The sequence below is a fragment of the Croceifilum oryzae genome, from assembly GCF_030814315.1.
GTDB classification, from domain to species: domain Bacteria; phylum Bacillota; class Bacilli; order Thermoactinomycetales; family Thermoactinomycetaceae; genus Baia; species Baia oryzae.
Window position 1 is genome coordinate 1 of sequence record NZ_JAUSUV010000008.1, and the last position, 57671, is coordinate 57671.

General features: G+C 42.9%; 54 protein-coding genes and 1 pseudogene (1 of these 55 running past the window's edge). 18 read left to right on the forward strand and 37 right to left on the reverse strand.

All coding sequences use genetic code 11. The annotated features are described in order from the left end of the window. From J2Z48_RS09755 to J2Z48_RS09770, 4 genes and pseudogenes are all read left to right on the forward strand, one after another. A pseudogene (locus J2Z48_RS09755) lies at positions 1 to 714 on the forward strand (hypothetical protein); the annotation flags it as partial. 318 nt (positions 715 to 1032) lie between these two features. After that, the gene (locus tag J2Z48_RS09760) at positions 1033 to 2652 is read left to right on the forward strand and encodes an alpha-helical endospore appendage domain-containing protein (protein WP_307253067.1); all 1620 of its coding nucleotides are present in this window, start codon (positions 1033 to 1035) and stop codon (positions 2650 to 2652) included. A 160-nt stretch (positions 2653 to 2812) separates the two neighbouring features. Further along, a complete protein-coding gene (locus J2Z48_RS09765; RefSeq protein WP_307253069.1) occupies positions 2813 to 5833 on the forward strand; it encodes an alpha-helical endospore appendage domain-containing protein in 3021 nt (1006 codons plus the stop codon). 83 nt (positions 5834 to 5916) lie between these two features. Then, positions 5917 to 6579 (forward strand): hypothetical protein, encoded by a 663-nt coding sequence (locus J2Z48_RS09770; RefSeq protein ID WP_307253070.1) that lies wholly within the window; start codon positions 5917 to 5919, stop codon positions 6577 to 6579. A 134-nt stretch (positions 6580 to 6713) separates the two neighbouring features. On the opposite strand, the gene J2Z48_RS09775 is transcribed toward J2Z48_RS09770, so the two are convergent. The 6 genes from J2Z48_RS09775 to J2Z48_RS09800 form a co-directional block, all read right to left on the reverse strand. After that, complete coding sequence (locus J2Z48_RS09775) at positions 6714 to 6920, reverse strand: hypothetical protein (protein WP_307253072.1); 207 nt, start codon at positions 6918 to 6920, stop codon at positions 6714 to 6716. Beyond that, positions 6917 to 7396 (reverse strand): hypothetical protein, encoded by a 480-nt coding sequence (locus J2Z48_RS09780; RefSeq protein WP_307253073.1) that lies wholly within the window; start codon positions 7394 to 7396, stop codon positions 6917 to 6919. The genes J2Z48_RS09775 and J2Z48_RS09780 overlap by 4 nt, the downstream gene beginning before the upstream one ends. Next, entirely contained in the window at positions 7393 to 8220 is an 828-nt protein-coding gene (locus J2Z48_RS09785; protein WP_307253076.1) for a hypothetical protein, read from the reverse strand. The genes J2Z48_RS09780 and J2Z48_RS09785 overlap by 4 nt, the downstream gene beginning before the upstream one ends. Before the next feature lie 80 nt (positions 8221 to 8300). Continuing rightward, on the reverse strand, positions 8301 to 8984 hold the full coding sequence (locus J2Z48_RS09790; protein WP_307253079.1) for a hypothetical protein: 684 nt from the start codon (positions 8982 to 8984) through the stop codon (positions 8301 to 8303). Positions 8985 to 8999: 15 nt separating this feature from the next. Continuing rightward, complete coding sequence (locus tag J2Z48_RS09795) at positions 9000 to 9575, reverse strand: matrixin family metalloprotease (protein ID WP_307253081.1); 576 nt, start codon at positions 9573 to 9575, stop codon at positions 9000 to 9002. Positions 9576 to 9852: 277 nt separating this feature from the next. Next, positions 9853 to 10230: a hypothetical protein gene (locus J2Z48_RS09800; protein WP_307253083.1), complete on the reverse strand. Its 378-nt coding sequence runs from the start codon at positions 10228 to 10230 to the stop codon at positions 9853 to 9855. A gap of 312 nt (positions 10231 to 10542) precedes the next feature. Between J2Z48_RS09800 and J2Z48_RS09805 the strand changes: the two genes are divergently transcribed. The 3 genes from J2Z48_RS09805 to J2Z48_RS09815 are packed head-to-tail and all read left to right on the forward strand — an operon-like array spanning position 10543 to position 13465. Continuing rightward, positions 10543 to 11901: a helix-turn-helix domain-containing protein gene (locus tag J2Z48_RS09805; RefSeq protein ID WP_307253085.1), complete on the forward strand. Its 1359-nt coding sequence runs from the start codon at positions 10543 to 10545 to the stop codon at positions 11899 to 11901. 36 nt (positions 11902 to 11937) lie between these two features. Next, positions 11938 to 12636, forward strand: coding sequence for an AAA family ATPase (locus J2Z48_RS09810; RefSeq protein ID WP_307253087.1), 699 nt, complete (start codon positions 11938 to 11940; stop codon positions 12634 to 12636). 1 nt (position 12637) lies between these two features. After that, positions 12638 to 13465, forward strand: a complete 828-nt coding sequence (locus tag J2Z48_RS09815; protein WP_307253090.1) for a hypothetical protein — start codon at positions 12638 to 12640, stop codon at positions 13463 to 13465. A gap of 44 nt (positions 13466 to 13509) precedes the next feature. Here J2Z48_RS09815 and J2Z48_RS09820 read toward each other — a convergent pair whose 3' ends face one another. Then, complete coding sequence (locus tag J2Z48_RS09820) at positions 13510 to 14274, reverse strand: nuclear transport factor 2 family protein (RefSeq protein WP_307253092.1); 765 nt, start codon at positions 14272 to 14274, stop codon at positions 13510 to 13512. Positions 14275 to 14472: 198 nt separating this feature from the next. Here J2Z48_RS09820 and J2Z48_RS09825 point away from each other — a divergent pair, with 198 nt between their 5' ends. Further along, entirely contained in the window at positions 14473 to 14928 is a 456-nt protein-coding gene (locus J2Z48_RS09825) for an Rrf2 family transcriptional regulator (protein ID WP_307253094.1), read from the forward strand. A gap of 209 nt (positions 14929 to 15137) precedes the next feature. On the opposite strand, the gene speB is transcribed toward J2Z48_RS09825, so the two are convergent. The 5 genes from speB to J2Z48_RS09850 form a co-directional block, all read right to left on the reverse strand. Then, positions 15138 to 16013: an agmatinase gene (speB, locus tag J2Z48_RS09830; RefSeq protein WP_307253095.1), complete on the reverse strand. Its 876-nt coding sequence runs from the start codon at positions 16011 to 16013 to the stop codon at positions 15138 to 15140. Between the two features lie 4 nt (positions 16014 to 16017). Next, the gene (gene speE, locus J2Z48_RS09835) at positions 16018 to 16860 is read right to left on the reverse strand and encodes a polyamine aminopropyltransferase (protein WP_307253384.1); all 843 of its coding nucleotides are present in this window, start codon (positions 16858 to 16860) and stop codon (positions 16018 to 16020) included. Between the two features lie 164 nt (positions 16861 to 17024). Further along, on the reverse strand, positions 17025 to 18722 hold the full coding sequence (locus tag J2Z48_RS09840) for an alpha-helical endospore appendage domain-containing protein (protein ID WP_307253099.1): 1698 nt from the start codon (positions 18720 to 18722) through the stop codon (positions 17025 to 17027). A gap of 45 nt (positions 18723 to 18767) precedes the next feature. Continuing rightward, positions 18768 to 20468 carry an alpha-helical endospore appendage domain-containing protein gene (locus tag J2Z48_RS09845; RefSeq protein WP_307253101.1) on the reverse strand — a complete coding sequence of 567 codons (1701 nt, stop codon included), beginning with the start codon at positions 20466 to 20468 and terminating at the stop codon, positions 18768 to 18770. 25 nt (positions 20469 to 20493) lie between these two features. Continuing rightward, positions 20494 to 22182, reverse strand: a complete 1689-nt coding sequence (locus tag J2Z48_RS09850) for an alpha-helical endospore appendage domain-containing protein (RefSeq protein ID WP_307253102.1) — start codon at positions 22180 to 22182, stop codon at positions 20494 to 20496. A gap of 367 nt (positions 22183 to 22549) precedes the next feature. On the opposite strand from J2Z48_RS09850, the gene J2Z48_RS09855 reads away from it, so the two are divergent. After that, a complete protein-coding gene (locus tag J2Z48_RS09855) occupies positions 22550 to 24571 on the forward strand; it encodes a transglycosylase domain-containing protein (protein WP_307253105.1) in 2022 nt (673 codons plus the stop codon). Positions 24572 to 24715: 144 nt separating this feature from the next. Here J2Z48_RS09855 and J2Z48_RS09860 read toward each other — a convergent pair whose 3' ends face one another. The 3 genes from J2Z48_RS09860 to J2Z48_RS09870 form a co-directional block, all read right to left on the reverse strand. Then, the gene (locus J2Z48_RS09860; protein ID WP_307253107.1) at positions 24716 to 25219 is read right to left on the reverse strand and encodes a YwhD family protein; all 504 of its coding nucleotides are present in this window, start codon (positions 25217 to 25219) and stop codon (positions 24716 to 24718) included. Between the two features lie 82 nt (positions 25220 to 25301). Then, positions 25302 to 26666: an ATP-binding protein gene (locus J2Z48_RS09865; protein WP_307253108.1), complete on the reverse strand. Its 1365-nt coding sequence runs from the start codon at positions 26664 to 26666 to the stop codon at positions 25302 to 25304. A 145-nt stretch (positions 26667 to 26811) separates the two neighbouring features. Next, entirely contained in the window at positions 26812 to 27426 is a 615-nt protein-coding gene (locus tag J2Z48_RS09870; protein WP_307253109.1) for a hypothetical protein, read from the reverse strand. A 405-nt stretch (positions 27427 to 27831) separates the two neighbouring features. Here J2Z48_RS09870 and yycF point away from each other — a divergent pair, with 405 nt between their 5' ends. The 6 genes from yycF (at position 27832) to J2Z48_RS09900 (ending at position 35136) form a co-directional block, all read left to right on the forward strand. Further along, entirely contained in the window at positions 27832 to 28557 is a 726-nt protein-coding gene (gene yycF, locus J2Z48_RS09875; RefSeq protein WP_307253111.1) for a response regulator YycF, read from the forward strand. A gap of 2 nt (positions 28558 to 28559) precedes the next feature. Further along, entirely contained in the window at positions 28560 to 30431 is a 1872-nt protein-coding gene (locus J2Z48_RS09880) for an ATP-binding protein (protein ID WP_307253113.1), read from the forward strand. Further along, positions 30428 to 31912, forward strand: coding sequence for a two-component system activity regulator YycH (locus J2Z48_RS09885; protein WP_307253115.1), 1485 nt, complete (start codon positions 30428 to 30430; stop codon positions 31910 to 31912). Before J2Z48_RS09880 ends, J2Z48_RS09885 begins: the two co-directional genes overlap by 4 nt. Beyond that, positions 31882 to 32652 (forward strand): two-component system regulatory protein YycI, encoded by a 771-nt coding sequence (locus tag J2Z48_RS09890; RefSeq protein WP_307253117.1) that lies wholly within the window; start codon positions 31882 to 31884, stop codon positions 32650 to 32652. The genes J2Z48_RS09885 and J2Z48_RS09890 overlap by 31 nt, the downstream gene beginning before the upstream one ends. A 32-nt stretch (positions 32653 to 32684) precedes the next feature. Then, positions 32685 to 33491: an MBL fold metallo-hydrolase gene (locus J2Z48_RS09895; RefSeq protein WP_307253118.1), complete on the forward strand. Its 807-nt coding sequence runs from the start codon at positions 32685 to 32687 to the stop codon at positions 33489 to 33491. A gap of 271 nt (positions 33492 to 33762) precedes the next feature. Beyond that, positions 33763 to 35136 carry a S1C family serine protease gene (locus J2Z48_RS09900; RefSeq protein WP_307253121.1) on the forward strand — a complete coding sequence of 458 codons (1374 nt, stop codon included), beginning with the start codon at positions 33763 to 33765 and terminating at the stop codon, positions 35134 to 35136. A gap of 144 nt (positions 35137 to 35280) precedes the next feature. On the opposite strand, the gene J2Z48_RS09905 is transcribed toward J2Z48_RS09900, so the two are convergent. Then, on the reverse strand, positions 35281 to 36333 hold the full coding sequence (locus tag J2Z48_RS09905; protein WP_307253123.1) for a glycosyltransferase WbsX family protein: 1053 nt from the start codon (positions 36331 to 36333) through the stop codon (positions 35281 to 35283). 253 nt (positions 36334 to 36586) lie between these two features. Between J2Z48_RS09905 and J2Z48_RS09910 the strand changes: the two genes are divergently transcribed. Next, positions 36587 to 36781 carry a CxxH/CxxC protein gene (locus tag J2Z48_RS09910; protein WP_307253125.1) on the forward strand — a complete coding sequence of 65 codons (195 nt, stop codon included), beginning with the start codon at positions 36587 to 36589 and terminating at the stop codon, positions 36779 to 36781. Between the two features lie 15 nt (positions 36782 to 36796). After that, a complete protein-coding gene (gene rlmH / locus J2Z48_RS09915) occupies positions 36797 to 37276 on the forward strand; it encodes a 23S rRNA (pseudouridine(1915)-N(3))-methyltransferase RlmH (protein ID WP_307253127.1) in 480 nt (159 codons plus the stop codon). 235 nt (positions 37277 to 37511) lie between these two features. Here the strand turns inward: rlmH and yfmH are convergent, their stop codons facing one another. The 17 genes from yfmH to J2Z48_RS10000 all read right to left on the reverse strand — a co-directional run bounded on the left by yfmH (position 37512) and on the right by J2Z48_RS10000 (position 54540). After that, positions 37512 to 38801 carry an EF-P 5-aminopentanol modification-associated protein YfmH gene (gene yfmH / locus J2Z48_RS09920; RefSeq protein ID WP_307253129.1) on the reverse strand — a complete coding sequence of 430 codons (1290 nt, stop codon included), beginning with the start codon at positions 38799 to 38801 and terminating at the stop codon, positions 37512 to 37514. Continuing rightward, the gene (yfmF, locus tag J2Z48_RS09925) at positions 38770 to 40077 is read right to left on the reverse strand and encodes an EF-P 5-aminopentanol modification-associated protein YfmF (protein ID WP_307253130.1); all 1308 of its coding nucleotides are present in this window, start codon (positions 40075 to 40077) and stop codon (positions 38770 to 38772) included. The genes yfmH and yfmF overlap by 32 nt, the downstream gene beginning before the upstream one ends. Before the next feature lie 11 nt (positions 40078 to 40088). Beyond that, the gene (locus tag J2Z48_RS09930; RefSeq protein ID WP_307253132.1) at positions 40089 to 41777 is read right to left on the reverse strand and encodes an ABC transporter ATP-binding protein; all 1689 of its coding nucleotides are present in this window, start codon (positions 41775 to 41777) and stop codon (positions 40089 to 40091) included. A 68-nt stretch (positions 41778 to 41845) separates the two neighbouring features. Then, complete coding sequence (locus J2Z48_RS09935) at positions 41846 to 42505, reverse strand: ABC-2 transporter permease (protein ID WP_307253133.1); 660 nt, start codon at positions 42503 to 42505, stop codon at positions 41846 to 41848. Next, on the reverse strand, positions 42502 to 43359 hold the full coding sequence (locus J2Z48_RS09940) for an ABC transporter ATP-binding protein (RefSeq protein WP_307253134.1): 858 nt from the start codon (positions 43357 to 43359) through the stop codon (positions 42502 to 42504). Before J2Z48_RS09940 ends, J2Z48_RS09935 begins: the two co-directional genes overlap by 4 nt. A 136-nt stretch (positions 43360 to 43495) precedes the next feature. After that, positions 43496 to 43630, reverse strand: a complete 135-nt coding sequence (locus J2Z48_RS09945; RefSeq protein ID WP_307253136.1) for a class III lanthipeptide — start codon at positions 43628 to 43630, stop codon at positions 43496 to 43498. Positions 43631 to 43660: 30 nt separating this feature from the next. Then, on the reverse strand, positions 43661 to 43795 hold the full coding sequence (locus J2Z48_RS09950; protein WP_307253136.1) for a class III lanthipeptide: 135 nt from the start codon (positions 43793 to 43795) through the stop codon (positions 43661 to 43663). 30 nt (positions 43796 to 43825) lie between these two features. Then, complete coding sequence (locus J2Z48_RS09955; protein ID WP_307253136.1) at positions 43826 to 43960, reverse strand: class III lanthipeptide; 135 nt, start codon at positions 43958 to 43960, stop codon at positions 43826 to 43828. Positions 43961 to 43990: 30 nt separating this feature from the next. Next, entirely contained in the window at positions 43991 to 44125 is a 135-nt protein-coding gene (locus tag J2Z48_RS09960) for a class III lanthipeptide (protein WP_307253136.1), read from the reverse strand. Positions 44126 to 44143: 18 nt separating this feature from the next. Then, positions 44144 to 46768, reverse strand: coding sequence for a class III lanthionine synthetase LanKC (lanKC, locus tag J2Z48_RS09965; RefSeq protein ID WP_307253137.1), 2625 nt, complete (start codon positions 46766 to 46768; stop codon positions 44144 to 44146). A gap of 80 nt (positions 46769 to 46848) precedes the next feature. Beyond that, positions 46849 to 46992, reverse strand: a complete 144-nt coding sequence (locus tag J2Z48_RS09970) for a hypothetical protein (RefSeq protein ID WP_307253138.1) — start codon at positions 46990 to 46992, stop codon at positions 46849 to 46851. A gap of 167 nt (positions 46993 to 47159) precedes the next feature. Further along, positions 47160 to 48440 carry a helix-turn-helix domain-containing protein gene (locus J2Z48_RS09975; protein WP_307253140.1) on the reverse strand — a complete coding sequence of 427 codons (1281 nt, stop codon included), beginning with the start codon at positions 48438 to 48440 and terminating at the stop codon, positions 47160 to 47162. Between the two features lie 224 nt (positions 48441 to 48664). After that, positions 48665 to 49951, reverse strand: a complete 1287-nt coding sequence (locus tag J2Z48_RS09980) for an adenylosuccinate synthase (RefSeq protein ID WP_307253141.1) — start codon at positions 49949 to 49951, stop codon at positions 48665 to 48667. Between the two features lie 152 nt (positions 49952 to 50103). Beyond that, a complete protein-coding gene (gene dnaB / locus J2Z48_RS09985; RefSeq protein WP_307253142.1) occupies positions 50104 to 51438 on the reverse strand; it encodes a replicative DNA helicase in 1335 nt (444 codons plus the stop codon). Positions 51439 to 51670: 232 nt separating this feature from the next. Then, entirely contained in the window at positions 51671 to 52120 is a 450-nt protein-coding gene (rplI, locus tag J2Z48_RS09990) for a 50S ribosomal protein L9 (RefSeq protein WP_307253143.1), read from the reverse strand. Then, complete coding sequence (locus J2Z48_RS09995) at positions 52117 to 54084, reverse strand: DHH family phosphoesterase (protein WP_307253145.1); 1968 nt, start codon at positions 54082 to 54084, stop codon at positions 52117 to 52119. The genes rplI and J2Z48_RS09995 overlap by 4 nt, the downstream gene beginning before the upstream one ends. 144 nt (positions 54085 to 54228) lie before the next feature. Next, positions 54229 to 54540, reverse strand: a complete 312-nt coding sequence (locus tag J2Z48_RS10000) for a MazG-like family protein (protein WP_307253147.1) — start codon at positions 54538 to 54540, stop codon at positions 54229 to 54231. Positions 54541 to 54738: 198 nt separating this feature from the next. On the opposite strand from J2Z48_RS10000, the gene J2Z48_RS10005 reads away from it, so the two are divergent. Continuing rightward, on the forward strand, positions 54739 to 55548 hold the full coding sequence (locus J2Z48_RS10005) for an alpha/beta fold hydrolase (protein ID WP_307253148.1): 810 nt from the start codon (positions 54739 to 54741) through the stop codon (positions 55546 to 55548). Between the two features lie 41 nt (positions 55549 to 55589). Here J2Z48_RS10005 and rpsR read toward each other — a convergent pair whose 3' ends face one another. The 4 genes from rpsR to ychF all read right to left on the reverse strand — a co-directional run. Then, complete coding sequence (rpsR, locus tag J2Z48_RS10010) at positions 55590 to 55817, reverse strand: 30S ribosomal protein S18 (RefSeq protein WP_072332146.1); 228 nt, start codon at positions 55815 to 55817, stop codon at positions 55590 to 55592. Between the two features lie 42 nt (positions 55818 to 55859). Further along, complete coding sequence (gene ssb / locus J2Z48_RS10015; protein WP_307253151.1) at positions 55860 to 56390, reverse strand: single-stranded DNA-binding protein; 531 nt, start codon at positions 56388 to 56390, stop codon at positions 55860 to 55862. 32 nt (positions 56391 to 56422) lie between these two features. After that, the gene (gene rpsF, locus J2Z48_RS10020; protein ID WP_131847780.1) at positions 56423 to 56713 is read right to left on the reverse strand and encodes a 30S ribosomal protein S6; all 291 of its coding nucleotides are present in this window, start codon (positions 56711 to 56713) and stop codon (positions 56423 to 56425) included. A gap of 316 nt (positions 56714 to 57029) precedes the next feature. Then, positions 57030 to 57671, reverse strand: the 3' portion of a protein-coding gene (gene ychF, locus J2Z48_RS10025) for a redox-regulated ATPase YchF (RefSeq protein WP_307253154.1). Its footprint extends 459 nt past the window's final position; the window shows 642 of its 1101 coding nt (coding positions 460-1101); its start codon lies off the right edge, out of view; its stop codon occupies positions 57030 to 57032.

The following is a 57671-nucleotide window of genomic DNA, read 5'->3' on the forward strand; positions in this document are numbered from 1 at the left end:
CTCGGACCTCAAGGACCTCAAGGCGATACGGGACCTCTCGGACCTCAAGGACCTCAAGGCGATACGGGACCTCTCGGACCTCAAGGACCTCAAGGCGATACGGGACCTCTCGGACCTCAAGGACCTCAAGGTGGCACGGGACCTCTTGGGCCTCAAGGACCTCAAGGCGGTACGGGACCTCTTGGACCTCAAGGGCCTCAAGGCGGCACGGGACCTATTGGACCTCTTGGGCCTCAAGGACCTCAAGGACCTCAGGGACCTATTGGACCTCAAGGATTTACGGGACCGACTGGAGCAGTGGCAAATAGCTTCTTGTTTGCTACCGTAACTGGAGCTGGATTCTCTCCTTCTGTTAATGCAGGTAATCCTTTACCTTACGACACGATTCTCACTCAATTTGGTTCTGGTGAAATCACACTTGATACAGGTGGTGGTGGAGCAACAGGAACGATTACCTTGGCTCCAAATCATTATTACGAGGTTAACTATTCTGCCAGATCTTCTGCTAACAACGCTACGTTTGAATTACAGTTAAACGGAGCTCTGATTCAAGGAACACAAGTAGCACAATCGAATAACACCAACTCTTCTAACTCCGCAGTAGCAATTGTTCAAGTACCACCAGGCCCTGCTGCAACATTGCAAGTTATAGTCCAGACCACCGGAGGAGTAGGAAGACCTCAATGTGGAATTTCTGTAATCATGTTACGTTGATAAATTGACAAACCGATGACCTTGCTCGATTCGGTTATGAAGATATTTCTTTTTGCCTGATGGCTATGCTATCAGGTATTTTTTCTTTCCCTCAATACGGACCACGGCTATTCATACCCACGCTTACAGGGCGCGAAGAGCTTAGCTACGCATGAATTAACATTATCAATGATGGGTAGAAAAGAGTCACAATCGTAGGAGCCATCCCAAAAGGTGGCTCTTTTTTGCCTACAAATATAGAAGTTGAATCAATAACCTAGTACATATATTCATGACCAAACATACCTATAGTAAGACTTTATGGAAGGAGGCAGAAACATGTCCCAAGCAAATATACCTAATATTTCACCTAATATCTCTATCACAAGAGAAGATGCAGTAAACCTGTTACTATCATCGATCGCGTTAGAAGAGTTAGGACTTAGCCATATCATTAACGCCGAGGGCGAAAAGCTCCAATACGTTCTCGGAACTCTCCCCGGAGTATCAACAACCTTTCAACCCACAATCACCGACTTACTTACGATCAATGTAATCGGAAAAAAAGAATGGATTTTAAATGAAAAGTTAGAAAACGTGTTAGGCACAGATGTTACGAGAGGACCAACGGGACCCCAAGGACCAGTGGGAGCCACCGGATCATCAGGAGGACCTCCTGGACCTCCTGGCGGCACAGGACCTCAGGGACCTCAAGGAACGGTAGGAGCAATTGGAGCCACTGGGGGCACTGGTCCTCTTGGACCTCAAGGACCCCAAGGACCAACTGGATCTTTTGCTACAGGCGGAACCTTATTCGTGGTTCAAGGAAATTCAGGGGCCAGCGGAACGGTTCCACTCGGTTTCGGAGATACACTAAACTTTATATCCAATGCGTTAGAAATTTCGGTAACACCTGGTTCAGCAAATGTGCGATTGGATGTGCCCACTGGCGCTTCTGGAGCCATTGCGAATATCATTAAATCAATCCTTGATCAATTTGGCTTTACTGGGCTTACAGGACTGGCAGGGACAACCGGACTGACAGGGGTCACTGGACCTCAAGGCGATACGGGACCTCTCGGACCCCAAGGACCTCAAGGTGATACGGGACCTCTCGGACCCCTTGGACCCCAAGGTGATACGGGACCTCTCGGACCCCAAGGACCTCAAGGTGATACGGGACCTCTCGGACCCCTTGGACCTCAAGGTGATACGGGACCTCTCGGACCCCAAGGACCTCAAGGTGATACGGGACCTCTCGGACCCCAAGGACCTCAAGGACCTCAAGGCGATACGGGACCTCTCGGACCCCAAGGACCTCAAGGACCTCAAGGCGATACGGGACCTCTCGGACCCCAAGGACCTCAAGGCGGCACGGGACCTCTCGGACCCCAAGGACCCCAAGGTGGTACGGGACCTCTCGGACCTCAAGGACCTCAAGGCGGTACGGGACCCCTGGGACCTCAAGGACCTCAAGGACCGACTGGGCCTCAAGGCGGTACTGGACCTACAGGAACCCTCTCTTCCGTTTCTATATCCTATTTCGGAGATTCTAGTACAACCAATCTTCAAATAGCTCCGAGTGCGTTTCTAGTATATAACCTAGCTGATAAAACAGATCCAAACCTTCCACTAGTAGCCGGGGCAACTGGCTTCCAAGTACAGATCCCAGGCCTGTATTATATGGCAGTTACGATTTCGGTTGCACCAGGATCTGTAGGCGTCTTTGAATACACGATAAATGGTGCTGCCGTTAGTAATACTCTGTTCTCAGTAGGTGGTGCAACAGGAGTTGGAGCAAGTTCAGTAACCATACCATATATACGTCAGATGAGCGCTGGACAAACGATTTCTGTTCGAAATGGCGGTGTTAATTCAGTAACTTTACAATCTGGCACCCAACCTATTACTACAAGAAGACCGGCATATGCAGGTATTAGTATCATGAAAATTAATTAGCTACACGATCAGGATTGTACAGCGAATAGTCACGATCATAGGAGCCATCCCCAAAGATGGCTCTTTTTTACCTACAAATATAGAAGTTGATTCAATAACCTAGTACATGCATTCGTGACCAAGCATACCTATAGTAAGACTTTATGGAAGGAGGCAGAACATGTCCCAAGCAAATATACCTAATATTTCACCTAATATCTCTATCACAAGAGAAGATGCAGTAAACCTGTTACTATCCTCGATTGCGTTAGAAGAGCTAGGACTTAGCCACATCATTAACGCCGAGGGCGAAAAGCTCCAATACGTTCTCGGAACTCTTCCCGGAGTGTCAACCACCTTTCAACCCACGATTACCGACCTACTCACGATCAATGAAAGCGTTCGTGACACCATCAATATAATCGGAAAGAAAGAATGGATTTTAAACCAGAAGTTAGAAAACGTATTAGGCACAGATGTTACGAGGGGACCAACGGGACCACAAGGACCAGCAGGAACTACAGGATCATCAGGAGGACCTCCTGGACCCCCTGGCGGCACCGGACCTCAGGGACCTCAAGGAACGGTAGGAGCAATCGGAGCCACTGGGGGCACTGGTCCTCTTGGACCTCAAGGACCTCAAGGACCGACAGGGTCTTTTGCTACCGGCGGAACCTTATTTGTGGTTCAAGGAAATTCAGGGGCCAGCGGAACAGTTCCACTTGGTTTCGGAGATACACTAAACTTTATATCCAATGCGTTAGAAATTTCGGTAACACCTGGTTCAGCAAATGTACGATTGGATGTGCCCACTGGCGCTTCTGGAGCCATTGGGAAAATTATTAAAGCAATTGTTGATGAACTCGGTCTTACTGGGGTTACAGGGCCCACTGGTGCTACGGGCGCTGACGGAGTCGACGGACCAACTGGGGCAACGGGCATCGACGGTGTTACTGGCGCTACAGGCGCTACGGGCGCTACGGGCATCGACGGCATTACTGGCGCTACAGGCGCTACGGGCATCGACGGCGTTACTGGCGCTACAGGCGCTACGGGCATCGACGGTGTTACTGGCGCTACAGGTGCCACAGGCATTGACGGCGTTACTGGCGCTACAGGTGCCACAGGCATTGACGGCGTTACTGGCGCTACAGGTGCCACGGGCATCGACGGTGTTACTGGCGCTACAGGCGCTACGGGCATCGACGGCATTACTGGCGCTACAGGCGCTACGGGCATCGACGGCATTACTGGCGCTACAGGCGCTACAGGCATCGACGGCGTGACGGGCGCTACAGGGTCAACTGGAGATACGGGATCTACCGGACCCACTGGATCTCCGGGAACACCAGCCATTCCCAACCAAGTCTACGTCACGAATAGCGGTAGCACTTCCGTTTCTGTCATCGATAAAGATACCAATCTATTAACCACCTCGATTACAATCGGAACAAATAATCAAACCGGATTAGCAGTCAATCCCCTAACCAATCGAATCTATGTCGGACTTAATCAGACCGTTGGTCGTGTCGTGGTCATTGATAGCAGAACCAATACGGTCATCACCACGGTTACCACAGGAACGAACGTATGGGGAGTAGGAGTAGATACAGCCCTCAATCAGATTTATGCAGTGAATACAACGAGCCAACATGTCTCCTTCATCGATGGAAATACCAATAACATTACTGCCACCGTTACATTAGCCAGTGGTTTAGTCGAAATACCACAAATCGGAGTAAACTCTGCGACACATCAAGTCTATGTTCCAAATGCCAACTTAAATAACATTGTTGCCATAGACGGGGTTACCAGTAACATCGTTGCCACGATTATTACAGGAGGCAATCCGAGATCCACAGCAGTAGACTGTGTCACCAATCGAGTCTATGTCGCTACGAATGCGGGTGGAGTCGTAGTCATAGACGGAAACACCAATACCGTCATCACGACCATCCCAGCGCTCACAGGCTTACGGGGATTACAAGCAAATCCAAGAACACAGAGGCTCTATGTTGCCAATAGCGCTAACCGTTCTGTCACCGTCATCGATACGAATCTCAATACGATCATCACTTCCATTCCAGTCGGATCGAATCCATCTGGAATCGGCGTGGACACCTCAACGAACCTGATCTATGTTGCCAATCGAAGTGATAATTCTGTCTCTGTCATTGATGGGATTACCAATACCGTCATTGCTACGGATACAGTCGGAGTAACTCCGATTAACGCCATCCCATTCTCACCACCAGACGACTGCTGTACCTGTCCAGTGGCTGACGACGGCACACCTTTCATCTATGTTCAAAACGGTGGTTCAAATAGCGTCTCGGTTATTAACGTACGAACGCTAAAAGTCATCGCTACCATCCCAGTAGGAGTGAATCCTTGGGGAGGGTCCGTAAACCAAAAGAACAACCGGGTATATGTAGCCAATTCTGGATCACGCACTGCTTCCGTCATCGACGCTCTAACCAATACCGTCATTGCAACACTTACCGTCGGTACCACTCCTAGAGGGGGAGCTGTAAACCCTAACAATGGTAGAGTATATATTACAAACTTCGCTAGTAATAATGTATCCGTCTATGATCAAAACAATATTTTCATCACCACAATCTCCCCAATACCCCAACCTTTAGAGACAGATGTAAATCCAGTAACAAATCAAATTTATATTTCTTCAAACAATGGATTTGTTTTCGTCGTTGACAGCGATTCGAACAACGTTGTCGCAACGATTACTACAGCAAATGGCGATCATCAATTTGCTGTAAACCCAGCAGCCGGACGATACTATGTAGCTGTCAATGGCGGAAGCCAGGTCGCAGCTATTGATGCCATTACCAACACAATCATAACCACCTTCGCAAGCCCCGCCCCCATTGGGATAGACATTAATACACTAACCAATATACTCTATGTCAAAAATTCAAATAACACTGCTCGTAAATACGATGCGAACAACAATTATGCACTCCTATCCACTATTACATTCGCGGGTAACGGGCGAGAGCTAGCAGTAAGCTCAACCCCAACAGATCTCATACTTGATAGCTTCTCCGCATCCGTATTTGCTGCCATAAATTCAAATGGAAACCCCGGAACAGTAGCACTCGTCGATCAGCTAACAAGCAATATCTTTGTAACCATTCCCGTTGGAAATAACCCTCAATGGTTACAATTCTGGTATCGCTAGATAAGTTGCAATAAACAAGGGGATTTTAACTTCCCCCACAATTCATCCCCCCTTAGAGAGGCTCCTATTCGCTCTCAAAGGGGGTGGTTACTGTAGAAGACTTCTTTACAGTAACACCTGGTTCTGCTAATGTGAGACTAGAAGTGCCCACTGGAACGACTGGAGCCATTGCAGAAATCGTTCAAGCAATCGTTGCAGAACTCGGTCTTACTGGGACTACTGGGGCGACTGGAGCCACGGGCACAGATGGTGTCACGGGAGCCACTGGACCTACAGGCGCTACGGGCGCTACTGGACCTACCTCTGCGTTCCCTCCAGCTTTTGCAGCTTTTATGGGGGACTCTACTGCAGGTCTAACCTTAGCTGCGGGAGGAAGAATAGGATATAATCTACAAGAAAGTGCAGTTGGTATCGTATCAAGTGGTTTTGCCGCTTCCCCAACAGGTACTCTATTTACTGTAACCGATCCTGGCGTATATATGATGATATCTACTATTACATGTAATAACTCTAGTGTATTTCAATTCGAAGTAAATGGAACACCACGAACAAACACCATTATGGCCATAATCGGAGAAACAGGTCCGGGTTCTATAACAATCATGGATATACTGCCAATGGGTGCAGGGCAGACTATCGGAGTTCGAAATGCATCAAATAATGGTAGTGTTGCAAATTTATTCCGCACTAACACTGCAGGGCGAGTACCCGCTTACTCAAGTATAGCCATTTACAGAATTGGATAATATTTATAAAATAACCAGTTCAACCAGCAAAAGACACTGTCTACAGTCTGTGAGCCATCTTTCCCCAGATGGCTCTTTTCTCTTTACCCACACCATCTGATTGAGCTTCCTGATTCACTTCTGTTACATTCTCCTTACTGTCTAGACTGCTTCACTTCAAAATCAAAAGTGGATTGACTCATTTCTAAGGGTCCATATATCCCCTCATCTCCCTTAGGCACTGCTCTTTGAACCGTATTTCCCTCTATACTAAACTTCCCTTGATATGCACCTACTACAGAATACATCTCGTCATTCTCTCTCTTTTTCCCGAACAAAATGACCCTTTCACCCTTCTTCATGACCGAGATCCATTCACTTGAAACTCCACCAGCTCATTTTCTTCTGATTTATTCAGATGAAAATCCCTTCCATCGTATTTCCTTTCCTCCTTTTTCGTGGTAACGCCTCCCATCTCTCCAAACGTTAGAACATCACCCACTTGTACCTTTCCATTCAAGACCTTTGCAACTCTCACTTGAGAAGTGGTATACGGCACGGAAGAACCATCCTTGTGATACTCTGAGCTAGTACTGATGACGTCGCCTTCAAATACAACAGCAGCGGCTCTTGTTAAGCTTCGGATATCGTTATATAAAGTCAATACATCTGCCAGAACATAAACACCTTTGATGGCAGGTTCTTCTTTCGGCTTAGTTGGTTTGGATTGAGTAGGAGGAGACTCTATCTTTTTCTCTGGAATCGCCGAAGTATTATTACATGCATTTACCATCAAAGCTATCAAGCACATACAGACAATGGAAATAACTCTTTTCATTTTGGATTGCTCCTTTCTGAAAAATCATTGCGAAAGATCACATTAGGAACCCCCGCGTATTCAGTTTTTCCTTTGTATTCGCTGATAATAACGGGTCTCAGATCAATATTGAGAGTTTGATTAAAAGGAAATGTAACCTTCCAATCAATCCGAATCGGTAATTGCTCATTTGGCTTTAGGACATAACCATCCCTCGAAAAGGGTTGCCCTTTTCCGTTCAATATTACCTTGGTGTCATTATCTGCTACTGCCACATGAGGGTTATTCATTCGAATCTCTGTAATTTTCACAGGGTAATCATTTCCATTTTGGGCGTTGATGATGAGGGGTCTTGATTGAGAGAAAATGCCCGATTCACTAGAAGGCTGTATGCCCGAATAAATTCCATCATGCACGTTAATCGTGAGGTTACCAATATCTAGTTCCTTTTCTTTTCCGTCTTTGGTGTGAAAGACAATCTTATGGAAAGTGTGCTTACCAGTTCCCTGAGTGGATAGATAAACAAAAAAGCCTTTTTGTTCAAGATCTCGTTGTGGTGGATAGGGGGAGATATTGAACCCTTCTACTTTTACCATGTCGGTACTAGGAAGAAGTTTAATAGAGGTAAAGTCTTCTTTTTGTACGGGTAAATTGGATGAATGATTAATTGCTAGATTCATGATGAACTGTTCGTTCTCTCCAGGAGCCCAGAAGGATTCGTAACTGCTATCATTTTTTACTACTTGGAAAACGCTACCCTTAGCAGTCTCGACTTTTGCTATAGAACATCCTTCTATGAACAGCACGCCTATGAATAATAAATAGACCAGCTTTGAATTCCACATAGAACCTCCCGATACTCGCTTCGACATAGATATTGGATTGTTAAAAGGCACTCCAGAGTGAATTGGAATGCCCTTAGAGCTTACTTTTTAAATGACTTTACTTCACTTTCCAGACTAGATAGACTCATTTTCAAAGCAGGATAAACAGCTTCGTCACCCTTTGGGGCTGGTCTCTCAATCTGCTCATCATCTACTTTGAATTTACCTTGATATCCACCTACAATGAGATAAATACCTTCTTGATACCTTCCCCCAAACAACATGACCTTTTCGCCTTTTTTCATGGCAGAAATTCCATCAATTTTGAAATCTACCTGCTTATTTTCTTCGGCTTCGCTAAGAGGAGGAAAATCTTTTCCTCTCCCACTACTTTCACTTATATACCTTTGAGTCGTGATGCCACCCGTTTCTTGAAAGGTTAGAACATCTCCGATCTTTACATCACCACTTATCACCCTTGAAACTTTCACTTGCGAGAGTGTAGACGGTGCAACCCTATCCTTGTAATATTTTGTGCTGGCATTCATAACATCGCCTTCGATTACAATGTCAGAGTCTTTCGTTAGGCTTCTTATGTCGGGATAGAACCTTACAATATCGGAATGAGCCTCTACCGTTATGATCCCCAAATCTTTTTCCTCAGTAGCTTTCTTTGTAGCCTTCGTCCCCGTGTTTGTTGTAAAGACACTTGATGAAGCTGAGACCACCATGACAGAGCCTAACAAGATAGCGCCAATGCTAAGAAGGATCAGTCCTTTTTTCATTGTTCAATCGCTCCTTTAATTGTAGATTGCGTTGATACCTTTGTAGTCATCTAGCAAAGGTCTGCTTGTCTTCCTGCCAAATGCAAATTGACACATAACCGAAAACTCATCCCCATTATGGGCCAAACCCATAGCATGACCGATCTCATGGGCGATCGTTCCTTGTTGGTCTCCTGAACTCAAATATTTCAATTTCGCTTGATTCAACTCAATTCTTGCCCATCCCCAGTTGCTCTTCTCAGGTTCGACCTTCTCTTTATAACGGTAAAAGTACGTCACACCAGAACGTATATCCGAGGAATCATCGTAGGAAGTGAATTCAATAACACTTGCTTTCTTGTTAGTTGATTCCCGAAAGGATATCGGTGTGGACAAAATACTAGATGAGTAAATCCACGTGTTCCAAGCATTTTTGATAAGGGGTTTATATTTGTTTGCTGAGTCATGTAGGTAGTAATATTGGCGATTCTTACCCCAATTTCCTACTCCATTGGTTAACTTATGTCCGTACAGAATATATGCAAATGATTCTGTTGGAAAAAATACGACCAATGCTAAAACCGACAGCAATAACGACAATCTCTTTTTCAAACTATCCACCTCGTTTGTTGTCTTGTAGGTAAATACAAAGGACGAGTTCTCGCTAAAATTCCCTACGTCCTTCGTATTTGGCTTGAAAATGTCTGTGTATCAAAACAGTGTTCGTGACTTGATAGGGGGCATTGGTGTATGCTGGTGGTATACGTAAATTAGCTTGGCATCACCTCCTTAGAGGGTGGTGGGTGTAGAGGATGGACCGGACTACTGGGGGTAGTCTGGAACATATATCTACACTTCAAATTAAGAGCCTGCAAGATTGTGGGAAGTTCTAGGAGCGTTCGTCTTTTTCTTCGAATGTTTCTCGTAGCTTCTTCCATAATCTGAAGGCTTCTTTTTCTTCTTGAATAACGCTAAAGATGTCAACGGATCGTCCGGCGAAGACTTTTATACCTTCAGTGATAGCGGCTTGTACCATGTCGAACATCTTAAATTCGATTTTCTGACCGTCGGTGGTGATGATCTGAATGATACTCATGCGCCGTTCGGGTATGTGATCGATAGAACATTTGACGCAGGGCTGGACTTCGCCGTCTTTGATCTTGTAACCAGTCTCTTGTTCAAGCACTTTCACGCTGGGATTACGGTGAACGTCGTCCATAAAGGACTTGATCTTCTCTCGTGAGCCTTCTACTTGAAGTTTTAACAATTTCCAAACACTCCGTTCTTTTATTTTTGGAAAATCAGAAATAGATCAGATATGGTTCTGCAACCTTACTGCCTCGTCAGCTAAATTATATTTCATCAATTAAGTTTTTTCAATATTTTGGTATTTTAACTTTGATATCGACTATTTTGATTTTGAAACTGGCACGAATGGGACAAAGAAGACTGTAAATCCCTATTTCTCTGGACTTTTCTTCATGGAAGGGAAATGATTTTAATATGGAGAATTAAAACGAGAAAATATTTTTTATTTCTAATTTTTTTCTATTTCCTAATAGAGAGAGGTAGAGTGATAATGGAAAACCCTTATGTAGAGGCTAGTATAGCCCGATATATCGTGAAAAAAGTAAGGAAGGATTTGGGGTTAAATCAGAAGGATCTCGAAGATGTAAATTTATCCGCTTCGACAATTAGTAATATAGAACGCGGAGAAGTAGATCCGAGGGATGAGACGTTTGCATACTTGCTAAAGAAGTTGAATTTGGATCAAACAAATCTCAATACGTTGATCCATCAAGAACAGCATGCAATGGAAGAGTTGAGATTTCACCTTGACTGCCTCGAAACAATGACAAGTAATTTAGATTTTGGTGTGGCGGATGGAGGCACAGAAATACTGAATAAGATAGAAGCGATCAAACTAGAAGACTTCCATGTATATGCCCCTTGGCTGCCGTATTTAAAAGGCCGTTGTTTTTATAAAAGTAAGGAATTCAAAAAAGCACGTTCCTACTTTGAACAAGCCATCCAGTTATGTAGAATCCATAAACTAGATCCAGATAATAACATCATTAGCCTTTGTTATAATCAATTAAGCTCCTGTAGCTATCACCAAAGCGACTTGCCAGGTGCTTTGGCGTATGTAAAAAAGGGGATGGATACGTATGATCACACTAAGAAAAGACCTGAAGCTCTGGATTTCCTACTAAGTAATAGAATTTTGTATCTCATGAAATCTGCTCAATCCGATCTAGCTCTACAATATCTGAATGAGATATGGGCATCATTACCCGAAATCGAAAGTATTTCAACTCGATTGAGTATGTATCAACACCGCTCCGTTCTGTTACGTGAGCGAGAAGAATTTAATACCGCTATTCAACTCTGCGAAGAAGGATTAGTACTTGCACGTAGAAACCAGATTCAATGGAGTCATGTTGAATTATTAAACATACTAGGAAGCATTTACCTTAAGCTAAGATTATTCGATAAGGCGTTGCTTCGATTTCAAATAGTGCTAGAGACGGATCATAAATTAGATTATCCACGAAAACATATTGATACCCACTCCTACCTGGCCATTCTCTTTCTAGCACAACGAGATTGGGAACGTGCGAACACTCATATCCAAAAAGCCCTTCAGATTAGTAGAAGTTTACCAGATATATTTCGTTTATCTAAAGCCTTAATTATCCAAGGAAACTGCTTTACTCACCAGATGAATTATGCTGATGCAGTCCCGTTTTTCCAAGAAGCTGTTGAACTTACAGCGAAACATGGCTTTAGACATCGTCAATTTTCTGCTTTATGGAAAATGGCTAACTGTTTCGAGAAGATGAAGAGTAATAATGAATTCATTGCTTGTATCAAAGAAATCTATACTCTACAAAAAGAGCTCAATTTTAAAACTGAGGATGATTTGTATGAGCTATAAAAGGTGCAGTTCAATTATTCATAAGGAATGATTTTCATGATTATCGACCGTATTACTTGTCAGCCAGTCTCGACTGATTGTTGGCCTTATTCAATCCCACCTGTTGCTCGATTAGTACAAGATGGTTTAACACTTGATACACCTATTACATTTCTTGTTGGTGAAAATGGTTCTGGTAAATCGACCATTGTAGAAGCGATTGCAGAAGCATATGGTTTGGATGCCCGTGGTGGGCGCGCTGGTAGAAAATACGTAAATGATCGTCCTAAGACATTACTAGGTGAGACCATCAAACTACATGGACGGATAGTAGGGAATAAGAGAGATCGAAAAGGTTATTTCTTAAGAGCCGAAACGGCACATGGCTTTATGTCGTTTGTGTCAGGAATGTACGGCTATTGGGAAGAAAACGTGATGGAAATGAGCCACGGAGAGGGATTTCTTACTGTACTCAATACGATGTTTCGAGATCCAGGTCTCTATATCATGGATGAGCCGGAAGCCGCACTCTCGTTCACTTCTTGCTTAAAGTTAGTAGAAATCATGAAGCAGGTGGCTCATACAGGGGGGCAAATTATTTGTGCAACCCATTCCCCTATTTTGACAGCTCTACCTGGTGCGACAGTCTGGGAACTAGGAAAGCACGGGATTCGGAAGTCTTCATGGCGTGAATTAGAGCTAGTGGATAATTGGCGGAGGTTTCTAGAAAACCCTAACTTCTATATGGGGGATTAACATGGACTGGAAACAATGGATGAGAGAAGCATTGGAAAAGGCGGCTTCTATCTTTTCATTAAACTTAATCGGTACGCCGGTATTCGGTTGGCAGGATCGAACGATTGCTTGTCTTTCGTTGAAAGATGGAGTAAAGGTATGGTTGCGAGTTGTAACGGAGCAGAAGAAGTGGAAGGACGGGGATTTTTGGACTGGAAACGAAGAAGCAAACCAGATTACAGGAATCCGAAAACCTAACTTCCTTTATTCAACTGAATGGGAATGGGGAAGCGTTTGTGTTCGTGCCGAGGTACTTACTTGGATGGATGGAAAAATCTGTTCACCCACCTCTGAGTGTAGAACATATCTCGGTCTCTCTGATTCTTGGTGGCAAGAACTACGAGATTCCCTTCATTCTCTATCTCTATTGGAAACAAGTCGAGTGATACGCACCCAGGAAGAGATTGACTTACGATTATCGAATCGGTTTGGCAACGAATGTGATTTCACGATCCAGAAGTGGGGCGCCGCACATGGGGATCTACATTGGAATAATATGATGATTCCTTTTGCCATCCTAGACTGGGAAGGATGGGGACTAGCTCCGAAAGGGTATGATGCGGCTACTCTTTATGTATATAGCTTACTCGTTCCCGCTATAGCTCGCCGAGTATATAATTGGTTTCTAGAAGATCTCGATACACGAGAGGGTGTGGTTTCACAACTTATGGTAATCGACCGCCTTCTTCATCGTATGAAAAAGGGAGACCATCCGGATCTAGAGGAACCTTTACACATCCTTGCAGTATCATTGCTACAGAAAATGAGCCATTGGACCCACTCATCCTAACGTGAGATCCAATGGCTTTTTTTAGAATGACTTGAGCGTGGAACTTAAAACTTTCCATTCGTATTTTTCCATTCAGATTCTGGTGATATGAACTCAATGGTGTCCCAGTGCTCTACGATTTTTCCGTTATCAACTCGGAATAGATCATAAAACGAGGTGTGTTTCCCTCCAAAAGCTCCTTCGCTTACTGTTAATACAAAATTGCCTTGTCCAATAACCATATGCGTTTTATGGTACTCCATGGCAACTCCTTGTTCTGCCATCTCCTCTAATGCCTTCCCGAGACCGGAGAGCCCGTCCGCAATGGCTGGGTTGTGCTGGATATAATTCTCTCCATCAATATAAGAGGTAATCTTCGTAGGGTTTTGTCCCATTAATACATCTTGTACGAAGCTCTTAACAAGTTCTTTATTCTCTTCTGTCTTTTCGAGATCTGTGATTTCCGTTGCCCCATCTAACATAGTATGACCACTCGGAGTTTTTTCAACTTTCCCCTGTAGGTTATCCCAATGCTCTACGATTTGACCATTCTCAAAGCGGAAAATATCAAAACCAACTTTCAATCCAAAGAAGTTGTAATCAGTGTGCATAGCTACATAATTACCATCCTCCATAACCCTCTGAATATCCACTTTGGTTCCATTCTCTTTCAGATCACCCAAAGCACCTAGTAATACTTCTCTTCCATCAGGAAAGTCTAAGTTGTGTTGGATATATTGGGAAGAATGAATGTACTCCTGTATGGCAGTTGGGTTTCCGTTTTCAAGGCTTTGTAACACCGCAATTGCTTTATCTTTATTTGTTGTCATAGAAAAACGCTCCTTCAACACTTTGTTGTAACCAAATCGATTACTTGTAATTATGATAGTTACAATTATCTCATTTGTCAACACTCATAAAAACGATTTTCTATACTTTGCGCATATATGAAGGGAAAATGAACTTGTAATAGGAATCATTACAGTTGTGTTATAATGGTGCAATGAATAAAAGAAGGTGAAGGAAAGATGTCAATCAGTAGTCGCTTTGCTGTGGGAATTCACATATTAACTCTGATTAAAATGAATAAAAATGGAGTCAGCTCGTCCGAATTTTTAGCAGGAAGTGTAAACACGAATCCTGTGGTGATAAGGAAAATCATGGGGATGCTTAAAAATGCAGGTCTGGTAAAAGTAAGACCCGGTATTGCAGGAGCTGAATTAGCGAAGGATTTATCTGAAATTACCTTACTAGACGTTTATAAGGCAGTAAATGTGGTACAAGATAAAGAATTATTTAGCATACACGAAAATCCAAATCCTCAATGCCCCGTCGGTAGAAATATCCAACATACAATCGGTCCCATTTTTGAAATCGCCCAAACCGCATTGGAAAAAGCCCTTGGAAATGTAACCGTTGAAGATGTAGAAAGGGATATGATCGAAAGGGAAAAACTAAATAATAAAATGTTACGTAATGAATAAACAAATAAAAGATTAGAAGCTATTAGACCCACTCATCCTAACGTGAAATCTAATGGCTTTTTCCATTTTCAATGAATCAACCCCATTTTTTCATCTGCTAGAAAGTCCCTTTCATTTTAAAAAGGAATTCAAAAAACTGTGTATTTGATATCGATAGAAAAAGCGAACCCAGCTATTCGTCACCGTTTAGCTGGGTTCTTTGTATATCTCTATTTCGTTGTAAAGCCAAGTAGCATCTCACGAATGAGCTTCGCAGCTGTAATCGGAGTTTGCTCGGTTGGATCGTAGGCTGGGGCGACTTCTACTAGGTCTGCGCCTACAATCTTCAAGTCTGACTTCGCTATGGCATGGATGGAAGCCAATAGCTCTTTGGTTGTGATCCCGCCTGGTTCAGGGGTACCTGTGCCGGGCGCATGTGCTGGATCGAGAGCATCGATATCAATGGTCACATAGACTGGTCGACCTGCTAGTTCGGGTAGACAGGACTTTAGCGGCTCTAGCACGTCAAATGGGAAGAAGTGAATGCCTACTTCTTCTGTATAATCCACTTCTTCTCGGGTCATCGAACGAATTCCAAACTGGTATACGTTGGTTCCGCCGATTAACTCTGAGATTTTGCGAAGGGGGGTTGAGTGAGAGTACGGCTCTCCTTCATAGTCGGTGCGTAGGTCTGCGTGTCCATCGATATGGATGATGGCTAGATCCGGGTAACGTTTGTACACTTCTTGCACAACGGGCCATGTCACCAAGTGCTCGCCGCCCATCCCAAGAGGCATCTTTCCTGCATCGAGGACACGACTTACGAAGTCCGCGATCTGGGCGAGGCTCTTCTCGGGATTCCCGAAAGCGAGGGGAATGTCACCAGCATCGTAGTAAGCGATTTCAGTTAGTTCGCGACGTAGATAGTGGCTATATTCTTCGTGAACTAAAGAGGCTTCCCGGATGCGAGGAGGACCGAAGCGAGAACCAGGACGGAAGCTTACGGTCCAGTCCATCGGCATTCCGTATAGGACAGTGGTAGATTCTTCAAAGTTGTCTGTTGAACCGATAAATACATTTCCTGAGTACTTTTCTTCAAAACGCATGTGCCTACTTCTCCTCTTTCACCGTTAACTCACGTACAAACTGAGGAAGTTCGAACACAGTTTTATGAATCTCTGGACGATAGTATTTGGTATCTAGTGCCGGCAGTTCCTGTACATCTACAGCTAACGGATCATGTTTCTTCGATCCGATGGTAAAGCTCCAAAGTCCGGATGGATAGGTCGGGATGCTTGCTGTGTAAAGGCGAGTGATCGGGAAAGTAGCCGATAAATCAGCGAACACACGGCGAATGAGGTCACGGTTAAACCATGGGGATTCCGTTTGTGCGACCATGATTCCGTCTTCTTTTAGCGCCTCACGAATACCTTCATAGAAGCCTTTTTCAAACAATCCGACTGCTGGACCAACTGGCTCTGTGGAATCAACCATGATGACATCGTATTTATTTTTATTTTCGGCGATATGTTTGATTCCGTCTGCTACTTGGATATCAACACGAGCGTCTCCAAATAGACCACTTGCAATCTCTGGGAAGTACTTCTTAGAAGCCTCGATTACGCCGCCGTCGATTTCTGCTAGGACTGCTTTTTCGACAGAGGAGTGTTTTAAAATCTCACGAATCACTCCGCCATCTCCGCCGCCTACTACTAGCACGTTCTTCGGATTTGGGTGGGTATTCATCGCAATATGCGTGATCATCTCATGGTAAACAAACTCATCTATATCAGTCGTCATCACCATACCGTCTAGGACCAGCATATTCCCAAACTGTTCGGTTTCGATTACATCCAATGATTGAAAATCGGTTACCTCGTGGTGCAAGGTTTTATTGATTTTCGTCGTAATTCCGTGATTCGGAGTCTGCCGCTCCGTGTACCATAACTCCATTTGTGGCTTTTCCATATGTAATCCGTCCTTTCGTTGACAACAATCCTCAATAAGAATACCACAGAGGGGAAATGCACGTAAATAAAGGGAATGAGAAGGGAAAAAAGAGCCCTTTAAAAGGACTCTTTTTAGTATCTAATGTTACCTTAGAGAGACAGGTCTCATTACTGATCGACGAGTCTCATTACAAGTAAAAATGCATTTGTTTCACCAGCATTCGCACCTGATATGGTTTGAGTAGATCCTGAAACATTTATGATAGAGAATGTCTGCCCAGCAGTTAGATTCAAAAAATATTCTCCAAATATTTGCCAAACTCCAGTTAGTTCAGATGATGAATAATGAAATTCTCCCTGAGCAATACGAGTACCATTAATAGCTCCACACCATTGTAATGCATTGGCAGCCCCAGCACGCGCTGTAGTAACTTGAAAAGATACTCTATAGGCCCCTGGGACATTGATTGTTATATTAGGTGCAGCATATGGTGTATTGGCTGTACCAAACTTATCTACAAATGGTACAAAGGCATTATTATTAATTGCAAGATTGCTACCCGTAAAAACAACATATCGAAATGCATCAGAGATTGGTGGTCCCGTCGCCCCTTGGGGGCCTCTGCCGCCTTGGAAGCCTATTGGTCCTTGAGGGCCTCTGGTGCCTTGAGGGCCTATTGGTCCTTGAGGGCCTACGCCGCCTTGAGGGCCTCTTCCGCCTTGGGGACCTATGCCGCCTTGAGTCCCGGTGCCGCCTTGAGGGCCCTGAGGTCCTTGAGCCAATGGTCCTTGAGTCCCGGTGCCGCCTTGAGTCCCGGTACCGCCTTGAGGGCCCCTCCCTCCTTGAGGACCTATACCTCCTTGGGTGCCTATACCGCCTTGAGGACCCGTGCCGCCTTGAGTCCCAGTACCACCTTCAGTACCGATACCACCTTCAGTACCCGTACCGCCTTGAGTCCCGGTGCCGCCTTGAGTCCCGGTGCCACCTTCAGTACCCGTGCCACCTTCAGTACCCGCGCCACCTTCAGTACCCGTACCACCTTGAGTCCCAGTACCACCTTCAGTACCCGTGCCACCTTCAGTACCCGTGCCACCTTCAGTACCCGTGCCACCTTCAGTACCGATGCCGCCTTGTGGCCCAGTTCCACCTTCAGTACCCGTACCGCCTTCAGTACCCGTACCGCCTTCAGTACCGATACCACCTTGAGGTCCTATACCGCCTTGAGGTCCTGTCTCTCCAGTCGGTCCGGTGGCACCTGTAGGAGCATCTATCTGTACTAGGGCGGAACCAGGGGTCACCGAAATTTCTAACGTATCGGATAGAAAGTTTAGGGTATCTCCGAAGCCAAGTGGAATACTTCCGCTTGCACCTGAATTTCCTTGGACCTGGAATAAGAAATCACCTGTAGCAATTGTTCCAGTCGGACCTGTAGTGCCTTGAGGCCCCGTGAATCCTTGAGGTCCTGTTTCTCCAATCAATCCTTGCGGTCCTTGCGGTCCTTGCGGTCCTCCTAATGGTCCTACGGGTCCCGGTGGCCCTTGAGGCCCAGCTGGTCCCGTAGGAGCGTCTTCTCCATCTAACACATTTTCTAACTTCTGATTTAAAATCCATTCTTTCTTTGTGATGACATTAATCGTGTCGCGAACGCTCGCATTGAGTGTGAGTAATTCTGAGAGTGAGGGTTGAAAGGGTGTCGACACGCCAGGAAGAGTTCCCATAGCGTATTGGAGCTTTTCCCCCTCGGCATTAATAATATGACTTAGCCCTAATTCTTCTAACGCAATCGATGATAGTAATAAATTAATAGCATCATCTCTCGTAATGGAAATATTAGGTGAAATATTAGGGATATTGGCTTGAGACATGTTATACCTCCTTCCAAATAGTGTCCTCCGTATAAACAGGTCACATTATGGCGCATTGCCAATTCTCGTTACGGTTAAAAACGCATTTGTTTCATTAAGATTGGCACCTGATATCGTTTGAGTATTTCCTGCAGTATTTTGTACAGAGACTGTATTTCCAGCATTTAGAACCATAAGGTATTCTCCATATATTTCCACATTATTCGCTGCGGTAGCTGTAAATATATGAAACTCTCCCTGAGGAAGACGAACACCATTAATCGCTACAGTCCATTGGAGTAAACTAGTCGCACCTCGTGCTGTACTAACTGCAAAAGCGATATGATAGGTTCCCGGGACAGTGATTGTTATATTAGGTGCAGCATACGGTGTATTGGTTGTGCCAAAATTATCCGTGAATTGTACAAAAGCATTATTAGCAACTTGAATATTACCGCCAGTGACAACGACATATCGAACAGCGGTATTCACCTCTGATCCCGTCGGTCCAGTAACAGTCCCTACCGCTCCTTGAGGTCCGGTAAATCCTTGCGGTCCTTGCGGGCCTTGAGGCCCTTGAGGTCCTTGCGGTCCTTGAGACCCTAGGAGTCCTTGCGGTCCTTGAGGTCCTATAGACCCCTGAGGTCCGGTAAATCCTTGCGGTCCTTGCGGGCCTTGAGACCCTTGAGGTCCTTGCGGACCTAGTGGTCCTTGAGGTCCGGTAAATCCTTGCGGTCCTTGCGGGCCTTGCGGGCCTAGTGGTCCTTGAGGTCCGGTAAATCCTTGAGGGCCTAGTGGTCCTTGAGGGCCTAGTGGTCCTTGAGGGCCTAGTGGTCCCTGTGGTCCTATTGGTCCCTGTGGTCCTATTGGTCCCTGTGGTCCTATTGGTCCCTGTGGTCCTATTGGTCCCTGTGGTCCTATTGGACCTTGTGGTCCTATTGGTCCCTGTGGGCCTAGGGGTCCCTGTGGTCCTAGCGGTCCCTGTGGGCCTAGGGGTCCCTGTGGGCCTATTGGTCCCTGTGGGCCTAGGGGTCCCTGTGGGCCTATTGGTCCCTGTGGGCCTAGGGGTCCCTGTGGTCCTAGCGGTCCCTGTGGTCCGGTAGATCCTTGAGGGCCTTCAAATCCTTGCGGTCCTATTGGTCCCGTCGGACCGTTATCACCTGGAGGAACTTCTATTCTTACATCGGCTGAACCAGGGGTTACATTGATCTCCAGTGTATTGGATAGAACATTGAGTAAATCTCCGAAATCGAGTGGAGCAGTTCCGTCTGCTCCTGTATTCCCTTCAACCACAAATAAGAAATCACCTGTAGCAAAAGTTCCTGTCGGTCCTACTGGTCCTTCAAGTCCCGTACCTCCTTGAGGACCAGTGGCGCCTATCGACCCTTGAGGACCCTCGTTTCCTGGAGGTCCTCCAGATGGTCCTGTGGTCCCAAACGTTCCTTGAGGTCCCGTTGGTCCTCTCGCAACGTCTGCACCTAGCACATTTACTAATTTCTCGTTTAAAATCCATTCTTTCTTTCCGATTACATTAATCGTATCACGAACGCTGTTGTTAATAAGAAGTAGGTCACTAAGAGTGGGTTGAATGCCAGATGACACGCCAGGGAGAGTCCCCAGAACGTATTGGATTTTTTCGCCCTCGGCGTTAATGATATGGCTAAGTCCTAACTCTTCTAACGCAATCGATGACAGTAATAGATTCACTGCATCGTCTCTCGCAACAGTAATAGTAGGTGATATATTAGGGATATTTGCTTGAGACATGCTATACCTCCTTTCAAATGATCTATTATCCTCCGAGTCTCATTACACTTAAAAAGGCATTTGTTTCACTCCCATTTGCACCTGATATGGTTTGAGAGTTTCCTGAAGTATTTTGTACAGAAACTGTCTGCCCAGCAGTCATAGCCCTAACGTACTCTCCGTATACTTGAAGATTTCCGGAGCCGTCGGTTGTTTGTATATGAAATTCTCCCTGAGGAATACGAGTACTATTAATAGCTACAGTCCATTGGATTGGATTGGTCACGTTCGCCGCTGTAGTAACTTGAAAAGCGATTTTATATATTCCCGGGACATTAATGGTTATATTAGGTGCAGCATATGGCGTATTAGCTGAACCGAAATTATTTGCAAATTGTACAAAAGCATTATTAGCGACTGAAACAGCAGCTTGACGAACAACAACATATCGATAAGCAGTCGCAACTGGTGGTCCGGTCGGTCCGGTCGGTCCTGAGAATCCTTGCGGTCCTTGAAATCCTTGCGGTCCTATAAATCCTTGCGGTCCTAGGAATCCTTGCGGTCCTTGAAATCCTAGTGGTCCCGTAAATCCTTGGAATCCCGTAAATCCTTGCGGTCCCGTAAACCCTTGCGGGCCTATAAATCCTAGCGGTCCCGTAAATCCTTGCGGTCCCGTAAATCCTTGCGGTCCCGTAAATCCTTGCGGTCCCGTGTCCCCTTGGGGTCCCGTAAATCCTTGCGGTCCCGTAAATCCTTGCGGTCCTGTAAATCCTTGCGGTCCTGTAAATCCTTGCGGTCCTGTAAATCCTTGCGGTCCTGTAAATCCTTGCGGTCCCGTAAATCCTTGGGGTCCCGTAAATCCTTGAGGTCCTGTAAATCCTTGAGGTCCTGTTTCCCCTTGAGGTCCTGTAAATCCTTGCGGTCCCGTAAATCCTTGAGGTCCCGTAAATCCTTGCGGTCCCGTAAATCCTTGCGGTCCCGTAAATCCTTGGGGTCCCGTAAACCCTTGAGGTCCCGTAAATCCTTGCGGTCCTGTAAATCCTTGCGGTCCCGTAAATCCTTGAGGTCCCGTAAATCCTTGGGGTCCCGTAAACCCTTGAGGTCCTAGATCTCCCGTCGGTCCGTGTTCACCTGTAGGAAGCTCTAGCCTTACATTGGCAGAACCAGGTGTTACCGAGATTACCAGCGTATCGGATAGAAAGTTTAGGTTATCTCCGTAATTGACTGGAACACTTCCATCTGCACCTGAATTTCCTTGAACTTGGAATAAGAATCCACCTGTAGCAAAAGCGCCTGTCTCGCCTGTAGCTCCTTGAGGTCCTTGAAATCCTTGAGGTCCTAGTGGTCCTTCAGGTCCTGTGGGTCCCGTAGGTCCTGTAGGCCCCACTAGTCCTGTGGGTCCCGTAGGTCCCTCAAATCCCGTTGGTCCTCTCAAAACGTCTGTGGCTAACACATTTACTAACTTCTCGTTTAAAGTCCATTCTTTTTTTCCGATGACATTAATCGTGTCACGAACACTTTCATTGATCCTGAGTAGGTCGGTAATCGTGGCTTGAAAGGTGGTTGACACTCCAGGGAGAGTTCCGAGAACGTATTGGAGCTTTTCTCCCTCGGCGTTAATAATATGACTTAGACCTAGCTCTTCTAACGCAATCGATGATAGTAGCAAATTCACTGCATCGTCTAGCGTAACGGAAATATTAGGTGAAATATTAGGGATATTAGCTTGAGACATGTTATACCTCCTTCCAAATGATTCCTAATATTGGTATGCTTGACTACTATCATCTGAACTAATGCATTTATCCCAAATTTCATAGTTAGAATTACATTTAGGTGATTTTCTCTATTTAACCTAAGAAAGAGCCCTTTAAAAGAACTCATTTCTAGTTTGTTAAAATTAAAACGGTAGGCAACGTCATCCTTCATGACATCGTCTACCGTTTTAATTCTTACTATCTAGACTCATGATTCATCTCAAATTCCATAGATAATGGCTCTTTGGAATCAAAATAGGTATATTCTCCCTGTTACTTCCGCATAATACTCTCGCCGACATATGTACTCTAGGACATTGGTAGCGAGAGGGAGCGACAACTAGAATGGGAATCCAGGTAGAATCACCGCTTGAACAAACAAAAGTCTACAAATGGTATAAACGAAGCGCCCACTGGATAAAACGCGTATTCATCGGATTCGCGATTCTTTGTGTTGTTTTGTTCCTGTTTCTTTTATATCTACGCTCACAGCCCCTACCTCCCCCTGACATCTCAGCTACTACTTTCTTATATGATGATCAGGGAAATGTACTAGATCAGATGGATGCGGGAGAGCACCGCGAGAAAATATCGCTGGAACAAATCCCGAAGTATCTCGTGGATGCCACGTTAACAGCGGAAGATCGTGATTTTTTTGAGCACCACGGATTTTCCTTTCGCGGCATTACTCGTGCCCTTCTCGTAAATCTAAAGCAATTCCGCGTCGTTCAGGGAGCCAGCACTATCACACAACAATTAGCGAGAAATCTCTATCTCTCTCATGACCGGACTTGGTCCCGCAAGGCGAAGGAAGCGATGCTGACGACACAGCTTGAACTCCATTTTAATAAGAAAGAATTATTGGAGATGTACTTTAATGAAATCTATTATGGAAACGGTGCGTACGGGATTCAACGAGCGGCCCAGGAGTATTTCCGCAAGGATGCCAAAGACCTGAATCTAGCCGAATGCACCTTTTTAGCCGGTATTCCACGAGGACCATCGGTCTATTCACCGTATCAACATTTTCAGCGAGCCAAAGAGCGCCAACGGTCGATTATCGAGCAAATGTCCGGGATGAAGCTGATTACGAAGCAACAAGCGAAGGAAGCTTCGCAGTATACACTGGCTCTACAACCTCCGCTACCTAGCCAAAAGAGTAAAGCAAGCTATTTTCGGGATTATGTCATTCAGACGGCCGTAAACCAATTAGGTTTTGATGAGGAATTAGTGAGGCATGGTGGTTTGCGCATCTATACAACACTTAATAAGCAGATGCAGAAACAAGCAGAGGAATCCCTAGTGAGTCAGGTGGAACGAGTCCCTAACTTGCAAGGAGCACTCCTTTCTGTGGATGCACATACGGGAGCCATTAAAGCGATGGTGGGCGGGAAGAGTTATCAAGAATCACAATTTAACCGTGTGTTTGCCCGAAGACAACCCGGTTCTTCTTTTAAGCCGATCGTCTATTTAACCGCGCTAGAGAAAGGGATTCCCCCTACGCAGAAAGTGGTAAGTGCTCCTACTGCATTTACATACAATGGAGACACGTATACACCGGGTAATTTTCAAGATACCTATGCCCAGCGTCCGATCACGATGCGGGAAGCGATTGCTAAATCGGATAATATCTATGCGGTAACCACTCAGTTTCAGGTGGGAATCGATCAAGAGATCGAGACAGCACGAAAACTAGGCATCCAAAGCTCGCTGAATGCAACGCCTTCGTTAGCACTCGGAAGCTATGAAGTGACTCCGTATGAGATGACAGAAGCGTATACCACAATCGCGAGTAACGGTGATCATAAGCCTCTTACGGGTATCTCTAAAATCGTGGATTCGTTTGGACACGTTCTCTATCAAAATCAGCCTGAATCCAAGCAAGTATTTTCGCCTAGCTCTACCTATGTGCTTACTTCCCTGATGCGCAGCGTATTTGACACAGGTGGGACCGGTCATCGCGTGCAGCAAATGTTTGCTCATCCTGCCGCTGGGAAAACAGGTACCACGGACTGGGACGGCTGGTTAGTCGGGTATACACCTGATTTAGTGACCACTGTATGGGTCGGATTTGATCAAAACCAAAAGTTAAATCATAATCAAGCCAAAATCTCACAACATGTATGGGGACGCTTTATGGGTCTAGCGACTCTCGGGAAGCCGAGTAAAATCTTTGCTGTTCCAAGTGGCGTAAAAGCAGTATACATCGATGATGAGTCCGGAAAGTTAGCTCACCCGGACCAAAAAAATGCACGGCTTGAGTACTTCATGGCCGGCACGGAACCAACCGAGTACACGCAAGCACCAGAGAGCACGAATCCAGAGCCGTCTCTATGGGATCGTATTAAGAAATGGTGGTCTAATTAAAAAAAGACACAAAAAAAGCGAATCCGTTTTTTGTAACGGGGTCCGCTTTTTTTGTGTCCTAGCAAATGGTTCCGAAAACCATATTAAGTTTACTCTCTGAAGAATAGCTTGCGCAATATGTCACAAAAAAATGTCACATTCCGTTCACGAATTCGAAAGTGCATCTTTTAATTCGTCTGAGCTATTTTCCCACATCTCTTGATCATGATCGATAAATAGCGCTTTTAATGCTTCTTTCTCCACTTCACCTAATTCGCTTACCTTAATCCGGCGCTTTAAGGCATCATCCATTCGATTTACGTGGAAGGCGAGATTTTTCCAGCCTTTGCGAGTCTCATGGTTAATCACCATCGGGCAAGCTGTGACTCCTGCATAAAAGGTCCCATGCTCGTTTTGATCAATCGCAACCCAGACTACATAATAGGTCTTTCCCTCTGAAACTTCTGTTTCGTCAGCCGTAAACTTAATACCACGCTCAATCTTGCTCTTCGCATGAATAAGACCTAGATCAATTTTCGCTGTATCATGATCGATCAACACAGAAGACATGTTGCTTAGATTCAACGTACCTGTGTAATAGTCGCCATGCGTCGTCGCTTTGCGATTACTTAATATGTTAAATTGGTTCTTTGGTTTTTGATCCACCATCCATCAACCTCGCTTTATCATCTCGACACTATATTATCATTCCATTATAGAAAATAGTTATCGTTCAAACAATAACTTGCTCTTATTCACTAATCGATGCACAATCTTCTTCCACCTGAGCTGTTTCTTGTTTCAGTGGTAGCGATAGGTGAAATGTAGTCCCTTTCCCCATGCGGCTCTCCACTCGCATACAGCCTCCATGATCTTGAATGATTCGATGGCAGATCGCTAGACCCATCCCTGTTCCTTCATCCTTCGTCGTAAAAAAGGGTTCATATATTCTCGATATAAACTCTGGCTTAATCCCTGCACCTGTGTCTTGAATCTCAATCGATAAACGCTTATTTTTCACATACCACTTGAGATCCACTCGTCCTCTTTGTACTAGCGCATCTAAACCGTTTTGAATTAAATTGATGAGAACTTGCTTTAATTTCTCCGGGTCCGCCTCGATATAAATCGGGGTTTTCGGTGCTTCCATAACGAGTTCATGCCCCATTAGCATCACTTTGGGCTTGAGGAGGGAGCAAATATCTGAGATTAGCTGGTCCATATGGAAGTTTTGAAAGCGGGTAGGTCTGGATTCGCTTAGATTTAGAAATTGAGTCAGGAGATCGTTGATTCGGTCGATTTCTGGGAGGATGATCGATTCCCATTTCTTTACTTCGGTGGATTCGGCCGCGGATATCTGCACAAAGCCACGGATGGAGGTAAGTGGATTTCGAATCTCATGGGCTAAGCCAGCCGCTAACTGCCCCACTGCTGACAATTTCTCCATATGTCTCCGTTTCTCTTCTTCTTTATCCCGCATTCGTCTCTGCTCAATCGATAATCGCTTTTCTGCTAATCGAATCAGTTCACTCGCATTCGCTGATTCTGCTGGATAGGATGCGGTTCCTATGCAGTATTCGATATTCACTCGCTCGGTACAAACTTGGCCCATCACTTTATCGATAATCTCCACGCATCGTCGTAGATAATGATGATCCCCTGTCAAACCGATCGCAAACTGATCCCCATCATATCTGGCAATGTGTACACTTGTAGGCAATTGACTTTGAAACTGCCCCGCAACTTCGATCAAAATCTGATCTCCAAATTCCACACCCTCTCGTAAGTTCACTTGTTTAAAGTCAGCTAGATCGATACTTACTACATGGTAACTTTGTAGCGGTGACATTCTCTCCAAGCTACGAACCACCGCATCCTGAAACCCGCCCAGATTATAGAGTCCGGTTAGATAATCCCTGCGATATATCTCTTCAATCTCATCATTCATCTCTTGAATCTCAAGCTGAGAGGCGGTGAGCTGTTCGGCTATTTCGTTATTTTTTCGCCGTAGCTTCTTATTTTTATTATGTAGATAATAATAAATGAATATCGCGATGAAGCATCCCCAGAGAAGGGGTTCTAGTGAGATCGTTTCGTCCAATAAGCTATCTGTCATGGTTGCGCGCTCCTTTATGTTAGAAGAGAAAGTATGAGGTACGTTAGATTAGAAATCATTTCACCACAAAAACAAAAAACCCTGCTCGACGAGTCAGTCAGATCAGGGAATTTAGAAAAGATCATATAAAGTTTGCATGCACGGGCTAACCGAGATAATTGACTAGATGGTTATATCCCTTTACAGGACCTTGGTCTTTCTTTTGCTCTCCTTCAGCGGGTTGCATGATTGCCTTGTCCCACATTTGGTAGCCGTCTTCCACTCCTGCTGGCATTTGCTCTCGTTTGATCATCGTTACCTTTTGTGGATCTTCTACATACCCGTAACCTGCTGGTACAGCTTGTCCTTGCATCATAGCATGTTGTTGCTGTGGGTCGTTATATACTTGACCGAAGGGGCGGGAGCTAAAAACAGGTTGCTCGTTCAACAAAGTGTGAAGAACCGTTTCTTTCAGGATATTTTTGATCTCTTCACTACGGTAACCACTTTCTAAATTCTTAATCCACTGATATACCGGACCATCTTCTGGAGTAAAGGTAACGTTACGTTGAGTTGGAACATAGTCGCTTCTCGACTGGATCTGCTCTTTCAACATTCTACCATCGCAAATCGATTGCAACGGAAAATAATTGTTTCGCAGATATGATTGGATACAGTACTTAACTAGCATAGGAAACTGGCCCTTTGGAAGAATTTCATACCAGTAACGCACAAGACGATCTTTTTTACCTAAATATACACCAACTGTAATTGATGACATAATTTTAGCACCTCTCTAAATGGCATTAAAAAATTTTAAATTACTTGAATTAATAATAATGGTAGCAGTATCCAGTTAGATAAGTCAACAGGATACTTTGTCGAATCAGCTCGTATATTTGCGAAACTCAAAAAAAAATTCATTTACCGAGGTAATTTTCTTATCAGTTAACAAAGTAGTCGCCAATTATATCCCATAACTGGTAAAATAATATAATATTAGTTTGTGAGATCGGAACCTCTTTCATCTTCATAGAAACTTACGTGTCTTCCAATTCTTGCATATAGATCTGAGTTGATTTTGTGAATTTCTGATCATATTTGAAAGAATATTGTTTCTCCAAAACGAGTATGCGAAAATAATCCTATTCATAGATCGTTTGAACGAGCTAAGGGAGCTGAATCAATGAGTGCCAAGATTTTAGTAGTAGAAGACGAAAAACCGATTGCAGATATTTTAAAATTTAACCTTGAAAAAGAAGGATTTGAAGTAGAGTGTGTGCATGATGGATTAGATGCGATCTCGAAAGCAATCCAAACACCACCTGACCTCATGCTTCTAGACCTTATGCTACCTGGAGCGGACGGGATTGAAGTATGTAGGCAAATTCGCCAGCATTATCAATTTCCGATCATCATGCTAACGGCAAAAGACTCCGAGATTGATAAGGTCCTCGGGCTTGAGATCGGTGCGGATGACTATGTAACCAAGCCGTTTAGCAACCGAGAACTCCTAGCCAGAATTAAAGCAAATTTACGCCGCAATGTTTCTTCTTCCACTGGCTCCCATAAGATCATCGACCCTAAAGCGGTACAGGGGATTCAAATCGGCGAACTTCTCATCGATGCAAACACCTTCGTAGTAAAGAAGTCAACGAAGACAATCGATCTGACTCACCGGGAGTTTGAGTTATTGTTATTCCTGTCTAAGCATGTGAATCAAGTTCTGACTCGAGAACACCTCCTTCAGTCTGTCTGGGGATATGATTATTTCGGGGATGTACGGACGGTGGATGTTACGATCCGCAGGCTCCGTGAGAAAATCGAAGATGATCCCGGTGCACCTAAGTATATCATCACAAGGCGTGGTATTGGCTATACGTTGCGAGATCAGGACTCAAGCGGTAGATGAGGATGAGAAACTGGATCCAATCCGTGAGGCAGGGAAATGTTGCAGAGCGATGGTTCGCCTATGCAACCGGGCTACAGTGGAAGCTACTGGTCATCCTCGCACTCATCATCCTCGTAGCTCTACAAGTCATCTTCGTTAATTTCAGTGATCGCTTAGAAAAGCAATTACTCACCAATGTAACAAATGACTTAAACAGACAAAAGAACGTTATTTCCAAAGTAATTGAAGAAACAATCCACAATCGAAAAAAAGATGAAAATCCCAATGTGTTAAAAGACAAGATAAACGAGGATTTAGCACGAGTCGTCTTCCTCCAAACCAAAAACAATCAATTAATTAATGTGCAAATCCTGAACAATAACGGATTCATTGTAGCCGCCACAGGAGATGGGAAATCGAAAATTGGTTACAAAAACCCGTATGTTCATTCCCTTCCTTTTAATCAAGAGGAGATCAGACGAAGCCCTTCATCCAAAAGCCAAGATGTCTTGATGAAGGTATACTCTCTTGATATTACGAATCCAGACTTTGAGTTTGATCGGATTTATATGGAATACCCGCTTGATACGACCTACCAATTAATCCGTTCTATCATTAAAACACTGATCATCCAAACCTTCTACGCTATGATCATCGTAAGTATTTTAATCGTGATTATGACCCGGACGATTACAGTTCCTGTCAAGGAGATCAAAGAGCAGGCAACAGCAATGGCCGAAGGGGATTTTAACCGCCGAGTCGATGTGAGAAGCACCGACGAAATTGGGAAGCTTGCTAAGGCATTTAATCATTTGGCATCCCACTTACAGACTGCACTCACTCAGAAAGAGGAAGAAAAAGAGAAACTGGAAACCGTCCTCTCTGACATGAGTGATGGTGTGATTGCTACCAATCGGTCGGGAGCGATTATCGTGAAGAACGAGCGTTCCGAACAAATCTTAAATCGAGAGATTAAGTTGGGGGAAATGCTAAACAGTGTCCTTCCCTTGTCCGAGCCGGTTCAGTTCCCTATCACACAAGAGCTTCATAATTTGATCCAAGTTCAGCATGACGATCAAGATGATCCTCTCTATATCAAGCTAACGTTTACACCACTCAAACAGAAACGAAACAAGCCGACCGGAACGATCGTGGTCCTAAAAGATGTAACCGAAGAAGAGCGATTAGACAGGCAGCGAAAAGAGTTTGTGGCCAACGTTTCCCATGAGCTCCGCACCCCGCTTACTACGATTAAAAGCTATCTAGAAGCACTGGAAGATGGTGCGCTGGAGCAGCCTGAGCTCGCTGTGCGCTTTCTACAGGTATCGAGGACAGAGGCGGATCGCATGACGCGCTTAATTAATGATCTGCTACAGTTATCGAAACTCGATGCGAAACAGTCTCGCTTTGATAAGAAAATCATGTATTTAGAAGATGTCTTAGAAGATGTAGCAGATCGCTTCATTTTCCAATGTAAACAAAAAGAGATTAAGTTAACATTGCGCCACGCTGACGAAGAGCTACCTCGAATCTATGCTGATCGGGATAAGATGGATCAAGTATTGGACAACCTCCTATCCAACGCGGTGAAGTTTACACCCCAAGGAGGATCTGTCACGATTTCCAGCCGTTTACGTCCAGACGGCTTAATCGAAGTAGCGATAACGGATACAGGTATGGGTATCCCAAAGAAAGACCTCGAGCGAATTTTTGAACGCTTTTATCGGGTTGATAAAGCACGCGCACGTGAACAAGGTGGGACGGGTCTAGGGCTCGCAATCGTCCAAGAGATTATTAAGGCGCACGAAGGAATCGTTTGGATCGAGAGTAAAGAGCGAAAAGGAACTACCGTATTCTTTGCTCTACCCCCATTTGAAAGGAGGGTGCATTCATGAAAAAGCCATATTGGAAGAAATACAAGGAGCCGATCAAAACCACCCTCCTGATTTCACTTGTGATGTTAAGCATCTGGCAAACGGCCTTTTTCTGGCTGTCTAGTGCCTTTTCGACCGAGACAACTGAAAACAACTACCAAATGATTCCTAAGTTTGTCGGTGAAAAGGAATTTAACGAAAAAGAGACGTATCAATTATCCGCTCCACCGATTACCTATCTACACGATCAGTCTGTGATTCGCTTTCTACCTGCAATGTTATCCACCAGTGAAACGGGACCGAATTCGTATCAAAAATTGATTAAACAAATTTCACAAACTACCTTAGGAACTGCCCGATCCGTCGATCTAAATACAGAGGATTGGAAAAAGATATTGATGCAACCGGGTGTGGAGTTTCAATATCATAACGCCGTTCCTCTGGAGCAAGTAAGTTCCTTTTTCAACTGGAAATCTCCGCCCCCTAGCTTATCAGTCAGAGAAGTAGACAGGGTTTGGATCACGGCTCCAAATGAACAAGAGACTGCTGTGCTATATCTGATTTCCTCACGCTCCCAAGACCCTCAAGTTTATCTGGTAGACACAACCTTATCCAAAAGTGAGTTTTCCAAGCTGATACAAGGCGCAAAACCTCAAACCTTGTATCAAGCAACATCTAATTTTGATCCTAGTGCTTCAGGCCCCATTTTGCCAAAAGGAAGCCTATACTATTTACCGGATCAGCCCGTCAAGGCAGACAAAATCACGTATACGATTTCCAGTATCAAAATTGAAGACGTAAAAAAAGTACTCTTTGAAGATCCTAGATTGCAACCTTTAAAACCGCGAGAAGGCTGGGAAATTTATGCCCATGGAACGCGGCAAACGCTTTTCTATGACAAGATAAAAAATGAGATTCAATATAATAAACAATTGATTGAATCCGAAGACAACCTTCTAAAAGCAGAGCCAAAGGTGTTGGTAGGGAAGATGAATGATTTTCTAAAAAAACATTTTGGATGGACAGGCGATTTTCACCTCGAACACCTTTCCTCTGAGAACAGCGAAATGAAATTTAGGCAATTTGATAGCGGAATCCCTATCTATTGGAAAGGACAATCAGATCCTTTTCAACCCGACGTATCACCTGTGTTTATCCGTACAGAACCGTACATCTCCAACAGCAACATGGAGGATGCTAAATTATATCACCGCTCGCTCGATTTCTGGAAACCTGCTGATCGAAAAACACAGTCAGTTACTCTACCAGATAAGGAACTGTTAAAAAACACATTTAGGAAGATCAAGATCGATCTAGGCTCTATCAAACAGATTCAGTTGGTATATCTAGCAGATCAGGGAAATGCGAGTAATAAAAATACGGTTACCCTTATCCCTTACTGGAAAGTGGTCGTAATGGATAGTAGCCCTGGTTTCTCGGAACATACTTTCTATGTAGGGGAGGATGGTCAATGGATTGGCGGAAAGCAAAAACCATACTAATCATTGCCTTCCTCATTTTAGATATGTACCTCGGCTCTCTTCTCTATGCTAACTATCGGGAAAATGATTTGCGGGTAGCGAAAAGCACTCTATCCGACCGGCAAATTGAAGAGCTCGCTCAATTTTATGACATTAAGCTTTCTTACAAAAAGACAGAGGTACCCGATGAGATGGCCGTCTACACCGGCGTTACAACGAAGCTAGATAAGCTACTCGATTTATCTTGGAAGCCTGTAGGGGACGGTATCTATCAAAAAGAGCTATCTACTTCAATCGGAGTAGGAGAAACTCCAAGTGAAGTAAAAGCATTTCTACAAAAAGAAAGGTTGCCTTACTTGGCTGACTATAACTTTGACAAGATGGAAGGTACAAGTAGTAGTGAAATCATGATCTATCAGTCAAAAGATAAATTTCCTATCTTTAACGGAACCATTAAGCTTAAGTTTAATAGCAAAAAAGAAGTGAAATCCATTTCGTATGCTCACTATGAACTAAAAGAACCATTACCACAGTCGCATCGACCGAACCAGCTGAACAATGCGTTAGCTAGTTTGTTGCCGCAAATGAATAAAACAACTGTTCAATCTGCCGAGCTTGGGTATCAGCGCAACAAGTATAACAAAGACACTGATTCGATTATGATCCCGATCTGGCGGTTTAAGGTTGGAGGGAAGTTCTACTACATTGGTACAACTAGTTCTGATAGTATTAGTAACGTACAACCAGCTACCAGTAATTGAAAATCACTCTAATAAAAGGGTTAGGTAATCAAATGAAATTTAGTGTTCTAGCGAGCGGGAGTTCTGGTAACTCTCTATATGTGGAGTCAGGGGATTTACGAATCCTCGTGGATGCTGGTTTGAGTGGGAAGCAACTCGAACAGAGACTCACGCAAGTCGGCGCAGATCCGTCTACCTTATCGGCTATTTTGGTCACGCATGAGCATATTGATCATGTTAAAGGGCTAGGCGTCATGGCAAGACGGTATCAACTCCCCATCTACATGAATGAGAAGACATGGGATGCACTCCCTTCGTCTGTTGGAGAGATTCCCGCTACATTGCAAAATGTCCTAGAAGCGGGAGCCACTCTCGACCTAGATCAGTTACATATCGAAACCATTCCCATTTCACACGATGCAGCAGACCCGATGGGCTATCGGCTAAACGAGGACCGCGAATCGCTCGCCATCGTTACTGATCTAGGCTACGTAAATCAACGGATTCTCGATCAGGTTTCCGGAGTCGATACCCTCATCTGGGAAAGCAATCACGACGTATCTATGCTCAGGATGGGTTCCTATCCATGGAACATCAAACGCCGCATCCTGAGCGATCTCGGTCACCTATCCAACGAAGATTCCGGCGAAGCCCTACTTGAAATCCTAAAAGGAGCCGGCGAACAAGTCTATCTCGCCCATCTCAGCCAAGATAACAACGTAGTCGAATTAGCCCATCTAACTATCAAACAAATCCTAGAAAACGGCGGCGCAAAAATAGGACGAGACCTTCAGCTCCACGAAACCCATCCCGATCGCCCCACTCCCCTGCGAGAGGTCAGGTGCTTAGCTAAGCGTTGATGGAGTCGTTTTATCTGACCATATGGCTATATGAGATACAGTTCGTATTTCACGTAGCCTATTTGTATATTCTGGAAAAACGCAACTTAGCAAGAAATGACCACAAATTCTAAACGTTTCCTCGCAAAAAAGAGGTTAAGATAGAATCAGTAGCTAATTAGCAAAGGAATGAATCGTAGCAGTCAGATAACATACGTTATTGTATAATATGAGGATCGATCACAAACACTGAGTTTGTTCACTTTGGAAATAGAAAGGATGAGAACCCATTATGAACAACAACCAAGATCCATTTGGCTCTCAATTCTCAGAGGAAAATAAAGCAAATTCAAATCATGAAAACCACGAAACAAAAGCATCACATGAAACTCAGCAACAAGAACCAGAAGTCTTTTACCAATCCCGGCCACATGAGCCTATCACGCCTCAGCCCTTTGTCATGTCTCGTCCAGAGTATATGACGATGGACTATAACGAGTCTCCTAAGCCCAAGAAGAAGCGGACTCCTACTTGGGTTACTGCGATCGCGTCTGCTGTCGTAGGGGGATTAATCGTACTAGCATGTACACCCCTTCTGTTCCGTGCAGGAATCATTCCTTCAGGAAACGGACCACTCAATAGTAGCTATTCCGGACCCAGCAAAGCTACTTCAGTACAAGTGAATTCCAACATTACAGAAGCCGTAGCCAAAGTACAAAATGCTGTAGTGGGGATCGATAATATAGCAAAATCGGACGACTTCTTCAGTTCCGGGGGAGAAAGTCGGAAACAAGGAACTGGGTCTGGAATCGTCTTTGAGAAAAACAAAGAAACGAACAAAGCACTGGTTGCTACTAACTACCATGTGATTGCCGATAATCAAAGTGTGCAAGTAAACATACCAGCTGAAAAAGGGAAATCAAAACCCGTAACAGCCAAAGTACTCGGCACAGATCAGATCACAGACTTAGCTGTTCTCGAAATTGATGCTACCAATGTAACAACAGTAGCGGATTTCGGAAACTCAGATGCTGTTAAAGCTGGGGAACCCGCAATCGCGATCGGGAATCCCCTCGGTCCACAATTCTCACAGTCTGTTACAGTAGGAGTCATCAGCTCTGCCAAGCGGACGATTGATCTTGGAAAAGGTATCTCTACCGATGTCATCCAAACTGACGCTGCTATTAACCCAGGTAACAGCGGTGGGGCTTTATTAAATGCCGCTGGGCAAGTGATCGGAATCAATAGCCTGAAGATTGCCGAGCAAGGTGTAGAAGGACTTGGCTTCGCGATTCCTTCCAATGAAGCTCGTCCGCTCCTAAATGCACTGATTAAGAACGGAAAAGTCCCACGTCCGTACCTTGGCGTCGAGTTAATTGACCTAGATAAAATCACACCTACACTCTGGAAAGAATTGCGCATTCCAAATGATGTAGATGGTGGTGCTATTGTCAAAAGCGTTTCCAACGGAACTCCAGCAAGCAAAGCTGGGTTAAAATCCCGTGATTTAATCGTCGCCTTAGATGATCAAACCGTTACGAATGGCTCCGAACTTCGTAGCTTCCTCTATAAAAAGAAACAAATTGGCGAACAAGTAAAGGTTACTTATTATCGAAGTGGACAAAAACAGACCGCTTCCCTAACACTCGAACGCAATCCTCAATAGGAATAAAAAAAAGCTCCACTACATAGTGGGGCTTTTTCCTACATTTTGATATGCTATGTGTTATCTTGTCTATATCTTGTGGATATCCTGTGGGTAATGTGGATAAAACTGATCCTAACCGCTCATTTTCCAAAAAAACACTTATTACAGATTATGATCAACCGCTTTTCGTACTGCTTCTAAATATTGAAATTCATATTTTTTATCTGGTTCGAGATAAGCCCCTTCTGCCCATTCATTCCAAGCATTAATAAATAACAATTCGCTACCCATTTCGATTGACTTTTTAATTTGTTGATCTAGATAAGTAGCAAACTTTTCTGGTGATACGCTAGAAAAAATGAGGGGATCCTCTTCTCCTTTAGCTCGAGCAGAGTTATCCCAATCAGCGAAAGCTCCCAGATACGTTTTGATTGGATCGTTGCTAGCCTTTCTATCTACTATATATTTCCAGTATAAATCATAATTGATCAGAAAATACGGCTTTTGATAACCTTCCACATATTCATGACAACCATGAGCATGAGTGAGATTCATCGTATACCCTGGCTCAAATTCAACGCGGGCTTCAAATCCTTCTATCTCTGGATTATAAAAGCGGTTTAACGTTTGAATGAGATGGATTCCATCTAGTCCATTCTCTCTGGCTAATGACTGCCAATACTGGAGCATTTCTGTACATCTCGGTATATCACTAGGGCGATATATAAGAAATATCGGTTTGTTATCTACTCGAATATACCGTTCATCCTTAAATACGGGAAGCAGAAATTCAAAGTGTTCTCGCCAATCCCATTCCTCACCATAATCTTGTGCTTCTAGAACTTCATCTGAACCTTCCCAACTTCGAGTCCAAGGATCATTAGCCCAAGAAAGACAAAATGGTAAATCAGGCTTTCCTGACTGTAGAATAGCATCTAGTGGTTTGTGCAAAATTCGTTTTCCTTTAAACCAATAATGGTAATAACAAAATCCATAGATACCGTATTCCTTAGCAATTTGTGCCTGCCATTCACGTGGCGGCTCCCCAGCGAGATCGTAGTAATTATCTTGATAAGGCTCTCTAGGTTGGTAATGACCAGGAAAACGAGCAACGGATTCCCTAGTATTTACCCAATCAGTGAAACCTTTTCCCCACCATTTATCATTTTCAGGAATCTCATGAAATTGAGGTAAATAGAAAGCAATTAATTTCAAAATTTCCCCTCCTTAGCTATTTTTCATCCCAAGCGTATTGGTACATTACCATCAATATATGTGGCTGTTGAAAAATCTATTCTAATATGAGCATGAACTGATTTAAAAAAGACACGATTCCCCTTGACGCTCAACTAGCCATACAATACGATTTGTTAGAACGTGGAAGAGTATAAAAAACAGACAGGGTATGGTTCCTGTGGATAACTAGCACAATAAATAGTGTTGAACTATGTGAAAAGGAGATAGACTCATGCAAGATTCTCATATTTGGTACGCTTGTGACGAACACCTTGAATATGTCATGGATGATATGATCGAAGAATTCCACACTGCGCCCACACTAGAACCGCTACAGTCACCTGTTGAACATTCGTGTAAATGGTGCAAAGAAGCAGCCGAGTACCAACTAGAACTCGAATACGGAATTCATGAACAAACGGAGTAGAATCGAGGATAAACCTTGCGAATTCAACTAATTACCATTGGAAAACTAAAAGAAAAATTCCTGAAACAAGCCTGCGACGAGTATCAAAAACGTCTGCAGGCTTATGCCAAGATTGAAGTCATTGAGCTAGCAGAAGAGAAGTGCTCCGATCAGCCTTCTGACGCTGAGATTGAGCAAGTCCTTCGCAAAGAAGGTGAACGAATCCAAAAAGCCCTCCACCCCGACTCATTCGCGATTGTTCTCGCCGTAAACGGAGAAATGGTAACCTCCCCAGGGCTAGCTAAAAAACTAGACCACCTCACCACTTACGGACATAGTCACTTTAGCTTCATTATCGGCGGCTCCCACGGTTTATCTAAGGAAGTATATGCCCGCGCAAGCTGGGACCTATCCTTCTCTAAGATGACCTTTCCCCATCAGCTTATGCGGGTGTTCTTGTTAGAACAGATTTACCGAGCTTGCAAGATTAATAGGGGTGAGACGTATCATAAGTAGTAAAAGCATCATAAAAAAGAGGGCTATTTTTAGCCCTGTATGTACTTCTATTTCTAACAGAAGAATGTAGAGTATTATTTTTTTACTGTTTTTATTATCAAGCTAATGATCCAAATAACAATGATAATAAGTACTGCCACATTTAGAAACTGTGCGATGGGACCCATATCCCAAGTAATCTTAAACATCGAGACTCCCCTTTGAGATATCAAAATACGAACATATGAAAGGAACCCTATACTCTTTCATCCCGAATAATGAAAACCGTCTGATATTCCGGTGTAAAATGATCTCTTAAAACAGCTTGCAGATCGTAACATGTAAGGCTCTCTAATGTCGAAACAACATCAAAAAAATTCATACCATTAAACTGGTATCGCGTAAATTCCTTTGCGATAAAATCCAACGAATTTAGCGAACGCAAAACAACACCAATTCTTCGCTTAATCGCCCGATCTATTTCCTCCTTCGAAAAACCTACTTGTTGATATGTAGTAATCGTTTCCGTGATTTGATCCGCCATATGATCTGGATTGTTACTATTCCCACTAATCACCGAGAAACCAAAACCCCACTCAGCTGTGTAGTGAAATGAAAGTGGATCGTGAAGACTACCCGACTCATATAATCTTTCATACATCTTTGAGCTTGGTGAAAATAGTAAATCGAGTACCACTTGAACAGAGAGTTGATGTTTTAATAAATCTCTTCCTTGCCTTGTAGGATTTTTCTCCTTATACCCTACGACACACTTTGGCATGCTAACTGGCATCGATATCGTTCGTTTTGCAACATAAGCAGGCGTTCCTTCAGGTACCACATGACGAATAATTTCTTCCTTAGCTGGGAATTTTTTTGCTGACTGATTCTCCCGTACAAGCCTCATTATCTCTTCGGGATCAACATTTCCAACGATAAATAACACCATATTACTCGGGTGGTAAAACGTTTCATAGCATATAGTTAAGTCTTTCTTTGTAATGGATGTAATCGATTCAATCGTCCCACCAACATCAATCCTTACAGGATGCTTCTCAAACATATTTTCAATCACACCAAAATAAGCGCGCCAATCAGGATTATCAGCATACATCATAATTTCTTGCGCAATGATGCCTTTTTCCTTTTCGATAGACTGACCTGTAAAATAAGGCTTTTGAACAAAATCGAGCAACGTTTCGATATTTTTTTCAACTTGCATCATGCTAGAAAATAAATACCCCGTCCTTGTAAAGCTGGTAAATGCATTCACAGATGCTCCCTGTTCGCCAAATGCATAGAAAACGTCCTTCTCTTCATCCTCAAACATTTTATGTTCAAGAAAATGAGCAATCCCATCAGGTACTTTTACCGGTTCCACCAGTCCCCGTGGGATAAACGTGTTATCAATCGATCCATATTTCGTTGTAAAAGTAGCAAAGGTTTCATGAAAGCCCTCTTTTGGTAAAATGTAAACATTGAGACCATTATCCAATTCTTCATGATATAGTACTTCATCTAATTGTGCATAAACCAGCTTCTTCATTCTGTTCACCTCCACCAGTCAAAAAGTAGATTGTATCTAATTCCCATCTATTCGCTGCTCGAATGACATCTTGTTTCGTTACACTGCTCATTTTCTTAACACGATCTATCACAGAAAGACGACGTTTCTCTACGATTTCAGGATAGGCTAACTCGATAACGCCTAGTGGGGTATTAATCGATCCATATAGTTGATTAATCAACCATCCTTTTGCCTGCTCTAAATCTCTTTCTGTAAAGTCACCTTGTTGCATCGCATCTACTTGTTTTTTCATAATGTCCACAGTCTGATCATATGTATCTAACTCAATCCCTGCCGTCATAGTGAGTACACCTTTATGAGCCTCTAACTTTGATCCAACAAAATAAGCTAGGCTATGTTTCTCCCGAACGTTCATAAACAGTTTCGACGATGGAGAACCTCCAAAAATACAGTTTGCTACCCTCATAGCTATATAATCATCGTCCAAAAATGTTGTATATGTACGATAACCTATACATAGTTCTCCTTGCTTCACTTCCTTTCTATCAAATACCACTTTCTCTTCTACCGGTTTTTTCCATGTACGCACGATTTGCTGCTCTTGAACAAAACGCTTACCACCATACAGGGACGACACTATCTCCTGGGTAGAATCCTCATTAAAACTCCCTACAATGAATAGGTCCATGCGATCATGTTGAATCATTTGCTTATATACATGGTAGATATCGTTAGGACCTAGTACATCTAGATCTTCTACTCGGCCGTACTCAGGCAAACGATACATCTCTTCGGTAAACAATTCTTCCGTCATTCGCATTGCTGCGTACGCCATCTTATTATCATAGATAGATTGAATTCTCTGTCGCAATGCTCGCTTCTCTTGCTCAACAATCTCCCCTACAAAAACACCGTTTTCCAAACACGGATCTGTCACAATCTTATGTAGTAATAGAAGTGCTTCCTGTAACAACGACACCTTATTTAATAAAAATCTTTCAGATGCAACATCTATGCGAAAAGTAATTACATGTTGATCACCATTTTTTTGAATATCTGTCATAAGCACAGCGCCATACATATCATCAAGCTTTTGTTTTATCATCGTTCTATTCGGATAATCGGTTGTTCCACTTTGTAAAATCTCTGGAATCAACGCTCGTGCTGTCACCGTCTCTTCCGATAGAGCAGAATTGATCTTTAGCATGATAGATGTTGTTTTAAATTGATCTGTTTTCCATAAATGAAGATGTATATCTCCAAAGTCGTGGGTTGTTATCTTTACGTTGTCCATCTAACCACATCCTATTGAGCCATTTTTAAATTCTGTCCCTCCACAAAATCAGCGTACTTACGATGCGTATTCATCAGCTCATCATGTTTTCCCATACCAGTCACTTTCCCTGCATCCAAGAAAACAATTTGATCCGCATTTCGAATCGTCGAAAGCCGATGGGCGATCACTAGAGTGGTACGATTTCTCATCAAATTAACCATCGCTGTCTGCACTAATCTCTCACTTTCACTATCCAAATTAGCCGTTGCCTCATCAAGCAACAAAATCTTGGGATTCATGATAAAAGCGCGCGCAATCGCAATCCGTTGCTTTTGGCCCCCTGATAGCTTGATTCCTCTCTCTCCTACGACCGTATCATAGCCTTCAGGGAGACTACTTATAAAGTCATGTGCATTCGCTAACTTTGCATAATGAACCAACCTCTCTTCATCAGCAGCATCCATACCATACAAGATATTTTCTCGAATCGTTCCATTCATAATGGCACTATCTTGCATCACATAACCAATCATTTTTCGCCAACTGGATAATGGAATCTGGTCAATTTGAAGTTGGTCGCACGAGATCATTCCATTGTTAAACGTATACATACGCTCAATAAGGTGAAACAAAGTTGTCTTCCCAGCACCAGATGGCCCTACAATCGCTGTCATTTGATTTGGTTGTGCTGTAAAAGATATATCTTGTAGTACTTCAGAGTTTTTATGGTAAGAAAAGGAAACATTGTGAAAGCGAATCTGACCATCAAGAATCTTCGTACACTCATCTAACTCATCAACATTCTCTTCTGATAAAGAGTAAATCTCATACAATCTTTTAGTCGCTCCTGAAGTCGCTTTATATTCCGTAAAAAAGGAAGCTACCGAACTAATCGGTGTAATCGCTTGAATGATATAAAAAATAATCGCAACAAATGTCCCTGGAGTAAGGGTTCCATCTGCCATACGCAATCCCCCATAACCAAGTAACACAAGTACCATTAACATAATCATTCCTGAAATAAGAGGAGAAAAGATGGATTGTAGCTTCGCCACTGTTAGATTAAGACGAAATAGAGTTTCCCCTGATTTCATCACACGTGCATACTCTTTTTTCTCCCCACTATAACTTTTAACGAGGCGCATTTCTGCTAATACACTGCTTAATTTTCCAACAAAAGTGGCCATTTCATTTTGGGTTTCCCCTGAAACTGTGTACAACCTTTTTCCGATCGGTACTATAATCACTGTTAAAATGGGGCCCATTACTAGTAAAGCAAGAGTTAACTTCCAATCTAAAACGAATAACAATACGATGGAACCAACCACCAACAGGGCTTGAGATATAAACTCAGGTACTTTCTTTGAAACAAAATTATTTAATGTCGATACATCATCTGTTAACCGACTTACTGTCTGTCCTGTGCCATTATTATCAAAGTAATCAATGGGCAATCTCAAAATATGAGCCCACATTTTTTCCCGCAGTCGATAGATCGTATACTCACCTAGATAGGAGATCATGTAGTGTGCAATACCACTCAGTACCACATTCATCAAGAACAACCCAACCAATAAAAATACCTTGGTAGCATCAATATGAGATGTAAACGAATCAATCGTGTTTTTCGTGACCCATGGTACTAATATTCCTAAAACAGCTGTCAACACCGATACCAAAAAGGCACCGTAAACAACTTTCTTGGGCCATTTAACCATCCTTATTAAAACTCCCACATGGGACCTATTCATTTCTTCATCTCCTCCCCCGTGAACATCACTACAAATCAAAACTCTTTCTGTTCGTAAATTCGAATTGAAACCACGTAGGACGCGATAAACATCATAAGAGAAATCCCCAAGAAAAGAATCGAAAACGGAAAATCAGGATGGACTCTAGGAAAATGATTCATTATCGCACTACCAATGGTTTCCTCATACAACCAACCACTGAAAACAAGTATTCCAAGACTTGCAACGGTACTAATTGTCATGATTTTCTCTGCTTTTTCCACTCCTACATGATAGGTTAACGGGAATATAACGCCTCCCATAATAAGAGTCATACCCAACCCTTTTAGAACCGACATAAGTGCAGATTCAGTAAGTACATCCTTAGCAAAGAAATCAGCTAACATAAATGAGAGAATCCCCACACAGAAGCCCATACACAATAAAATAGAAAAGAAAAGATAATAGCTTTGTATCACACGGCTTCTTTTCAGTGGCAACGTAATCAAAAATTTGTTCCATCCAGACATTGCTTCAAGTTTCAACCCTTCAAGTACAGGAGAGACCATGATAGCGAAAGGAAGAAAAGCTGCTAGGCGTAATGTCTGTTTATAGGGAAGTAAGAGCAAAATAGTAGTAATAACAAAACTTAGTATCAACGAACCCTTTATACTCTTTTCATTTGAATAATATTGATTTAACAATAAGCCTTTCATACGTGCTCACCTCGCATTAACAAAAGTGTCACATCGTCAATAGAAAAATCTTTTCTCACAACCGAAGAGGGCACTTGCTCTAGATCACACACTAGCACATCAACCTGATCACTCTTCCTTTGGTATCCAACAACCAAACTTGATTCGATTTGTTCAAATTCCTTATCTGTACACTGTAATACTGCATATCTCGACATCAGAGTCTCTCTACTAACTTGTAATAAAATCTTTCCTGCCTTAATAAAAATGAGGACATCCGCTATCGCCTCAATATCGCTTGTAATATGCGACGATAATAAAATACTACGTTGTCCATCCTCCACAAAACCCTTTAATACCTGTAATAAATCATGTCTACCGGACGGATCAAGTCCCGCTGTTGCTTCATCTAAAATAAGTAATTTCGCATCGTGCGATAAGGCGACTGCTACTGAGAGTTTCATAGACATGCCTCTTGAAAAATCACCAATCTTCTTATCTATAGGTAAAGAGAAAAATGTAATGTAATATTCAAATATATCTTGATCCCAATTTTTATAGAGTAGACGAAGTACATTACCTAGCTGCTTGATGTTCAACTGCTTAGGCAAGTGCATCTGATCAAATACGACACCGATATCTTCTCTGAGATGGGTCTTATTTGAATCCATCTCTTCTCCAAAAATTTTGACTGATCCCCCATCTCTCGATAACGTTCCTAGAATGACCCCCATCGTTGTTGATTTTCCTGCTCCATTATCCCCGATAAATCCGGCAATGGTACCTCGTGGAATTGAGAAAGAGACATCTCTTAATACCGTTTTTCCCCCTGAAAAACACTTACTCAGATTTTCTATTTCCAACATTACTGACATATCTACTCTCCTTCCACATACTGATATAGAAAAAAGGATCTCATGGAGTTTAACCTGAATCCATCATCCAACCCGTATTTAAAGCTGTACCATTTAGTTGAAGGATCTTCAACTAAATGGTACAATCTAACTCATATTAGCAGTTGTTACTGATAGTAGACATGCCGGATACTGTGGTTACAGTAGTACGCACAACTACTGTCCAAGTTCCCATCTCAGGTTGCTCTGAGTTGTTTTGGGCAAGTTTTTGTAGGTCCAATACTTGATTCATTCTTTTCACCTCCTTAACAGTCTAATTTAATTAGCAGTTGTTACTGATAGTAGACATGCCGGATACTGTGGTTACAGTAGTACGCACAACTACTGTCCAAGTCCCCATCTCAGGTTGCTCTGAGTTGTTTTGGGCAAGTTTTTGTAGATCCAATACTTGATTCATTCTTTTCACCTCCTTAACAGTCTAATTTAATTAGCAGTTGTTACTGATAGTAGACATGCCGGATACTGTGGTTACAGTAGTACGCACAACTACTGTCCAAGTCCCCATCTCAGGTTGCTCTGAGTTGTTTTGGGCAAGTTTTTGTAGGTCTAATACTTGATTCATTCTTTTCACCTCCTTAACAGTCTAATTTAATTAGCAGTTGTTACTGATAGTAGACATGCCGGATACTGTGGTTACAGTAGTACGCACAACTACTGTCCAAGTCCCCATCTCAGGTTGCTCTGAGTTGTTTTGGGCAAGTTTTTGTAGGTCTAATACTTGATTCATTCTTTTCACCTCCTCTTCTTAATGTACTCCAACCATCGTTTTCGAGGTTTCCCTCTTATATCTAGTACCTTCATAAAATCGATCAATATTTACAATCGGGAGCCAATACAATGGGTTTTCTTGCAGTATCCCTTTCAACCCTAGTATGATACCAGAGCTACCCGAGAATAGATCATCCGACAAACGAAACCCAAACTGACCAGGAAATGATAAATAGTTCTTTTTATCGATCAAATGTAGATTCAACAACTCCAGTATATCTTCTGTTTGAGAGTGATACGCTGTATGGTCTTTCCCGATCATTGGAGGTATTACTAGGAAGCTTCCTGCTCCATCGAATAATCCTCCGGTAATGGTAGTTCTAATCTGGGATAGATTTGAGATGAACTTCAACTCTTCTTGAAACATGTTCTCTTCACTTACATGATTCAAATACCATATCGCAATCCCTACTCCTATCGATCCTCCTGATAGATAAGGTAGTAGTCTACTCCGGTCATCTATCGTGTTTAATGCCTGTAATTCGTTATCTCTAACTGTTCTATTCAAATCTCTCACTACCAACTCAACCGCTCTAAAATAGTATCCTCTTTTTTTGGTAAGAGCATAGAGCGCTGAATAAAACACTGATACTCCTGACCATCCATCAATCAAACCGATTGGAAGACCTATCCAATCTTCGACTGTAATCTCTCTATTTTCCTCCAAAAAGATATCTATTTTTGTTGCTATAGACTCGGCTTTCTCTAAAAACCTCGGGTCCATTGATTCTAAATAGAGGCTCGCTAACGCCAAACCAATCCCTGCTAATCCTGATCTCAATGTGATATCTGAATCATCTAAGGAGCTATCTATTTCAGAAAAAATACCTAATGACTCTTCTCTGTATCCGCTTTCGTACAGCATCCCTGCTATACCCGACTTACCGGTAAACAACCCTGCACTCTCAACCGTATCTACGCTTTTCAGTACATACTGTGTAATCCATTGATGTACCTCATCATTTGCGCTTCCCACTCGCGAAAGTGCGATCGCTGCTCCAGCTCCTCCGCTTAAAACGTTTAACTCCCCATCATTCTGTTCGTACTGACGTATATCACCGTTTATCAGTCTTATGTCCCCAGTTAGATTCGCTTTCATCCCATCACTAAGACCCTCTATGATGGACAAAATATCCTTTTTTAGCATATAGCTATCGTCAATGTTATCAAACAATTGTACTTCCTCTCCAAAACCAACTAGATGATCTGTACATTTTTGATTGATATCTTGAACAAACTGATAGAAATCGTTTCCGTAGACCGTCTTTATCCACATGTAATAGTTGTCGTTTATGTATTGATCGAGACATTCAGAAGAAAGAATTGGTAACAGAGAATAACGTACAATTTTTTGTAATGCGAACCAATCCATCGCTCCACTCGTTTTAATTTGCGAGTTTACAAACGCAGTTGTTCCCATACCTGGCTTTTCTTGAGAATTGGTTTGTTTAGCCGTTTCAAAATCGATCAAAGTCACTTGAAGATCTTCTGATATCATAATATTGGCTGGCTGTAAATCACCCATTGCTACACCTTTATCATGCATTTCTTCCATAACGACTACCAGTTGCGATAAGATCTTCCCTATTTTCACCCGATAGTCATCTATCGATTTATTTTTCATGAAAGGATAGTGGATCGCAATCCATGAATGTAAATCCATTCCTTCTATATGCTCTTCGACAAGGAAATAATGCTCCCATACCTTAAAGTGATCCAGTACATTAACAATTCCCTCTAAACTTGAAAGCTTTTCTAGTGCATCGCGCTCTATATTCTGTCTTCCTACTGCATCAACCGAGTTTCCATCTAGACCAGCCTGTGGCCGTGCCTCTTTTATAATTACCTTTTTGTTATCGGATTTTCTTTCGGCGAGATATATACCTCCACTATTAGTAAAACGGAGAGCCGTATGAATGGTATAAAGATCAAGCTTGCTCTTTTGATCTTCATTATCTGGCTTATCATTTAATGCATCTAGGTATTCATCAAATTCTTTAACGAAACTAGGCGCTTGATAAAAAGGTGTTCTCTCATCTACAGTCAGTTCGCCTTTATCATCTCTGATACATAATTCACCTTTATCATTATAGATGATATTAAAACCACCATATCGATAGTAAACGTTGCTTTTTTTCCAACATTTATCGTTCAGGATATAAGGTCCTTTTTCATAATGTTTGATCTTTTTATGAAGAGCACCTAGTAGGTGCACGAATTCACTATCGTCCTTTGGATATATAGCGATAAACTTACCAGAGCTCGCTCTGTTGGCTCCTTTCGAATTCATTTGAAGAAGCATTTCTATGTTTTTGATATGCTTAAATGCTACTTTATGTTCGATCAAAACCTCGCTTACAGCTTTTAAAACTTGCTCTGCCTCATCCATCGTCGCGCTAACATGTATTTTCCATCCCTGCTCAGGTAAAACCTTATCTTTAAATTGATAATATCTCCATATCGTTTTTTCATCATCGGATACGATCATATCTTCTATCCGATCTTCTACGGAAAATTCTTTTACCGAATCGACCTTATCCTGCGGCCCATAATACTCAGATCCCCGTTTTAAATAGCCGTGGTAGAGCATATCACCTTTCATCCCATTCACCCCTTACATACAGCTACTATTTTTTATATTGATAGTACGCATACGAAAGCATATATTTTATAAACAGTTGTTTACGTGCGACCGATACCTTCAGTAGTGATTGGACCACCATCACCCTTACCATCACCTTTAGGAGGCTTAATGGTTGTTGTATTTATTCCTACTATTAACGCACAACAAGCTATCATCAATAAAGTATAAGAAACTTTTTTCATAGATATTCATCCTATCTGCTAGTTCATTTATCTTCTGTCTTCATAATAATGGAGATCCACAGTTTAATGGAATAAGTAAAATACATCAATTTATTTTAGATAATAACCCTCAAATTTCTAAAAACATTTAACCAACTATATCTAAGCTGACAAATAGCCCCCCCTTGTTATAGTGTTAGTTTCACTTCATATTCAGTAGCCATCATAAAATAATTTGCTGACTTCTTATATGCTTTTTTCTCAAAATAGTAACTAGCTATTTGCTTAGCTAACTTTATAACTAGAATGAATTGCTGGCTCTCAACCCCTAGGTTAATAATTCGTTGCATCTCTTTCTCATATCGAGCCTCATCTTGCCGCAATCGATAAGTACCCGCCTTAATAGAGGACAAGTCAATATACAGAGAGGGAGACTGGTCTGGGTCAACTGCGGTCAGCCCTTCGTTCAAATAATACTCCACCTTTTCCCACTCCTTTAACTCTATATACACTTCTACCAACCTCTTATAAACATGGATTCGCTTCTCCTCAACATCAAGCTGTTCATAATACTGCAGACTCCTTAGATAGTACTCAATAGCTACCTCATTGTTTCTTTGTGCAACATGAACTCTTCCTAGATGAAATTCAATGATTCCTAGGAAATAGCTATTATTTGGATCAACCAATTCCTTCGCCCTTGTCAAGGATTCAACGGATTTATCCAATTGCTGATTCATGTGGTATTGAATCCCCATCGTAATTAATACACCAGCTATTTGTACCTGATCATTTACTTCCAGATACAGATCATACGCTTTCTGTGCATAAAAAAGACTAACCGTTTGATCGGTTAGAATCTCTTGCTTTGTTACGCTCCTATCAAGATAAAAATTAGCTATCTCCTTACGATTCGTCACATAAACAAGGAGTTCTTCTCGTAGGTCATCATAGTGACTTGCCTTCATATAGTTTTGTTTATTGAAGAACATCGCCCCACACGCACGATAATAGTAAAAAAATTCTTCCTCTAAACCTGATTCTACTTGCTCCGATATAAATCTTTGGGATAATTCGTATATCCGATATGCTTCTTCCAAGTCGATATTCAACTTAGAATAGTAATAGATCAATATAGTGTATACCTTCAAATGAACACTTGTTGGATATAAATCCGTAGCATTTAATCGTAGAAATGATAGATCTTCTTCTATGATATTTTTTTCCTGTTGAAACTGACGATAGATCTCTCTAACTCTCTGCTCTACATCATCGACCCGTCGTTCCATTAAATCTTCTACTTTTACTCCTAGCTTAGGTGCAACAGAGGAAATAAAATTCTGAGATGGTTTCGTGTTCCCATTTTCCACACGACTCAGATATGCAACCGAAGTAATTCCGCCTACCAGTTCCCCTTGTGTCATACCTTTATGTAAGCGTAACTGTCTGATTCGATCCCCTACTACCATCTTGTCACCTCATGCAAAGTTGATTGTTTGTTTTATTTTTTATTTAGAAATTAATTAAATCAAATGAAAATTACACTGTTTTTTTATTATAGTTCTTTTCATGGGTTATTTCTATATTTTATCTTGTTAGAGAGACGCACCTGCATTGTGAAAAAGGCCACTTAAAACCGACCAAAAAATCAAACAAGCTGCACCTCACACGAGGCACAGCTTTCTTTTTTCTATCACGCATATACAGGACGAACTTGAATCGTTTGATCACGACCTGGGCCAACGGAGAAGATCGTGAGCGGAATCCCTGTTAGTTGGGTAATCCGTTCAACATAATGCTGGGTAGCTAGTGGGAGATTGTGGAGCGTTTTTACTTGGGTGATATCTTCGTGCCAGCCTGGTAGCTCTTCGTACACAGGTTCACAGTCGGCGAGGATATCAAGGTCAGCTGGATAGTTCTCCATCAGCTCTCCTTTGTATTTGTAAGCTACACAGATCTTCACGGTGTCAAGACCTGTTAAAACGTCAAGGGAGTTTAAGGATAGCCCTGTAATCCCGCTTACACGACGTGCGTGACGTACAACTACACTATCAAACCATCCTACACGGCGAGGTCTGCCTGTAGTCGTGCCGTATTCACGTCCTACTTCACGAATCTGATCCCCGATCTCATTATGGAGTTCCGTTGGGAAAGGACCGTCTCCTACGCGAGTGGTATATGCTTTCGCCACTCCTACTACTTGGTTGATTTTCGTAGGTCCTACACCTGATCCGATACATACTCCACCGGCAACTGGGTTAGAGGACGTTACAAATGGATAGGTACCTTGGTCGATGTCTAGCATGACACCTTGTGCGCCTTCAAATAGTACCCGTTTTCCTTGGTCGATTGCATCGTTTAGAACGACGGAAGTATCGATGATAAAAGGCTTGATTCGTTCGGCTGCCTTCATGTAAGTATCATAAATTTCATCAAAGTGAAATGGTTCTACCTCATATAGACGCTCGAGAATCCGATTCTTCTCTTCTAGATTACGTTTTAGTTTCTCAGCAAAGCGACCTGGATTTAGTAGATCTCCTACTCGAATACCGACTCGCGCTGCTTTATCCATATAGGCAGGGCCGATTCCTTTGCCCGTTGTTCCGATCTTGCTACTACCCTTACTTGTTTCCTCTAGACGGTCTAGACGCAAGTGGTACGGCATGATGAGATGAGCGCGGTCCGAAATCCGTAAGTTCGATAAATCGACTCCGTAACCGAGAAGATAATCTAATTCAGTGATCAATGCTTCTGGATGGATCACCATCCCATTTCCTAAAACGCAAATTTTATCTTGATAAAAAATTCCCGAGGGAATCATGTGAAGTTTGTATTTTACACCGCCAAACACAATCGTGTGACCCGCATTGTTACCACCTTGGTAACGGGCAACGGCTTCTGCTTTCTCGGCAAGGAAGTCCGTAATCTTCCCCTTACCTTCATCTCCCCACTGGGTACCTACGACAACAGCTGTTGACATTTTCCATTCCTCCGATCAACTAAAGACAAATAAAGGTTAAAACAAATCCGTACATTTATCTGAACGAGAACATTGTATCAGTGACTCAAAGAGTATGTCAACACAAAAACCGAACATTAAGCTAATAAATAAAATATTCATTCGCTATTAGTCTAGCTTTTTATCTCTAGACTAAGAAATTTGTTATAGTTTTTGAGGAAAAGTAATTCTACCTTTCCTACAGGCCCACTTCTTTGTTTCCCTATGATGACTTCCGCCACGTTCTTCTTCTCGGAATCCTCATTATAATAATCATCTCGATATAAAAACGCCACAATATCCGCATCTTGCTCGATCGAACCGGATTCACGCAGGTCAGACAACATCGGTCGTTTATCCTGTCGTTGTTCTACAGCACGCGACAGCTGAGATAGGGCGATAATCGGACAGTCAAATTCACGAGCCATCAACTTGAGCGAACGGGAAATCTCAGAGATTTCTTGTTGACGACTCTCGCCATTTCCTCGGCCATTGATCAACTGAAGGTAATCGATAACCACCATTCCAAGTCCATGCTCGGTCTGTAATCTACGGAGCTTAGAACGAATATCATGTACTGTTACTCCAGGAGTATCATCAATAAACACCTTTGCTTCGGACAAAGAGCTTATTGCCATGGTTAGTTTTTCCCAATCTTCCTCATTTAAGTTTCCGGTTCGGAAGGCTTGTGCATCTATATTTCCTTCAGCCGAGAGCATCCGCATCACCATTTGCGGTGCAGACATCTCAAGGTTAAAGATTGCAACGGTTTCATTTGCTCGTAAGGCAACATTTTGAGCGATATTTAGTGCAAACGCCGTTTTCCCCATCGCGGGACGTGCCGCGACAATAATGAGATCGGATTTGTTAAATCCAGATGTCATTCTATCTAGATCGGTAAATCCAGAAGGGATACCACGGATTCCCGTACTATTATAGTGAAGCCTTTCAATCTGCTCAAATGACTCTAATAACACATCTTTAATCGGAAGAAATCCACCCTTAATATTCCGCTTAGAAATCTCTAGGATTTTTTTCTCTGCTGTATCGATCAAGCTGGAAACTTCTTCTCCACCACTATACCCGGACATCGCGATTTGGGTCGCTGTGCGAATGAGACGACGTAAAACCGCCTTTTCTTCCACGATTTTGGCATAATATTCTACGTTTGCTGCTGTGGGAACAACGGATGCCAACTCTGTCAAATAGGAGACTCCCCCGATTTCATCTAACACTTTTTTATCAGAGAGATCTGCTGTAACCGTCACGAGATCGACCGGTTCTCCCTTTTCGGCAATTTCATTCATCACTTGGAACAATTTCTGATGTCCTGGACGATAGAAATCCTCCGTCCGTAAGCGTTCATTTACCGAAATCAATACAGAAGGTTCGAGGATAATCGCCCCCAAAACGGCTTGTTCAGCTTCTATATTTTGTGGCGGAAGACGATCTGCAAATAATTCGTTCAAACTATTTTTCCTCCCAACCGACTGAGAAGGCTCCACTCCCTAGAGGGAACAGTGGAGCCTTTCCATTTGTTTCTACAAATTTATTGATTATCCTTTATTAGAGGACCTGTTTAAAGCTAGTTCAGGGCATATATCTGACCACAGCTCAATAGTTAGCCGCCCCCCGCAGTGACCAAATACATTACCTAGCCTATTCTTTATCAATCCTCTAATGAAAACTTGAGCTTGGTTTCTATCCTTGCTCTTTTACATGAACTGAAAGGGTAGCTGTCACTTCTGAATGGAGCTTAACTGGCACCTTGGTTACGCCTAATGTACGGATTGCATCGTCAAGGAGTAACTTCTTTTTATCCACCTTCATTTGATGTTGCTTATTCAAGGCTTCTGCGATTTGCTTAGTTGAAATGGCTCCAAAAAGTCGACCTTCTTTGCCTGATTTTGCAAATAGGACTACTTCTAATGATTCCATTTTTTCGGCAAGCGCCTTTGCATCTTCTAGCAGTTGTGTCTTTTTCACATCATCTAGGCGTTGTTTTTCTTTCAAGCTGTTTACGTTTCCGCTAGTCGCCTCGACTGCTAGCTTCCTCGGTAATAAGTAGTTACGGCCATGCCCCTCTGATACTTCTTTTAATTCACCTTTTTTACCTGTTCCTTTTACATCTTGTAATAGAATGACCTTCATGATGTCTCCTCCCCCTCCATCTGTTCTTGAATCAGGGATTTTAGTATTTGTTTGCACTCTTGAATGCTTTTGTGCTCTGGTTGACAGGCAGCATGGGTCAGGTGTCCACCACCGCCCATCTGTTCCATGATCAATTGGACATTTAGATCTCCTTCCGAACGAGCACTAATCGAAACAACTCCTTCTGCTTTATAACCAATCACAAAAGAAGCAGAGATCCCTTGCATATCTAATAGCGTATCAGCCGCTTGAGCGATGAGCAATTGGTCATAAACTCGGCTCTCATCTCCCACTGCGATCGCGATCTTTCCTCGGTATAACTCCGTATCTCGAATGAGTTCTGCACGTTTTACGAACCGGCTTAAGTCCTCTTTTAGCAACGATTGCACTAACATGAGATCGGCCCCGTGTCTTCGTAAAAAAGCAGCCGCCTCAAAAGTCCGCGATCCAGAACGAACGGAGAAATTCTTTGTATCCACTACGATTCCAGATAGGAGTGCTGATGCTTCCAGCGTATCCATAGTTAATCGATGATCCTGATACTGAAGCAACTCCGTAACTAGCTCACAGGTAGACGATGCGTAGGGTTCTAAGTATACCAGAACGGAATCTTCAACAAAATCCTCGCCACGACGGTGATGGTCGATCACGACCACTTTTTCAGCGCGATCAATCAGTCTCTTCTCTGTCACTAGACTAGGCTTATGCGTATCCACTAACACAAGAAGGGTGTCTGGATCATCGATCCACTGCATGGCTTGATCCGGAGTGATGAACACTTCTCTTAAATCAGCATGCTTCCAAATCTCATCTATTAATTTTTGAATGGCACTCAAATCATCATCTAGAACGATAAGCGCCTCACAATCGTTTAGTTCTGCTAGTTTTACTACACCTAGCGCAGCACCAATCGCATCTAAATCAGGTTGCTTATGTCCCATCACGATCACTCGCTCGCAATCCTGTAGCAGATTACTAATCGCATGTGAAATGACCCGAGCTTTTACTCGATTTCGCTTTTCAACTGCGTTGGTCTTCCCTCCGAAAAAAGCAATCTTCTCTTTTGTCTGTACAGCGGCTTGATCACCGCCTCGCGCCAGCGCTACTTCGAGTGCCGCTTGTGCATGCTTTGACTTTTCAACGAGCGTTTCTCCTAAGCTAGCAACTCCTAAGCTTAATGTGATCGGAATCTTATTATTCCGTGTCATCTCTCGTACTGTATCCAGTATGTCAAAACGATTATGAATCATGCGGTCCAAGTTCTTTTGAAACATGATAAAAAACATTTTATCTGTATCAATTCGTTTTAGAGCCACTTCATAATGCAATGCCCACTCTGAGATCGCTTGGAACACTTTACTGATCAGAAGGGTTTCCTCTTGGTCGGACAACCCCTGACCCGCCTCATCTATATTGTCCAGATGCAAGAAACCTAAAATCGGCTTCTCTTCTTCGTATTTCTCTTGTAATGATACCCATTTCGTTACTTCTTCTATCAAATATAATCGTTCCGCACGATGATACACACACGAATAATGTTTATCATGAATCTGAATCATAATGGGATCTGATAGCGAATGTTCCTCCGGATCCAGTTCTGGTAGGTGTTCGGCAATCTTGCTACCCATTAATTTTACCTTGGGAAATAGATTGGATACGAATGGATTATGCCACTGAACCTCTCCCGCATGATTGATCAGAATCATGCCAACTGGGAGATGCTTCACTGCAAGTTGACCTGCAAATTGAATGCGATCTGTTAACGTTAACACGTATTGGGATTGTTCTTTTTTTAGTTCAAACTCTGTTTTGTACTGCATGACAGTAAGATATCCTACACAGAGTATGGCGATCGCAACATAGGAAAACTTTTCTGTAAGAATCCATATGAGAAGTATTACAGTAAGTCCTAATATCCAACTTGTCGATACACTTAGCCATCTATGCATAAAATTTTTTAGCATATTCCTTTAACTCCTCAGCTGGGGTAACTCTAATAACCCATACCTTCTATTTTACCCGAGTTCAGCGGAGCTTCAACTCTTGCGGAGTTATAAATTTGACCAGATTTTGGATTTATTTATAGCTGACCATTTCTCATTCTTATTCTAGCGTTTATTAATATATTTCTCCATAGCAGACAAATCGCCATACCACTCTTCCAATTGATGCCCTTCTTTCATATGCTCTCTTAATTTCTGTGTGACCACTTGGTCCACTTCACGGTAAGGAATCCCCATCCTTCTGGCTAATACGTAAACAGAAACGAGAATACTCGAAAGGCTATCTATAATCATCTGTTGGTTGGCATAATGAAGACCACGGAATAAGCTAGCGATTTGGTCTAGGATTTCTGTTTTTAACCAGTCGACCACTTTAATATTTTTCGCAATATGTATACCTCTTTCTGGTCGGTTCATGGTATTCGCTCCTCTTCTAATTTCTCATTAGAAGGAATTTCCACATTTCTATGTTATTTCCTGCCTGTTCGGGAAAAACAACTCCCATATTCTTTAAAATGGTAACATTGAATCTGTTATACGCAAATAAGATGTATCAATGAGAGGCTGGAATAGAGTGGGGTGGAACAAAGGGTCAGATAATGGGAGGCGAGCGTATTGGGTTACTATATACATGTGGAGCCGGATGTGAGGATTTATACGGAGGACATAAACCCTAGGGGAAAACGGACCATTCTCTTCATCCATGGATGGCCTGCGAATCACAACTTATTTGAATATCAATTTAACGAGCTTCCTGGGCATGGTTTTCGGTGTATTGGAGTCGATCTTCGTGGGTTTGGGAAGTCAGATAAACCTTGGAAGAAGTATAGTTTAAATCGAATGGCGGATGATATTTACTGTGTTATTCGATCTCTTCAGCTAGAAAACATAACATTGGTTGGTCATTCGGTTGGTGGTGCAGTTGCCCTTCGATATATGTCACGACATTGTGGATATCAAGTTTCCAAACTAGCATTACTCGGTGCAGCAGCTCCGAGTGTGGTTCAGCGTCCCGACTTCCCACATGGATTACCTATTGAGGAAGTCAATCGTCTGATCGAAGGGACCTATCAAGATCGTCCAAAGATGTTAGAGGAGTTTGGAGCATCATTTTTCCATCAAAAAATATCTCGTCCGTTCGCAGAATGGTTCTTGAATATGGGGCTAGAAGCAGCGGGATGGGCTACTGCCAAGGTGGCTAAGGCCTTTCGGGATGAAACTTTATTTTCTGATCTATGCGAGATTCATGTCCCTACCCTCATTCTTCATGGCATCCACGATCAAGTATGTTTATACCCACTTGCTACTGCTCTTCATAAAGGAATTCTGCGCTCAAAGCTAGTTCCCTTTGAGCATAGTGGACATGGACTAATGTGGGAAGAGAAAGAAAAACTAAATAAGGAATTAATCAAGTTTATCAACTAAACAAAAAAACAACCCACTGAATGGATTGTTTTTAGATGTTCCTAGTCGTTTGTATAAGCTAGGAGTGCCATTTGACGAGCACGTTTGATTGCACGAGTCAATTGACGTTGATATTTAGAGCTAGTTCCTGTTACACGACGTGGTAAAATCTTACCGCGTTCGCTAACAAACTTACGGAGCAAGTCTGTATCTTTATAGTCGATGTATGAAACTTTGTTCACTGTGAAGTAACAAACTTTACGACGTTTATGTCCACGACGACGAGCCATTCATATTCCCTCCTGTCCAAAAAAGGTAAGTTTTATCGTTAACTAGAATGGAAGATCATCATCAGAGAGATCAATTGGCTTGCCATCGTCTTCGAACGGATTATCCGCTTTACGACGACCTTGATTGCTAGAATTGTTTTGATTCCAGCCACCGCCAAAGTTGTTGTTGTTATTATGGCTACCGCCAAAGCTTTCACCTGAGTTGCCACCATAAGAAGAATCGCCAAAATCAGAACCGTTACCCTCACGAGTACGATTTGATTCTAAGAACTGAACGCTTTCGGCTATTACCTCTGCGTTACGTACTTTACGGCCTTCTTGGTTTTCATAGACGCTAATTTGCAAGCGACCATCAACCCCAACCAGGCGACCTTTTTTTAGGTAGTTAGCACAGGTTTCCGCTGTACCACGCCATGCCACAATATTGATAAAGTCTACATCACGTTCTCCTTGCTGATTCGTATAGTTACGATTCACAGCAATGGAAAAGCGAGTCACTGCAACCCCAGACTGCGTATAACGCATTTCAGGGTCGGCAGTTAACCGACCAATCAAAACAACTCGGTTTACCATGACGCAATCTCTCCCTTGAATCCCTCTAGTATTTATTTTTCATCCATGTTTACAACCATATGGCGGATGATATTTTCATCAATGTTGATTACGCGCTCCAACTCAGAAACCATAGTAGCTTCTCCGTTGAAGTTTACAACTGTATAAACACCTTCACGGTATTTATTGATGAGGTAAGCCAAACGACGTTTCCCCATGTCGTCGGTCTTCACAACTTCGCCACCGTTGTTTGTAATCACACCCGCTACTTTCTCACGGGTTGCTTTTACAGCTTCTTCGTCCATATCTGGACGTACGATGTACATCAATTCGTATTTGTGCATTCCGTCTACACCTCCTTCTGGACTTTGCGGCTCTCACAGCTAAGGAGAGAGCAAGGGGCGAGCATATTTACTCACGTTAATCCATTCTAGCAAAGCTCAACTATAATAGCAAGCTAGAAGCAATTTCCTATTTTGTGAAACTCCGTTGATGTCTATGGGTAAAATCATATCAAACGTACGTTCGTTTGGGAAGTAGTCTGATAGAGAAAAGGTATATTTATCCATTTATCTATCAACAAAAAATCCCGATGTAGAAAATCTTTCTTCCCTACATCAAGGATTCGAGCAACCTATTCATCAGCAAACATTAAACTTCCTACACATTAAAACGGAAGTTCATTACATCTCCATCATCCACCACATAATCTTTACCCTCTAATCGAAGCAGACCCTTTTCACGCGCTTGTCCTAAGCTCCCAGAGTTGATCAAATCCTCATAAGCAACCGTCTCAGCACGAATGAAACCACGTTCAAAGTCAGTATGAATCACACCTGCCGCCTGTGGTGCTTTCGTACCTTCGCGAATGGTCCAAGCCCGTACTTCTTTTTCCCCTGCCGTAAAGTAAGTGATCAAACCTAATAAACGATACGCCTCCGTGATCAAACGGTCGAGTCCAGATTGCTCCAGACCTAGCTCCTCTAGGAACATTTTTCGTTCTTCATCATCTAGCTCGGCAATCTCTGCCTCTACTTGAGCACTGATCGTTACCACTCCAGCGCCTTCCGATGCAGCGATTTCCTTTACTCGTTGAACGTGCGGATTACCATCTGGATTGGCGACTTCCTCTTCACTCACATTTGCCGCATAAAGCATGTTTTTCATCGTTAGCAAGTTAAGACTTTTGACGATTAGCTTCTCTTCAGTACTCAGATCCACAGAACGCGCTGGCTTACCCTCTTCCAATACAGGGAGTATTTTCGATAATACATCATGCTCTTGAGTAGCCAATTTCTCTCC

What these genes read in the sequence shown, in the direction of transcription:
- J2Z48_RS09885 (WP_307253115.1), top strand. Translation starts at nt 30,428, where the DNA reads ATGAAAAAGCCATATTGGAAGAAATACAAGGAGCCGATCAAAACCACC.
- J2Z48_RS09780 (WP_307253073.1), bottom strand. Translation starts at nt 7,396, where the DNA reads ATGAAAAGAGTTATTTCCATTGTCTGTATGTGCTTGATAGCTTTGATG.
- J2Z48_RS09775 (WP_307253072.1), bottom strand. Translation starts at nt 6,920, where the DNA reads ATGAAGAAGGGTGAAAGGGTCATTTTGTTCGGGAAAAAGAGAGAGAAT.
- J2Z48_RS09845 (WP_307253101.1), bottom strand. Translation starts at nt 20,468, where the DNA reads ATGTCTCAAGCAAATATCCCTAATATATCACCTACTATTACTGTTGCG.
- J2Z48_RS09840 (WP_307253099.1), bottom strand. Translation starts at nt 18,722, where the DNA reads ATGTCTCAAGCCAATATCCCTAATATTTCACCTAATATTTCCATTACG.
- J2Z48_RS09980 (WP_307253141.1), bottom strand. Translation starts at nt 49,951, where the DNA reads ATGTCAACAGCTGTTGTCGTAGGTACCCAGTGGGGAGATGAAGGTAAG.
- J2Z48_RS09870 (WP_307253109.1), bottom strand. Translation starts at nt 27,426, where the DNA reads ATGTCATCAATTACAGTTGGTGTATATTTAGGTAAAAAAGATCGTCTT.
- J2Z48_RS09910 (WP_307253125.1), top strand. Translation starts at nt 36,587, where the DNA reads ATGCAAGATTCTCATATTTGGTACGCTTGTGACGAACACCTTGAATAT.
- J2Z48_RS09765 (WP_307253069.1), top strand. Translation starts at nt 2,813, where the DNA reads ATGTCCCAAGCAAATATACCTAATATTTCACCTAATATCTCTATCACA.
- ssb (WP_307253151.1), bottom strand. Translation starts at nt 56,390, where the DNA reads ATGGTAAACCGAGTTGTTTTGATTGGTCGGTTAACTGCCGACCCTGAA.
- J2Z48_RS09900 (WP_307253121.1), top strand. Translation starts at nt 33,763, where the DNA reads ATGAACAACAACCAAGATCCATTTGGCTCTCAATTCTCAGAGGAAAAT.
- J2Z48_RS09970 (WP_307253138.1), bottom strand. Translation starts at nt 46,992, where the DNA reads ATGAAAAAAGTTTCTTATACTTTATTGATGATAGCTTGTTGTGCGTTA.
- J2Z48_RS09805 (WP_307253085.1), top strand. Translation starts at nt 10,543, where the DNA reads ATGGAAAACCCTTATGTAGAGGCTAGTATAGCCCGATATATCGTGAAA.
- J2Z48_RS09760 (WP_307253067.1), top strand. Translation starts at nt 1,033, where the DNA reads ATGTCCCAAGCAAATATACCTAATATTTCACCTAATATCTCTATCACA.
- J2Z48_RS09820 (WP_307253092.1), bottom strand. Translation starts at nt 14,274, where the DNA reads ATGACAACAAATAAAGATAAAGCAATTGCGGTGTTACAAAGCCTTGAA.
- rplI (WP_307253143.1), bottom strand. Translation starts at nt 52,120, where the DNA reads ATGAAGGTCATTCTATTACAAGATGTAAAAGGAACAGGTAAAAAAGGT.
- J2Z48_RS09935 (WP_307253133.1), bottom strand. Translation starts at nt 42,505, where the DNA reads ATGAAAGGCTTATTGTTAAATCAATATTATTCAAATGAAAAGAGTATA.
- speB (WP_307253095.1), bottom strand. Translation starts at nt 16,013, where the DNA reads ATGCGTTTTGAAGAAAAGTACTCAGGAAATGTATTTATCGGTTCAACA.
- J2Z48_RS09945 (WP_307253136.1), bottom strand. Translation starts at nt 43,630, where the DNA reads ATGAATCAAGTATTGGACCTACAAAAACTTGCCCAAAACAACTCAGAG.
- yycF (WP_307253111.1), top strand. Translation starts at nt 27,832, where the DNA reads ATGAGTGCCAAGATTTTAGTAGTAGAAGACGAAAAACCGATTGCAGAT.
- yfmF (WP_307253130.1), bottom strand. Translation starts at nt 40,077, where the DNA reads ATGGACAACGTAAAGATAACAACCCACGACTTTGGAGATATACATCTT.
- J2Z48_RS09815 (WP_307253090.1), top strand. Translation starts at nt 12,638, where the DNA reads ATGGACTGGAAACAATGGATGAGAGAAGCATTGGAAAAGGCGGCTTCT.
- J2Z48_RS09895 (WP_307253118.1), top strand. Translation starts at nt 32,685, where the DNA reads ATGAAATTTAGTGTTCTAGCGAGCGGGAGTTCTGGTAACTCTCTATAT.
- J2Z48_RS10000 (WP_307253147.1), bottom strand. Translation starts at nt 54,540, where the DNA reads ATGAACCGACCAGAAAGAGGTATACATATTGCGAAAAATATTAAAGTG.
- J2Z48_RS09930 (WP_307253132.1), bottom strand. Translation starts at nt 41,777, where the DNA reads ATGGTTAAATGGCCCAAGAAAGTTGTTTACGGTGCCTTTTTGGTATCG.
- J2Z48_RS09865 (WP_307253108.1), bottom strand. Translation starts at nt 26,666, where the DNA reads ATGACAGATAGCTTATTGGACGAAACGATCTCACTAGAACCCCTTCTC.
- J2Z48_RS09850 (WP_307253102.1), bottom strand. Translation starts at nt 22,182, where the DNA reads ATGTCTCAAGCTAATATCCCTAATATTTCACCTAATATTTCCGTTACG.
- J2Z48_RS09890 (WP_307253117.1), top strand. Translation starts at nt 31,882, where the DNA reads ATGGATTGGCGGAAAGCAAAAACCATACTAATCATTGCCTTCCTCATT.
- J2Z48_RS09825 (WP_307253094.1), top strand. Translation starts at nt 14,473, where the DNA reads ATGTCAATCAGTAGTCGCTTTGCTGTGGGAATTCACATATTAACTCTG.
- J2Z48_RS09855 (WP_307253105.1), top strand. Translation starts at nt 22,550, where the DNA reads ATGGGAATCCAGGTAGAATCACCGCTTGAACAAACAAAAGTCTACAAA.
- speE (WP_307253384.1), bottom strand. Translation starts at nt 16,860, where the DNA reads ATGGAGTTATGGTACACGGAGCGGCAGACTCCGAATCACGGAATTACG.
- rpsR (WP_072332146.1), bottom strand. Translation starts at nt 55,817, where the DNA reads ATGGCTCGTCGTCGTGGACATAAACGTCGTAAAGTTTGTTACTTCACA.
- rpsF (WP_131847780.1), bottom strand. Translation starts at nt 56,713, where the DNA reads ATGCACAAATACGAATTGATGTACATCGTACGTCCAGATATGGACGAA.
- J2Z48_RS09940 (WP_307253134.1), bottom strand. Translation starts at nt 43,359, where the DNA reads ATGTCAGTAATGTTGGAAATAGAAAATCTGAGTAAGTGTTTTTCAGGG.
- J2Z48_RS09950 (WP_307253136.1), bottom strand. Translation starts at nt 43,795, where the DNA reads ATGAATCAAGTATTGGATCTACAAAAACTTGCCCAAAACAACTCAGAG.
- J2Z48_RS09960 (WP_307253136.1), bottom strand. Translation starts at nt 44,125, where the DNA reads ATGAATCAAGTATTAGACCTACAAAAACTTGCCCAAAACAACTCAGAG.
- J2Z48_RS09785 (WP_307253076.1), bottom strand. Translation starts at nt 8,220, where the DNA reads ATGTGGAATTCAAAGCTGGTCTATTTATTATTCATAGGCGTGCTGTTC.
- J2Z48_RS09810 (WP_307253087.1), top strand. Translation starts at nt 11,938, where the DNA reads ATGATTATCGACCGTATTACTTGTCAGCCAGTCTCGACTGATTGTTGG.
- yfmH (WP_307253129.1), bottom strand. Translation starts at nt 38,801, where the DNA reads ATGAAGAAGCTGGTTTATGCACAATTAGATGAAGTACTATATCATGAA.
- J2Z48_RS09975 (WP_307253140.1), bottom strand. Translation starts at nt 48,440, where the DNA reads ATGGTAGTAGGGGATCGAATCAGACAGTTACGCTTACATAAAGGTATG.
- J2Z48_RS09880 (WP_307253113.1), top strand. Translation starts at nt 28,560, where the DNA reads ATGAGAAACTGGATCCAATCCGTGAGGCAGGGAAATGTTGCAGAGCGA.
- J2Z48_RS09790 (WP_307253079.1), bottom strand. Translation starts at nt 8,984, where the DNA reads ATGAAAAAAGGACTGATCCTTCTTAGCATTGGCGCTATCTTGTTAGGC.
- J2Z48_RS09995 (WP_307253145.1), bottom strand. Translation starts at nt 54,084, where the DNA reads ATGCTAAAAAATTTTATGCATAGATGGCTAAGTGTATCGACAAGTTGG.
- lanKC (WP_307253137.1), bottom strand. Translation starts at nt 46,768, where the DNA reads ATGAAAGGTGATATGCTCTACCACGGCTATTTAAAACGGGGATCTGAG.
- J2Z48_RS09860 (WP_307253107.1), bottom strand. Translation starts at nt 25,219, where the DNA reads ATGGTGGATCAAAAACCAAAGAACCAATTTAACATATTAAGTAATCGC.
- J2Z48_RS09955 (WP_307253136.1), bottom strand. Translation starts at nt 43,960, where the DNA reads ATGAATCAAGTATTAGACCTACAAAAACTTGCCCAAAACAACTCAGAG.